58 protein-coding genes and 7 pseudogenes (1 of these 65 only partly in view) are annotated in these 56565 nt (G+C 57.5%); 39 read left to right on the plus strand and 26 right to left on the minus strand.

All coding sequences use genetic code 11. The features are described from left to right. Positions 1–112 precede the first annotated feature (112 nt). Positions 113–427, minus strand: a complete 315-nt coding sequence (locus EGH21_RS21320; protein WP_220620433.1) for a hypothetical protein — start codon at positions 425–427, stop codon at positions 113–115. A gap of 108 nt (positions 428–535) precedes the next feature. On the opposite strand from EGH21_RS21320, the gene EGH21_RS21325 reads away from it, so the two are divergent. Beyond that, the gene (locus EGH21_RS21325) at positions 536–1051 is read left to right on the plus strand and encodes a hypothetical protein (RefSeq protein ID WP_220620434.1); all 516 of its coding nucleotides are present in this window, start codon (positions 536–538) and stop codon (positions 1049–1051) included. A gap of 402 nt (positions 1052–1453) precedes the next feature. Continuing rightward, positions 1454–2182 carry a hypothetical protein gene (locus EGH21_RS21330; RefSeq protein WP_220620435.1) on the plus strand — a complete coding sequence of 243 codons (729 nt, stop codon included), beginning with the start codon at positions 1454–1456 and terminating at the stop codon, positions 2180–2182. 281 nt (positions 2183–2463) lie between these two features. Here EGH21_RS21330 and EGH21_RS21335 read toward each other — a convergent pair whose 3' ends face one another. The 8 genes and pseudogenes from EGH21_RS21335 to EGH21_RS21365 all read right to left on the minus strand — a co-directional run bounded on the left by EGH21_RS21335 (position 2464) and on the right by EGH21_RS21365 (position 6674). Next, complete coding sequence (locus EGH21_RS21335) at positions 2464–3507, minus strand: HNH endonuclease (RefSeq protein WP_220620436.1); 1044 nt, start codon at positions 3505–3507, stop codon at positions 2464–2466. Positions 3508–3624: 117 nt separating this feature from the next. Continuing rightward, positions 3625–4446 (minus strand): IS5 family transposase, encoded by an 822-nt coding sequence (locus tag EGH21_RS21340; RefSeq protein WP_082677676.1) that lies wholly within the window; start codon positions 4444–4446, stop codon positions 3625–3627. 124 nt (positions 4447–4570) lie between these two features. Next, the gene (locus EGH21_RS21345; protein WP_220620437.1) at positions 4571–4756 is read right to left on the minus strand and encodes a hypothetical protein; all 186 of its coding nucleotides are present in this window, start codon (positions 4754–4756) and stop codon (positions 4571–4573) included. Beyond that, a complete protein-coding gene (locus EGH21_RS21350; RefSeq protein WP_220620438.1) occupies positions 4749–4958 on the minus strand; it encodes a hypothetical protein in 210 nt (69 codons plus the stop codon). Before EGH21_RS21350 ends, EGH21_RS21345 begins: the two co-directional genes overlap by 8 nt. A gap of 84 nt (positions 4959–5042) precedes the next feature. Next, positions 5043–5405 (minus strand): endonuclease NucS domain-containing protein, encoded by a 363-nt coding sequence (locus EGH21_RS24635; protein ID WP_328765736.1) that lies wholly within the window; start codon positions 5403–5405, stop codon positions 5043–5045. A 69-nt stretch (positions 5406–5474) separates the two neighbouring features. Continuing rightward, positions 5475–5801 (minus strand): annotated as a pseudogene (locus EGH21_RS24815) (PDDEXK family nuclease); the annotation flags it as partial. Positions 5802–5850: 49 nt separating this feature from the next. Beyond that, positions 5851–6105 (minus strand): DUF7692 domain-containing protein, encoded by a 255-nt coding sequence (locus tag EGH21_RS21360; protein ID WP_220620440.1) that lies wholly within the window; start codon positions 6103–6105, stop codon positions 5851–5853. 89 nt (positions 6106–6194) lie between these two features. Then, positions 6195–6674, minus strand: a complete 480-nt coding sequence (locus EGH21_RS21365; RefSeq protein WP_220620441.1) for a hypothetical protein — start codon at positions 6672–6674, stop codon at positions 6195–6197. A 299-nt stretch (positions 6675–6973) separates the two neighbouring features. Here EGH21_RS21365 and EGH21_RS21370 point away from each other — a divergent pair, with 299 nt between their 5' ends. The 8 genes from EGH21_RS21370 to EGH21_RS21405 all read left to right on the plus strand — a co-directional run bounded on the left by EGH21_RS21370 (position 6974) and on the right by EGH21_RS21405 (position 13538). Continuing rightward, positions 6974–7873, plus strand: a complete 900-nt coding sequence (locus tag EGH21_RS21370) for a hypothetical protein (protein WP_220620442.1) — start codon at positions 6974–6976, stop codon at positions 7871–7873. Between the two features lie 88 nt (positions 7874–7961). Further along, on the plus strand, positions 7962–8393 hold the full coding sequence (locus tag EGH21_RS21375; protein ID WP_220620443.1) for a DUF8023 family protein: 432 nt from the start codon (positions 7962–7964) through the stop codon (positions 8391–8393). Positions 8394–8399: 6 nt separating this feature from the next. Then, a complete protein-coding gene (locus EGH21_RS21380; protein ID WP_220620444.1) occupies positions 8400–8612 on the plus strand; it encodes a hypothetical protein in 213 nt (70 codons plus the stop codon). Then, positions 8609–10450 carry an Env/VP5 family phage fusion protein gene (locus tag EGH21_RS24245; RefSeq protein WP_328765737.1) on the plus strand — a complete coding sequence of 614 codons (1842 nt, stop codon included), beginning with the start codon at positions 8609–8611 and terminating at the stop codon, positions 10448–10450. Before EGH21_RS21380 ends, EGH21_RS24245 begins: the two co-directional genes overlap by 4 nt. 7 nt (positions 10451–10457) lie before the next feature. Further along, positions 10458–11027 (plus strand): DUF8063 family protein, encoded by a 570-nt coding sequence (locus EGH21_RS21390; RefSeq protein WP_220620445.1) that lies wholly within the window; start codon positions 10458–10460, stop codon positions 11025–11027. A 1-nt stretch (position 11028) separates the two neighbouring features. Further along, positions 11029–11823, plus strand: coding sequence for a DUF2062 domain-containing protein (locus EGH21_RS21395; RefSeq protein ID WP_220620446.1), 795 nt, complete (start codon positions 11029–11031; stop codon positions 11821–11823). Next, positions 11816–12991: a hypothetical protein gene (locus tag EGH21_RS21400; RefSeq protein WP_220620447.1), complete on the plus strand. Its 1176-nt coding sequence runs from the start codon at positions 11816–11818 to the stop codon at positions 12989–12991. Before EGH21_RS21395 ends, EGH21_RS21400 begins: the two co-directional genes overlap by 8 nt. Before the next feature lie 160 nt (positions 12992–13151). Further along, on the plus strand, positions 13152–13538 hold the full coding sequence (locus tag EGH21_RS21405) for a PD-(D/E)XK family putative nuclease (protein WP_220620448.1): 387 nt from the start codon (positions 13152–13154) through the stop codon (positions 13536–13538). Positions 13539–13551: 13 nt separating this feature from the next. Here EGH21_RS21405 and EGH21_RS21410 read toward each other — a convergent pair whose 3' ends face one another. Then, positions 13552–14091: a hypothetical protein gene (locus tag EGH21_RS21410; protein ID WP_220620449.1), complete on the minus strand. Its 540-nt coding sequence runs from the start codon at positions 14089–14091 to the stop codon at positions 13552–13554. Between the two features lie 259 nt (positions 14092–14350). Here EGH21_RS21410 and EGH21_RS21415 point away from each other — a divergent pair, with 259 nt between their 5' ends. From EGH21_RS21415 to EGH21_RS21425, 3 genes are read left to right on the plus strand one after another with little or no spacing between them, the layout of a single operon-like run. Beyond that, positions 14351–14491, plus strand: a complete 141-nt coding sequence (locus tag EGH21_RS21415; RefSeq protein WP_220620450.1) for a hypothetical protein — start codon at positions 14351–14353, stop codon at positions 14489–14491. A 2-nt stretch (positions 14492–14493) separates the two neighbouring features. Then, positions 14494–15192, plus strand: coding sequence for a hypothetical protein (locus tag EGH21_RS21420; RefSeq protein WP_220620451.1), 699 nt, complete (start codon positions 14494–14496; stop codon positions 15190–15192). 41 nt (positions 15193–15233) lie between these two features. After that, the gene (locus EGH21_RS21425) at positions 15234–15908 is read left to right on the plus strand and encodes a hypothetical protein (protein WP_220620452.1); all 675 of its coding nucleotides are present in this window, start codon (positions 15234–15236) and stop codon (positions 15906–15908) included. A gap of 55 nt (positions 15909–15963) precedes the next feature. Here EGH21_RS21425 and EGH21_RS21430 read toward each other — a convergent pair whose 3' ends face one another. Beyond that, positions 15964–16239 (minus strand): hypothetical protein, encoded by a 276-nt coding sequence (locus EGH21_RS21430; RefSeq protein ID WP_220620453.1) that lies wholly within the window; start codon positions 16237–16239, stop codon positions 15964–15966. Between the two features lie 14 nt (positions 16240–16253). Between EGH21_RS21430 and EGH21_RS21435 the strand changes: the two genes are divergently transcribed. Beyond that, the gene (locus tag EGH21_RS21435) at positions 16254–16559 is read left to right on the plus strand and encodes a hypothetical protein (protein WP_220620454.1); all 306 of its coding nucleotides are present in this window, start codon (positions 16254–16256) and stop codon (positions 16557–16559) included. After that, complete coding sequence (locus EGH21_RS24900) at positions 16556–16819, plus strand: DUF8129 domain-containing protein (RefSeq protein WP_483867069.1); 264 nt, start codon at positions 16556–16558, stop codon at positions 16817–16819. Before EGH21_RS21435 ends, EGH21_RS24900 begins: the two co-directional genes overlap by 4 nt. A 119-nt stretch (positions 16820–16938) precedes the next feature. Here EGH21_RS24900 and EGH21_RS21440 read toward each other — a convergent pair whose 3' ends face one another. The 3 genes and pseudogenes from EGH21_RS21440 to EGH21_RS21450 form a co-directional block, all read right to left on the minus strand. Continuing rightward, on the minus strand, positions 16939–17196 hold the full coding sequence (locus tag EGH21_RS21440; protein ID WP_220620455.1) for a winged helix-turn-helix domain-containing protein: 258 nt from the start codon (positions 17194–17196) through the stop codon (positions 16939–16941). Positions 17197–17320: 124 nt separating this feature from the next. Then, a pseudogene (locus EGH21_RS21445) lies at positions 17321–17461 on the minus strand (RNA-guided endonuclease TnpB family protein); the annotation flags it as partial. A gap of 44 nt (positions 17462–17505) precedes the next feature. Beyond that, positions 17506–17613 (minus strand): annotated as a pseudogene (locus tag EGH21_RS21450) (IS1595 family transposase); the annotation flags it as partial. Positions 17614–18060: 447 nt separating this feature from the next. On the opposite strand from EGH21_RS21450, the gene EGH21_RS21455 reads away from it, so the two are divergent. From EGH21_RS21455 to EGH21_RS21465, 3 genes are all read left to right on the plus strand, one after another. Then, positions 18061–19095 (plus strand): histidine kinase dimerization/phospho-acceptor domain-containing protein, encoded by a 1035-nt coding sequence (locus EGH21_RS21455; RefSeq protein WP_220620456.1) that lies wholly within the window; start codon positions 18061–18063, stop codon positions 19093–19095. A gap of 583 nt (positions 19096–19678) precedes the next feature. Then, positions 19679–20317 carry an SWIM zinc finger family protein gene (locus EGH21_RS21460; RefSeq protein WP_220620457.1) on the plus strand — a complete coding sequence of 213 codons (639 nt, stop codon included), beginning with the start codon at positions 19679–19681 and terminating at the stop codon, positions 20315–20317. Positions 20318–20370: 53 nt separating this feature from the next. Continuing rightward, positions 20371–23115, plus strand: coding sequence for a TFIIB-type zinc ribbon-containing protein (locus EGH21_RS21465; protein WP_220620458.1), 2745 nt, complete (start codon positions 20371–20373; stop codon positions 23113–23115). Positions 23116–23153: 38 nt separating this feature from the next. Here the strand turns inward: EGH21_RS21465 and EGH21_RS21470 are convergent, their stop codons facing one another. After that, a complete protein-coding gene (locus EGH21_RS21470; protein WP_220620459.1) occupies positions 23154–24944 on the minus strand; it encodes an FAD-binding protein in 1791 nt (596 codons plus the stop codon). Between the two features lie 114 nt (positions 24945–25058). On the opposite strand from EGH21_RS21470, the gene EGH21_RS21475 reads away from it, so the two are divergent. Then, on the plus strand, positions 25059–25871 hold the full coding sequence (locus tag EGH21_RS21475; RefSeq protein ID WP_220620460.1) for a helix-turn-helix transcriptional regulator: 813 nt from the start codon (positions 25059–25061) through the stop codon (positions 25869–25871). Between the two features lie 106 nt (positions 25872–25977). Here EGH21_RS21475 and EGH21_RS21480 read toward each other — a convergent pair whose 3' ends face one another. The 4 genes and pseudogenes from EGH21_RS21480 to EGH21_RS21490 form a co-directional block, all read right to left on the minus strand. Further along, a complete protein-coding gene (locus tag EGH21_RS21480; RefSeq protein WP_220620461.1) occupies positions 25978–27384 on the minus strand; it encodes an FAD-binding oxidoreductase in 1407 nt (468 codons plus the stop codon). Between the two features lie 211 nt (positions 27385–27595). Then, positions 27596–29383 carry a PAS domain-containing protein gene (locus EGH21_RS21485; RefSeq protein WP_220620462.1) on the minus strand — a complete coding sequence of 596 codons (1788 nt, stop codon included), beginning with the start codon at positions 29381–29383 and terminating at the stop codon, positions 27596–27598. 111 nt (positions 29384–29494) lie between these two features. Beyond that, positions 29495–29713: pseudogene (locus EGH21_RS24250) on the minus strand (AAA family ATPase); the annotation flags it as partial. Between the two features lie 15 nt (positions 29714–29728). After that, positions 29729–30028, minus strand: a complete 300-nt coding sequence (locus EGH21_RS21490) for a hypothetical protein (protein ID WP_220620463.1) — start codon at positions 30026–30028, stop codon at positions 29729–29731. Positions 30029–30707: 679 nt separating this feature from the next. On the opposite strand from EGH21_RS21490, the gene EGH21_RS21495 reads away from it, so the two are divergent. From EGH21_RS21495 to EGH21_RS21520, 6 genes are all read left to right on the plus strand, one after another. Beyond that, a complete protein-coding gene (locus tag EGH21_RS21495) occupies positions 30708–31904 on the plus strand; it encodes a Cdc6/Cdc18 family protein (protein WP_220620464.1) in 1197 nt (398 codons plus the stop codon). 295 nt (positions 31905–32199) lie between these two features. After that, complete coding sequence (locus tag EGH21_RS21500; protein WP_220620465.1) at positions 32200–32526, plus strand: hypothetical protein; 327 nt, start codon at positions 32200–32202, stop codon at positions 32524–32526. A 183-nt stretch (positions 32527–32709) separates the two neighbouring features. After that, positions 32710–33186, plus strand: coding sequence for an AN1-type zinc finger domain-containing protein (locus EGH21_RS21505; protein ID WP_220620466.1), 477 nt, complete (start codon positions 32710–32712; stop codon positions 33184–33186). 25 nt (positions 33187–33211) lie between these two features. Next, a complete protein-coding gene (locus EGH21_RS24500) occupies positions 33212–33715 on the plus strand; it encodes an IS630 family transposase (RefSeq protein ID WP_220620467.1) in 504 nt (167 codons plus the stop codon). Next, a complete protein-coding gene (locus tag EGH21_RS24505; protein WP_220620468.1) occupies positions 33672–34229 on the plus strand; it encodes an IS630 family transposase in 558 nt (185 codons plus the stop codon). The genes EGH21_RS24500 and EGH21_RS24505 overlap by 44 nt, the downstream gene beginning before the upstream one ends. Positions 34230–34583: 354 nt before the next feature. Further along, on the plus strand, positions 34584–35117 hold the full coding sequence (locus tag EGH21_RS21520) for a CAP domain-containing protein (protein WP_220620469.1): 534 nt from the start codon (positions 34584–34586) through the stop codon (positions 35115–35117). Between the two features lie 229 nt (positions 35118–35346). Here the strand turns inward: EGH21_RS21520 and EGH21_RS21525 are convergent, their stop codons facing one another. Then, entirely contained in the window at positions 35347–35607 is a 261-nt protein-coding gene (locus EGH21_RS21525; RefSeq protein ID WP_220620493.1) for a DUF6788 family protein, read from the minus strand. A 15-nt stretch (positions 35608–35622) separates the two neighbouring features. On the opposite strand from EGH21_RS21525, the gene EGH21_RS21530 reads away from it, so the two are divergent. The 5 genes from EGH21_RS21530 to EGH21_RS24510 all read left to right on the plus strand — a co-directional run bounded on the left by EGH21_RS21530 (position 35623) and on the right by EGH21_RS24510 (position 39583). Beyond that, a complete protein-coding gene (locus tag EGH21_RS21530) occupies positions 35623–35775 on the plus strand; it encodes a hypothetical protein (RefSeq protein ID WP_220620470.1) in 153 nt (50 codons plus the stop codon). After that, positions 35772–35966, plus strand: coding sequence for a hypothetical protein (locus EGH21_RS21535; RefSeq protein WP_220620471.1), 195 nt, complete (start codon positions 35772–35774; stop codon positions 35964–35966). The genes EGH21_RS21530 and EGH21_RS21535 overlap by 4 nt, the downstream gene beginning before the upstream one ends. 2069 nt (positions 35967–38035) lie before the next feature. Beyond that, the gene (locus EGH21_RS21540; RefSeq protein WP_220620472.1) at positions 38036–38296 is read left to right on the plus strand and encodes a HalOD1 output domain-containing protein; all 261 of its coding nucleotides are present in this window, start codon (positions 38036–38038) and stop codon (positions 38294–38296) included. A gap of 538 nt (positions 38297–38834) precedes the next feature. Next, the gene (locus EGH21_RS21545; protein ID WP_220620473.1) at positions 38835–39203 is read left to right on the plus strand and encodes a DUF7522 family protein; all 369 of its coding nucleotides are present in this window, start codon (positions 38835–38837) and stop codon (positions 39201–39203) included. 248 nt (positions 39204–39451) lie between these two features. After that, a complete protein-coding gene (locus EGH21_RS24510; protein ID WP_268899101.1) occupies positions 39452–39583 on the plus strand; it encodes a hypothetical protein in 132 nt (43 codons plus the stop codon). A 518-nt stretch (positions 39584–40101) separates the two neighbouring features. Here the strand turns inward: EGH21_RS24510 and EGH21_RS21550 are convergent. Then, the gene (locus EGH21_RS21550; RefSeq protein ID WP_220620474.1) at positions 40102–42324 is read right to left on the minus strand and encodes a TrmB family transcriptional regulator; all 2223 of its coding nucleotides are present in this window, start codon (positions 42322–42324) and stop codon (positions 40102–40104) included. A gap of 277 nt (positions 42325–42601) precedes the next feature. On the opposite strand from EGH21_RS21550, the gene EGH21_RS21555 reads away from it, so the two are divergent. The 9 genes from EGH21_RS21555 to EGH21_RS24260 all read left to right on the plus strand — a co-directional run bounded on the left by EGH21_RS21555 (position 42602) and on the right by EGH21_RS24260 (position 51695). Then, positions 42602–44572 carry a GH32 C-terminal domain-containing protein gene (locus EGH21_RS21555; protein ID WP_220620475.1) on the plus strand — a complete coding sequence of 657 codons (1971 nt, stop codon included), beginning with the start codon at positions 42602–42604 and terminating at the stop codon, positions 44570–44572. A 50-nt stretch (positions 44573–44622) separates the two neighbouring features. Continuing rightward, positions 44623–45762, plus strand: a complete 1140-nt coding sequence (locus EGH21_RS21560) for an ABC transporter ATP-binding protein (RefSeq protein WP_220620476.1) — start codon at positions 44623–44625, stop codon at positions 45760–45762. A gap of 86 nt (positions 45763–45848) precedes the next feature. Next, on the plus strand, positions 45849–47201 hold the full coding sequence (locus EGH21_RS21565; RefSeq protein ID WP_236035746.1) for an extracellular solute-binding protein: 1353 nt from the start codon (positions 45849–45851) through the stop codon (positions 47199–47201). 171 nt (positions 47202–47372) lie between these two features. Beyond that, positions 47373–48134, plus strand: a complete 762-nt coding sequence (locus EGH21_RS21570; protein WP_220620491.1) for a carbohydrate ABC transporter permease — start codon at positions 47373–47375, stop codon at positions 48132–48134. Further along, complete coding sequence (locus EGH21_RS21575; RefSeq protein ID WP_220620478.1) at positions 48127–48996, plus strand: carbohydrate ABC transporter permease; 870 nt, start codon at positions 48127–48129, stop codon at positions 48994–48996. The genes EGH21_RS21570 and EGH21_RS21575 overlap by 8 nt, the downstream gene beginning before the upstream one ends. Positions 48997–49000: 4 nt before the next feature. Further along, positions 49001–49672: a hypothetical protein gene (locus tag EGH21_RS21580; RefSeq protein WP_220620479.1), complete on the plus strand. Its 672-nt coding sequence runs from the start codon at positions 49001–49003 to the stop codon at positions 49670–49672. 85 nt (positions 49673–49757) lie between these two features. Next, the gene (gene tnpA / locus EGH21_RS21585; protein ID WP_220620492.1) at positions 49758–50141 is read left to right on the plus strand and encodes an IS200/IS605 family transposase; all 384 of its coding nucleotides are present in this window, start codon (positions 49758–49760) and stop codon (positions 50139–50141) included. Next, positions 50138–51412 carry an RNA-guided endonuclease InsQ/TnpB family protein gene (locus tag EGH21_RS21590; RefSeq protein WP_220620480.1) on the plus strand — a complete coding sequence of 425 codons (1275 nt, stop codon included), beginning with the start codon at positions 50138–50140 and terminating at the stop codon, positions 51410–51412. Before tnpA ends, EGH21_RS21590 begins: the two co-directional genes overlap by 4 nt. 109 nt (positions 51413–51521) lie before the next feature. Continuing rightward, positions 51522–51695 (plus strand): hypothetical protein, encoded by a 174-nt coding sequence (locus EGH21_RS24260; RefSeq protein ID WP_236035754.1) that lies wholly within the window; start codon positions 51522–51524, stop codon positions 51693–51695. A gap of 204 nt (positions 51696–51899) precedes the next feature. On the opposite strand, the pseudogene EGH21_RS24820 reads toward EGH21_RS24260, so the two are convergent. From EGH21_RS24820 to EGH21_RS21615, 5 genes and pseudogenes are all read right to left on the minus strand, one after another. Further along, positions 51900–52121: pseudogene (locus tag EGH21_RS24820) on the minus strand (SWIM zinc finger family protein); the annotation flags it as partial. An 87-nt stretch (positions 52122–52208) separates the two neighbouring features. Continuing rightward, positions 52209–52505, minus strand: a complete 297-nt coding sequence (locus EGH21_RS21600) for a hypothetical protein (RefSeq protein ID WP_220620481.1) — start codon at positions 52503–52505, stop codon at positions 52209–52211. A 370-nt stretch (positions 52506–52875) separates the two neighbouring features. Continuing rightward, positions 52876–52980, minus strand: a pseudogene (locus tag EGH21_RS21605) (IS6 family transposase); the annotation flags it as partial. A gap of 163 nt (positions 52981–53143) precedes the next feature. Beyond that, positions 53144–53676: pseudogene (locus tag EGH21_RS21610) on the minus strand (IS6 family transposase); the annotation flags it as partial. A 96-nt stretch (positions 53677–53772) separates the two neighbouring features. After that, positions 53773–56565, minus strand: the 3' portion of a protein-coding gene (locus EGH21_RS21615; RefSeq protein WP_220620483.1) for a GAF domain-containing protein. Its footprint extends 495 nt past the window's final position; only the last 2793 of its 3288 coding nucleotides appear in the window; its start codon lies beyond the right edge, outside the window; the stop codon is at positions 53773–53775.

The raw sequence follows: 56565 nt of genomic DNA on the forward strand, positions 1-56565 counted from the left end.
CCAGCAGGTCCGCTGCAGCCGATTCCGACACGAATCGGCTCATTGGGAACATATCGGGCACCGCTGGCGCGGTGCCCTTGCCCTCTTCGACTTTCAGCCGCAGCTCTCGCTATCAACAATCTACTTCCCAAGAGCGTTGATCTAATTCGATTTCTATTGACGGGAAAGATTCAGATTCCAACCAATCCTCAAGTAACTTCACAATCTCTAAGACTTGGTTTGTGTCTAGTCCCGAGAGACTCATCTCTTCGCTTGCTCGCTTATTAGCTGAACCTCCCGATTTAACCGACTCCTGACGAGATAGATTTATTTCAATTTCATCTCCTTGTTCTTTTATAGATAGGACAACAGAAACCGCCTCATTTCTGGCACTGATTCCATTTTTATGTAGGCATGAAAATCCATTTTGCATAATTTGTTGACTCAACTTCTTATCGTACGCATTTGGTACTTATGCAGATGACTGGTTCTCAAGAACTTACGACACCTGAAGCAATGGACACCCACAAGACAACTGCCCATCACGAACTCCGTGATGGCTGCTGTCTCTGAATCAACATCCCGCGTCCTCGAACCGCACATCCCCAGCGGCGAACGGCTGATCGAGGCCCACACGGCCGACGGTCGGACCGTCGCCGTCACCGATCGCCGCGTCATCGAACTCCACCACGAGGAGGACGACATGAGTCAGGACACCTCCCTCGAAAGCGTCCTGCTCACCTCCGACTACGTCGTCGGCTCGGAGTACGGCCGGACCGAGGACACGACGAACCCACTCGTGGAGTGGATTGCCGGCGGCTTGCTGGCGTTCCTCGGCGTCGTCATCGCGGTCGTCGGCAGCGAGACGAGCGCGCTGGTCATCGGTGTCGGGCTGATTCTTGGCGGTGTGGCCGTCGTCTACCTCTCGCGGGCCCAGACCAGCGGCGAGATCTCGGCGACTGTCCACCGCACCGGCGACCTCTCCGACCGGAGCCGGACGTTCCCTCAGGGCGAGGCCGAAGTCGCGCGGGCTATCTCCGAGCAGGTGGCGACGTTGAACGGGCCGGCGTAGGAAGAACGAACTGTCTATACTGCTCGCTTACCACAGAGGCGCCTGTGTCTCCTCGTTTCAGCAGGGGACTCACTATTGTACGGGCCAATGTCTGAGGAGGACTACTTCCTGCGATGTTTCGAGTAGTGTAACAAGATATCCCGGACACCACTCAAATATTCTCTTACCAGAAAATATCTATAGTATAACAATTAGTCCCTCCCATGTCCCTCTAAGAGCCTATCTTACCAGATGGGTGGAATGTATTCCATGGAAAACGAATCACCGCTATCGCGGAGAACAGTTCTCAAGGGGACTGTTGCCGGAGCGCTCGGCAGCTCTGCGTTCAGTGGACTTGCGTCTGCAACGGGGAATAGTCAGGGTCAAAGTCAATCGTGTTCTTGCCCGTCAGGGACACGACTTGTGGCCAAATTCGAAAACGAAGACGGTGAACTGGTGTTCGAGAAGACGGACACCGAAATGTCTCCTTCAGATAATTTTTCATTCTCGAATATCTCGTACAAGGAGGATGACCCAGAGGAGATTATGTCTCTTGAGTGGGATTCTTTCCCATACACGGTCACGGAAGTCGTGATAAAGACTGGTGACGGGTGTTTCGACTCGGAGTCAGATGCTGTCTCGATAGACTCGGAGGAGCCTGGGTCTGGGAGCATCGATGTTTCGGAGATTGGCAAAAAGGCGCTCAGTAACATCCACTTCTGTGCGCCGGCGTTCTTCCAATTAGACGCCGCGAACACCGAATCACCCTACGAAATCGGAAACCCTACACGCACGTACGAGGGAATCGCTGGCGGTGGGGAATATGGCTGTGTGGGCTACCGCCTAACAGCAGGCGGGCGCATTAACGAGGATTTCAGCAGCTACAGCACTATAGAACCAAACGACGACTGTACGGAAGCTGAGCTTACACTCGTGCCAAAAAGGGTACCACCAGAGGCAGACGGCAACGTCTCCGTTATTTCTGCTGACGCGCCAGCATTCCTTCCCAAAAGTGGCAATTCAGATTACCGGGAGGCCATTATCGACGAACAGGTCATCTTTGACGAAGATGCGCGGAAGTACACGGAATCGGATGTGGGAACAGAGTTCACGCATACTGTGAGTATCCCGCAGCCACAACCAGACTCCTGAGAAATCTAAAGCACCGATTCAACTATTTTTTACCCAGCTATAGAAGGCGACTATCGCTGACAGCCCAGACCTGTTCATATCGCTTGCAGTACACTGTCGGTTCCTGCAGCTGGTGGTGATGCTGTGGGCACATCATCCGCCACAGGTCGCCGAGCTTCTCGTCGACGGACACACTGATCGGCGGTTCCCGATATCTTCCAGCAGTACTCGGCGGCCGCCTCCGCTACTGTAGACGTGGCACAATCCATTTCTCGCCGTCTTGTTCCTATTAATGGATACGGTCATATTGCCTCGAGCACAATAATAAGAACAAGTCCTATAGATACCCCCGCTGCTATAATTAGTAGTCCGCGAGCCAGTGTATAAAGAAACTGAGTAAATATACCAGTATCCTGTTCCGACTCCGCATTTACCCTCTGTGGTGTTTGAGTCCCATGCTCTGTTAGGTTCTCATCGGCAGGATTGGCGACAGTACTTTTAATTTGGTCAGAAGAGGTGTTTGCTGAGTCAATTTCATCATTGGTTTCTGGTTTCTTGGGCTTCTCTTGAGAGTCGTTCGCTGATGTGGATTGGTGTATAGGTTCCGGTTCACTTGACGAACGGACGGCTTCTTCCTTGTATTCGTTTCTCCAGCCACTGGTATCAATACCCCGGTTATTCCGAGATTTGTCTTCTTCGTCGTTCGTTGAATCCGCTTTTGAAGAAGGTGTTGTGCTATCCTCTGTTTCCCCACATACTGATTCGGACTCGCTGTCAGGTAGTCCATCATCGCGGGCTCTCTCGCTATCGCCTCCGACGAGATGGCTGTTTTCACTGTCAAGTGAATCAGTTGAACGCTGTCGTGTCCCGGCTGTATCACGACCGTAATCCAGATCGAACCACGATGGGAACGTCGTACTATTTTGGAAATTACTTTCGTGAACTTTGATGTGGCAACTTCTACACAGCGTCACCAAATTCGAACCGACATGATTTCCGCCTGATGACTTCGGTACGATGTGGTGGGCATGGAGTTCGGTATCACCCTGTTCACCTCCTCTGACGCCGCAGTTTTGACATTGGTACTGATCTCGCCGATAAACTCTACGCCTGCGATTTTCCCAGTCGTTTGGCAATTCGTTGCCATCTGATTTGTGTGGTCCAGAATTCGCCCGGTCGAAACAGCCTGTGCAAAGCGTCACAAAGTTTGATCTGGCCGACTGTTCGCCCTCGTCACTTGGAACAACCTGATAGACGCGAAGGTTCTCACCTTCACCACTTGTAGAACAGTTCCGGCATTGATAGTCATCTCGCAAAAATATTTCCTCTGGCTCCGGACTTCCCATCAATCGGCTTTGAGGAAGATGACTTAAATATCTAGTATATCTCAGACGTGCTGATGGAATCAGAACCTGGGATTTCTGAAGAAACGGCTCTGTAGTTTCGGTACACTGCGGTTGATTTCACGGATATCTCACGCTCCGGCGGAGGTTGTAGACGGTGGCTTTCAGCAGCATTTCACGGAACTCCAGCCACCAGCTTCGCGCACGCACGGCTGCGCCGAGCGTGCGCTTGATTGACGAGAAGACAGTTTCTGACATGGAACGCTGGTGGTATCGATCACCGTCCATGCGGGCGTTATGGGCGTGATCGAGCGGGTTCATAATCCTGTGCTTGATCAGCGGTCTGATGCCGTTGTCGCGGAGTTCGTCGCGGAAGGCTTTGGCGTCATAGCCTCGGTCGGCGGCGAGGCTCCGCAGGTCGCCGGCGTTGCGCCGGGCGACCTGCGGGCCGATCTTCGCATCGTGTTTCTTCGAGGTCGTCGAATGGATGTCGGTGATGTACAGCGTTTCGACATCCACGAGAGCAGTGACTTTCAGCGCCCGGACGCGGTAGTGCGTACGATTAGCGTAGTGACGGCTGGGCTGGTCGCGGTCGAAGCCTGTCGAATCGATAGCAGCGTGGCCAGTGCGTTTCTCGGCTGACGCGCCGAGAAACGCACGCCACGTCTTCGTCGGAATCCGCGCAAACCACGTGCGGAGAACGGTGTAGTGAGGCAATCGCGTGAGACCGATCTCGTCGAGGACGCCGGGCATCTCACTGAGCAAATCCACCGCGACGCGGTAGGATTTGCCCAGCTCGATGCGGAGTGCATGCAGCGTGAGCATCGCCCACTCGGCGAACCCGCCACCCCCTTCGGGGTCGGCGGGTTCGTCTGGATTAGCGACAACAGATTTAGCCTTAGCCACCGTAACACGCGTGAGGAGACGGAATTCCGATACCACAACACTCCGTCTCTTCGCTTTCTACGGCAATAACGCAGTCGCGGCGTCTCCGTCTAGCGAAACTACAGAGCCGAAGAAACACACTCTATGGGGTGTGTATAGACAAAATTGGCCGATGTGTTTGCTACCGCTCACCCACCACAGCGTAGCTCTGCGTCTCCTCCTTATCGATCAAATCCTCGTACCGATAGGCGTGGTTGCACCGCTTGCAGTACACCGTCGGCCCCTGCTGGTCCTGCAACTGGTGATGATGCTGTGGGCACATCATCCGCCACAGGTCGCCGAGTTTCTCGTCGACGGACTCACTCATCGCCGGTCTCCGAGATCTTCCGGCAGTATTCGGCGGCCGCCTCCGCCGCCGTCGGCGCGATGCCCTGGACGGCGACGCCGCCCTGCGTCGCCAGCCAGCTCCCGTCGTCCTGCTCTTTGAGGACGATGGTCGTCCAGTAGTTCCCGTGCGTGTGCAGCTCCGCGGTCTCGTGTACTTCCTTGTCGTCGTAGGTCGCTCCCATACGTGGCTCTGTGGACGGGCTGCTAAAGGGGGTGAGCCATGGGTGTAGAGTGGAAGTGAAAGTGGAGCAGACTCCAGCCCGAAATTACAACCACTTCTCGAAAGAGGACTGAGCGGGAGACTTATCTCGCATCTTGAAGTCTGGCAGTTCGCGTTCTTCTAAGTCGTTGTCTCGTAGAATCCGCGATGCATGCTCACCAACGACAGGAGCCACGAGCATCCCTCGAACAGCAGAACTCTCCGTTTGGCGATAATGTTTCACGTACCGCAGGAGCTGGTCAACGTGTTCAGCTTTCCCTGCAGGATGTTTCACCTCAATGACGACGATTTTGCCATCAGAGTCAGCAGCTACAAAATCGATATGGCCTTGAGGAACCGAGTATTCGTGATGCAGAATTCTTAGTCCTTCCTCGATCTCTTCGGGGTTTTCTTTTATGAACTGGTGCATCCGGTCCTCTGTCTGGTACTGCTGAACACTCGCTTCGTCTGTGGCCTGAGACCGAACACAGAGCCCGATATCGTAGAGCCGAACGTGAAGTGTGTCCTCCCCGTTCGACTTCCGGCCATAGAGTAGAGTACAATCATCCAATGGGTAGAGTTCTACCGAACTCCTGATACCCTGTCTGGCGATTGCTCGCGCGCCTGACGGACGGTGGACTGAAATAGCGCCATCCGGCTTACAGATGATGACCCTGTCACCTCTCCCAACTTCCCCTTCTCGACCCCCTGACCATTCGACCATACATTCTGCAAAAATGACGACAACATCACCCATCGACCGCGATTCAGAAAGGATGGATTCCAACTCATCAAAATCAGGGGAAGGAAAGCAACTTGCGTCCATCTCCGTTTCGTATGGTCATTCGGACCAGTAATTATCTTTTCCTATGATGTCACTTTTCGATGTGAACTCTACTCTGAACGGTTATGTCGTAGGTTCCGCTGATACCGAGTGTTTCAGCAATCTCCCGCTTCTGCCGGGTGGTCAAATCGTCCCGTTCCAGCACCTCTTGGATTCGCTCGTCGATACGCCAGGAGAACTCGGCGGACTTCATGAGGGCCGTCGTCTTGTTACAGCCCCAGAACTCGGCGGCCTGCTCGATGGTGTCCGTGCGGTGCGCGTGCTTGCCGTCTTCGCGGATTCGCATACTGGGACAAACACTTAATGTGGTAAAAATGAGCTACGAGATTTACCACGAAATAAATAGAGAGCAGTCAGACAATCCGCATCTCTGAATTATTTGATTAAATCATTTTTCGAACCACGGACATCATCTTCGCTGAATACGCTACTACGTTGTTTGATTTTTTCTGGAGAGATTGCTTGTTGTGTGCCGTCCCACTCAATTCCCTCTTCCCGTACATGATCTTGAAATAGTGAGTTCTCTCGTAGTTCCTTAGGATTAGTCGTCCAAGTTCGAATCCATCCCTCTAAGTGACCTCCATAGTTTTCTTTGATTATTACTCGAATCGGGATTTCCGAAATTTCCTGATTTAGCCCACCTGAGTCAGAATATATTGGTCGGTCATCGATTTTTTCAGGATAACCATCTGACTGTATGCGTAGATCTCTGGAATCGTCTGTCGCTGGATTTGCGCAGTATACGATATCAGCTGTATCTATTCGCTCAACCAGTGTCCATACAGCCATACCACTGTCCAGTCTTTCAGGACGGTCTATGCCTATCTTCTCATATACTGATTCAATCTCATACATATTTTATAATCATTTGACCTGACAGATTATATCTGACGGAAACTGAGGACTCCATTCGTGAACACGAGGGCTAAAGCGAGGTATTCTCGACCAACTCGAAGCCCGATTACTGATAAAACGCCCGCGGCCCACGCCCATCGCTCGTCCACGTCTTCCACTCAGCCCACGATACCCGCAAGAATATGCACACGGCCAGTTTTCGCTCGTGTGCATATCGCGTCGAGGACGATCTTCGAGCTGCAACCCCATGGTTAGAAAATCTCACACGCTTAATCATGATGAGCAGAATATCTATTACGATGGTACAAAATCTAATCTTAGTTGGGGCGGGTGCAAGTTACGGTGCTGGTGATATCGTACCAAATCAACCACCTCTTGGAGGAGGTCTTTTTGCAGAACTTGAATCTACATTTCCAAACACATGGGGAGCCCTTCCGGAGCACATAAAAAACGAATTTCGTACAGATTTTGAGGAGGGAATGGTTGCTCTTAGCGAATTTAATTCTAAGCTTCATGCGCCATTATATCAAGCAATGGGGGCATATTTTGCACAATTCAGCATCGGCAGCGAAACGACGCAGTACGAAATCCTTGTTGACAGCCTATCAGACTCGTTGGCAGATGGGGAAACAGTCCTATCCTCGCTCAATTATGAGTGCTTGTTGGAAGAGGCGATGAGTGATTTTGGTCATAAAATAAATTATTTTCCTGACGAGCTTGGCGAAGCTGCGACTGTACTGAAGCCACATGGTTCTTGTAATTTTTTATCACAAAACCTCACGGCACAGGGTGATATTCAATTCTCCGAGGGAGTCTCGTTCTCAGGTGGTGTGGAAGCTGTCTCTCGGAAAGAGGTCATACAATATCATCGAGGAAACAACGCACTGTACCCTGCTATGGCTCTTTTTCGACCAGACAAGTATACACAGGTCGGTACCAGCGTTATTCAATCCATCCAGGGGAAATGGAAAGAGGCAGTTCAACAATCAGACAAGGTCGGGATTATTGGTGTTAATCCGCGACCCAGTGACGACCATCTCTGGGAACCCCTATCGAATACCGATGCTGAGATCTTCTATATCGGCGGTGAAGATTCCTTTGACAGATGGACAAGGAACCACCGAGACTCGGGTATGAATACGTTCATTTCCAACCGGTTCCATGAGGGAGTGTCTGAACTCACCGATGAGTTGCAGTAGCTCTCATAGTTGTACCTGAAGTACGACCTGACTTTTACCGGACTACCCGAGAGCGGCGGGCATGGCCGTTTGCGCGGCCACTCGAACTATGTTCGGAAAGATCGACATCGAAGACGCACTGGCCGGTGTGCTGTTCACCGCCAGTGCACTCGTCACCAACAGTATCGCTTCCATCAGTGTCCTCGGCTACGACCTCAGCGCGGCCGTTTGGACCGTCCAGAACACGGACATCACGTTCGCGTTCCTCATCTCTATCGCCGCACTCGTCGCGGCCTACGCGACCAACCGCGTCAACAAGACGAAGAGCAAGAGCTACGAAGTCGAGACGGACCTCGTGGCTATCGCGAAGGGCTCGGCGACCGTCGAGACCTACCTCGCGGGCGGGACGCTTCTCATTGTTCTGCTGACCGGCCTGAACATCCTCGGCGTCGGTGACGCCATCGCCGGGACCGCTGCGTTCGGCATGGTCGTCGTCGCCGTCGAGGCAGCCGGCTACTACGTCATCAGCTACCTCGGGTGAGTTCCGATGGAACGCACTCTCAGCTACGGCCTAGTCGGGACCATCGGCGTGTCGGCGTCGACCATCTCGGCGGCCGTTGTCGGTGACCCGTTCCCCGTGGTCGTCCCGGCCCTCGTGGGCGGGACCGTCATCGCCGGCCACCACGTCCGGCACCGACATCACACCGACGACAACATCGAGGGACAGACCGAGATCGTCAGCGAGGAGGGATCGGCGTGACCAGTCGCGCCCGCTCGCTCGCGCTGTCCGCTCTCGTCATCTGGTCGGCCGTTCTTGTGGGCATTGGGCCGAGTCTCATCGGCCCCGCCGAAGCGCAGACCGACGCGCAGACCCACACATTCGACGGGAGCCAGCAGGGCGCGGACAAACCCCGCGTCGTCGCCGTCGACGTGAGCAACATGACCGGCACCGTCACCGTCGAGTGGTCCACCGGCGACACCGGCAGTCCGTCGACGTACGTGCTGGAGCGCCGGACCGTCACCGCGCCGTTCTCCGCCAACGAGTTGGCGATCTCGAATCAAGGCGCGTACAGCACCGTGAACGTCACCGTCACCGGCGGGAGCGGGAACGCCTCCTTCAACGGCTATGAGAACCGCCTCACTATGCCGAACGACGTGAAGACCTTCGGTGGGACTGGCGGGGACCGTAACCGTATCTGCAACCTCCACGAGAAGATTTCCCAGGGCGTTGACCCCGGGTTCACTATGCTGGACTGTGTGGCTCAGCCCGGCACGACGGCCGTGAACACTACCGGGACGGATGCCGCACAGGTCGAGACAGACATCTACCAGTCCGCCCAGAACAGCGAAGCGGCCTTCGACAACTACAACACTACCCTGCGGAACTACCTGCAGGACACCGAGACGCAGGCCCTCATCATCGCAAAGAATCAGTACATCCGAGAACTGAACAACGGGAGTAGTAAGTCCGCCGCCGAAACCGCCGCCATCAACGCCGCAGAGGACTATTACGCGGTAAAACAGGCGAACCTGCTGAACGAGTGGACTCGGCAGGTCGAACACCACGAGTATCTGAACCAGACAGCCATGAACGAGTCTGGTGTCTCGAAGGATTTCGTGTGGGACACCCGAGACCGGACCTATGACTCTGGTTCCGGTATCTACATCCATGCCGACCGCATTCAGGACAAGACTCGAACGGTGACGCTCGTTAACGGGTCTACTCAGGATGTTCGGACCCTCGGGTTCACTATCGACGGCGAAGATTCGTCGTATAATGACGGTGGGACCGAAGACGTGTGGGTCGGACCGTCCGACGGCCGGACGATGATTACCGGCAATAGCGGCTCTCAGACCGTCAACGTCACCGCCATGATTGTGAAGGACCCCGACAACTCCAGCCAGCGGATGGAGCATATCACCTTCGAGGATTACAAACGGTCATACGACGCCCTAACCGCGCAAGAGGCGTCCGTAGAAGGCGAAATCGGGACTCTCGTGAACAACACGTACGACGCCTACCAGCAGGGCAAAATCAACACCACAGACCTGATTGACCCCTATGTCCTCGCAAGCGAGCGGTCCCCCGACTCCGAGTTTCAGGGGTGGGCGGCCAGTCAACTCACCCTGCTCGGCCAGAACAGCCCGAGCAACTTCGACACGACCGGGGCCTTCGAGGTGACGACTGGTAACGAGACCTACGAGGGTATCGTTTTTAGCCCCCAGAACCCTGCAAGCGGCCAGTTCGAGGCTAACACGACCTACGACGCCGCAAACATCTCGGGGACGCAGTACCTCGTGACCGCGAACCGGACCCGTGAGCTAACCGGCACCTTCACGCTCGGGAACATCACCGCAAAAGACGGTGAGAGAGTCCAGAACGTCACAATAGAGAAAACCACCTACCAGACCAGCAACGTCACCGAACTCAAGCAACTGTACGAAGACCTCGCCTACGAACGGGCGAAGATTGAAGCCCGCGAGCAGGCCCTGCGTGCCGCCGCTGGCGGTGGTGGGTTACTCGGCGGGAGCATGAACGCGACGGCCGCGCTCGTCGTCGTCGCGCTCGTGCTCGCGCTCGGTATCATCAACAACTAACCGACCCATGAGATTCCCATTTTTCGCCGCGCTGCTGGTCGTGAGCCTCGTGCTCGCCGGTAGCGCCCCAGCCGTCGCACAGGCAGGCAACAGCCCACAGCCCACCGCACCGCTCACGAACACCACCGACACACCCGGCAGTTCGGACGCGACGAAAACCGAACGCATCGACGGCCAGACCGTCATCGTCGATTCGGAGTATCGAGCGAACAAATCGGTGGCGCTCATCACGCTCCGCTCCTCGGCCGGGCAGGCGGTCACCCTCTCGGACGCCGGCCGCTTCCAGCAGGGCGGGAAGGTCCCCGTCCGCACGGTCGCCATCGCCGCCGGTGAGACCACCACGGTCGAACTCCCGGTGACCGAGCAAGACGGCTACGTCGGCGTCGCTATCTCCACCGAAAACACGCCACTCTACGCCGAAATCATCCAGCAGCCGAGCGGCGGCGGTCTCGACATCCTGCGTGCGCTCGGGTCGCTGCAGGCCTGGATCGCTGGCCTCACCGTCGCGTTCGTCTGGATGGTCGTCGCCGGCTGGAACGTCCTTCGCGGTGAGGACAGCCGCCCGGAGGTGGCCTAACGTGCCCGCGCCCACGTTCCAGAACAATCGCGACCGCCTCACGTACCTGCTCGCCGAGTACAAATTCCTCGTCGGTGGGATGTTCGTCGGTGCGATCGGCCTCGTCGCCTACTACCAGCCGCAGGCCCCGACGCTCCCGACATGGATACCGGCCGTGCTGGTCGGCTGGCTCGTCTTCGCGATTCCGTGCTATCTGGTCGGAGCGAAGATTGCCCGCTGGCTTCGCCAACGGAACTGGGTCGAAGTCCACCACGTCAACGCCGTTGACGACACCGTGGAGAAGTACTACGTCCCGCCCGCAGTGTGGCAGGAGAAGGAAATCCCCGATGACGCTCCAGACCCGTACCCGATCAATGGCGGCCGCGCCTGGGCCGTCCGCGAGTACGAGTATCTCGAAGACGTTGACCAGCTCCGCGTGAAAGGCGTCTGGCTCGAAGGCTGTCAGGACACGGAACTGATGACCAGTAAGAAGCAGATGCAGGACATCCACGGCTGGCTCATCGACCGCGCCGAAGAACTCGCCGCTATCCGTGGACGCTGGTCCCGGGGTGCTGTGGAACTCCAGCAGAAGCCCGTCACGGCCGACGCCGAAGCCAACGAACGCGGTCAGATGATTCAGAAGACGGCGGCGAAGGACACCTTCGGCGACCTCATCGAGGACGGTGAGGAGTTCGAGAACGCACCGAGTATCCACGACCTCGACGACCGCCCCGACCCCACCGCTTCCGCTGCTGTGGGCGATGGGCCGGCCGCTCCGACCGACACCACGCAAGACCCACAGGTGAACGATGACTGACGACGCCAGCGACCTCTACACCCCCGCACAGTTCCGCGAGTACCAGGACGGCCACGGCCAGCGCGACGCTGACGAGGTGCATCCCCACGCCGGCATCGTTCGCGACGAGAAACTGTCGCGCTACCTCTCCATTCTGGAAACGCACTACGACCCGACCCAGTGCGACCGCCCCGACAAGATGCCCGGCAAGGCCAAAGATCTCCAGCACGTCCGCGATATCGTCCGTATCGAGGGGACCGAGACCGCCCGGCAGGCCATGGCGAACGGGGATATGCAGTCGTTGAAGCACTTCACCGGCGACGCCGGCCAGCGGGCCGATATCTCCGGCATCAAGGCTATCGACCAGCTCCGCGCGCAGATGACAGGCCCCGCGCCGATGTTCTACGAATGGGCCGAACCCGGTACCGGGAAGTCGAACTTCGCCTGCCTGCTGGGCCAACTTTGGAAGGAGCAGAAGCCCGCCGACGCGCTGGTTGCCTCCAACATCCGGACGCTCGAGGAGACCGATGAGTGGACCGATACGGACGGCGACCGTCGCGATGGGTGGCTGGCCAACTATGGCGAACTCAACGAGTGGCTCAAACAGGACGGCGACCCGATGCACAACGAACAGCGCCCGAAGCTCTTCATCTTCGACGAGGCCTCTTCGAACGCCGGCGGGAGTGGGAAGGACGGCTACGACACGAAGACGAAGCTCGGTCCGCTCACCTACAAGATTCGGAAGTACGGCGGCTCGCTCATCATCATCGGCCACGACGGCCGCGACGTGCATCCGCTGGTCCGTGAACTCGGCGTCTGTGTCCACAAGGAGGGGCTAAAAGAGGCCACGTTCTACGAGGACGTGCGGAACCGGAAGGGCGTCAATCCGATTTTCTCCGTGTCGGGCATCCCCGAGACGGACTGGCGCTACGACGACAAGGAACCGACGACGTGGTCCTGGTCGAGCAGCGGCGACGACGCCGACGAGGTGGACCCCGCCGACCTCTCCCGGAAGCTCGCTATCTATACGGTCATCACCGCGAGGGAGGCCGACCCGGACAAACCAAACCACGAAATCGCCGATTTCGTCCCGTACAGTGCCGAATGGGTCCGCCAGCGCTGGAACGAGTACGAACACGACGGCGACCATCGGAACGTCGTTGGTGAGGTGACGGAGCTAACTGCATGACTGCGGTAGGACTCGGCCAACCCAACAACAACCAACCCCCTGGCGTACCCCTCTTGTTGGCCCATAGCCGGCGCTCGCTGTCGCTCGCTTCGAGAGCCATGGGCAACGGCCGACACCCATCCGGAGGAGTATCTATATATGACGCACGCGAGGTGCGCGGATGAATCGAAGCCACCGAGCGAATCACTACGGCACGCTCGTCGAGCGACAGGCCGCCGAGCGGTACGGCCTCGATCTCGACCGCACCAGCTGGCATGACGCCCGCCGGCCCGACGGAACGCCGGTCGAAATCAAGTCCGCGATGCACCGACACAGCGATGGGCAGCCCGGCACCTTCAAACTCTACGACCAGTACCACGAGCGGCTACGGGAAGCGAACGGGTGGTACGTCTTCGGCGTGTATCGGGTTCGTGGGAAGGGTGTAGAGGTGCTGGAGTGGGAGATGCGCCACTCGTCAAGGTTGCCGTATCTAGAGTGGCATGGCGGAGGAAATCACCGTAACGCGAAACAAGCGAAAATCGGTATTAGCAAATTGTTTGATTTTTAGAGCGTCTTGGCTATTATTCACTCACTGGATTCTTTTCAATCACTTCCTGCAAAACAAATAGATGAGAGTTACACATTACTTCAATATTTGTATCTGAATACTTATCTCTAAACTCACTTAGCGTCTCGTCATCTAGCTCTTCGGTAACATCGTCCGGTAGCGGGGTACTGAGCCTGTGAAGGGTTCCCTCAACTCGACCGGGCTCAGGCAACTCCTCGGGATCTCTTATTCTTTTGAGTTCCGGGAATCCAGGATTGGGATACTCATAGTTGTCCGTCTCAGCTTCAATCAATCCTCGGTGAGTAGTGTGATTTCGCAACTCGTGAAGCACCTGTGACACGGTCAAATCTTTTAACAGATTCTGTGAGGACTGGTAATATTCTTCAAATTCCTCCATTCCAGAATACTGTTTCTGCATCGCTAGCGTAACTGCTCGGCTTGCAGCCAGAAACGCGTCAAAATAGTATAGGAATTCGTCGCCCTCTGAATCAACCATTTGATCCAAAAAGAACTGTGCTTCTTCTAGTTTGAGAGATGCTTGATCCTCTGTCACAAAATATTCTAAACTAACCACTTGCATAATTTCTTGGATATATTGTGGTATGATATCTGATTAGGCCCCAGAACGCTAAAACGAGTTATTGCCAAAGAGGTACCAAAAACAGCAATAGCGCGCTCCCTTCCAGGGGTCTGTTTAGCGTCAACAATGGCACCGCTGTGCAGTGTATTTTGACAATGTGGCCTTAGCCACACTCGTTAATAGCCATCAGTGACTGCCCTGATTTTGTGCGCCTCTTGCGGGTGAGAGGCTCATGAGTACTGACCAGCAGCAGGCCATCGACGAACAGGACCAAGACCAGCAAGCTGACGACGTCGATTCCATCGAAGCCGAGCATCGACGTGCCCAAGAATCCGGTGAGGTGTTCGACGGGGAACCGGGAGAGGAACTCTGATTATGGCTGACAGTACGGAGTCGCCTCAGCATATCGAAACGAGAGCTGACAGCCTGGTCGGTACACCTCTGGAACGGGCGCAGATTCGAATCACGGAGACTGGGTTCCTTGCCGCCTTCAGCGATGACTGGTGTTCGTGGCAGGGCCTGTTCCCAACTCGAGAGCTAGCGGCACAGGCGGTCACAACCCACACCGAACGCGCTCGTCGGTCGCCCGACTACGCGTACCACTACGGGGCCCAGTCCCCATTCGTCGTCGAACTTCTCGACGACAAGACTGCCCAGCTCTGTCCCTGTCAGGAACTTGAGTCACTCAAACCCTGGCAGGCAGATCGCGATGGGCAACAACTCCTCCGCGCCAAGTCTGGCCGCCCACCTCTTGACGAGGTGCTTCACCGTGGGCACCTCATCGAATGCCATGGACCGGACGACGGGATGGTTTTGTCGGTCTCGTCGACGCGCTGTTTCGGTTTGCCAGCGTTCAGTGTCATCTTCGCCGATCCCGACACGGAGTCCAATCAAGACGGAACCTATCCTGACTCGTCGTATCGGTACCTGAACAACTACGTCGCTCGCGAAGGTGAAGCTCTCTGCGTCTCGATGCATGACCGACTCGCGTTCAGAGGACAGACGGACGCGCAGACCGACCTCGGCCGTGGTCTTAACCAACATCGTTCGAGGGAACCATCATTTGTTGGTTAACCACAGATTCCGATTTTGTGCTCCTCCAATGGGCCGAGAGGATGTCAGAAAACACCTCGTCCCGGACCGATGTCGCGTGTACAGACCAGCGTGGTGGCTTCGAATTCATAGAGACAGTTGAGGACCACGAAATCGAGGTCGACTACTCGTGGCGGTATGTCGACCGTATCCAGCTTGCGGAGGGACAGACGAAGCGAATTGACGACCCAGACGGGTACTTCGGCGGAGATGAGGAGTACAGTTGTACCTGTGGCGCAGAGTTCGATTCTGAGGCCGACGCTAAGGACCATCTCCACGCGATGGCTGCTCGCGGCCCGCCAGTCGAGACAGCATCTCGACCACGCCCGATCGAGTGGCAGGACCAGACCGAAACAATCTGCGGCGGACAGGTCGAAGTTGTTCTCTCGGCTGGGCGTTCGGTCGGACGTGTTCTGGACGGCGCAGAGTATCTGGTTGCGACGTCTCGGGCGACATACACGCCGCCAGCGAACTATACGTTCGATGACTGGGGTCCGCTCGAATCCGGACGGCTCATGCTTCCGAATGGTCGCCCACAGTACTCCCCGACGCTGCTCAGCCGAGTACTCGAAACTTTGTCTCCGAGCTACAGCTACCATCCCGAGCGGTTCACGATATTCTATCGCGGCGCCGACGCGCTCTACGTCGAAGGTCTCAAACAGGGCATCATGATCGCTGAACGCTCAACCACCGACTAACCACAGATCCCGATTTTGTGTACCTCTGGTGGGTGAGAGGATGTTGCAGAACCAGTCACGCTATCGTCGATTCGGTGGAGTACGTCCTGACCAAGAGCGCGAGAGTGTCGCATCGCTCACGGCCGCTGTTCGCGACCAGTACTCGTCCGATGCCGACATCGAAGCGCTCGTCCTCAGTGCCCTCGCACAGCAATCGGACGGTCTCGACACCCCTGACATCTTGGAACTTCGAACACAGTTGGACGTCGCCGTCGACGAGCAGGCCCCACTCCGACAGCAGGTCCGGACCGTGCTTGCGGCCATTGCCAGTACCATGACGCGGTGGGAGCAAACGGGGAGAAGAGCATGAAACGAGGTGGACCCGCGACACTGGGTGATTTCGGCGCCGGCGGCCGCCAGTCGGACACGCTCATCGACCGGGAGGCAGCCGCGACGGCCGCCGCAACCGGCCAGTGGGCGTACCACGTCCATACGAGCACCACTATCGCGTGGGAGATTCCGGGGACTGCGGCGACACTGCTCCTCAAGAGGGACGACGAGGTGTGGCGACTGCAACGCGCCGGCCGCCCTCTGGGCACGCGGTCGACACTGGACGCCGGCATCGCATTCGCCGAGCAGTACATGCGCCAGCGGCCAGCGGGTGGACGATGAGCGAGCAGTGTGACGACGCGGTCCTTGCGGACCTCCCTCCCGAGCGGCTGCTGGCTAGCGATCAGCTTGGACCGATCAAGGCCGGCATCCAGTGTATGGATTCGATCGAGATGATCCAAGAGTACCTAGCCTATGAGACGAAGCATCAGAATCGCACGCCAGTACAACACCAGCTTCGCCTCCGCGCTCGCGAACTCCGTCGGGCAGACTGTGGCAGTACTGGCGGCGGTTACGATTCGAAGACGAGACGAACCCTGTAAATCGCCTTGGGGTCACGTGGTTGGAGGCCGACGGCGTCCCGTCATCACGAGAGAGCCTTCCTCTCTCGAACGACCACGAGGCACTCGGCCTGCTCCGCCTGTAGATATTGGGATGGCGGCTACTCGGTCGAGTCAGAGACCTCGTCTGGTGTCGTGATCGAGTAGAGACGTTTACGCGCGTCGGCGAAATATATCTCCTCTTCGACGACGTTTTTCTCCAACAGTACTTTCAACGCAGATCTGACGGTTCTGGGAGAGAGCAAGGTCTCCTCGGCAAGCTGACTCTGTGTTAGCTCGTTTTCGTATTCCAACGTTTTATATACGAGCTTGGCGCTGGGGGGCACGTCAGCGAGTTGTTTGCGCCAATCCTTGCTCACAAGTACATATTGAACGTTATCACAACAATACTTCTGTTGTCCTCTTTTGTGACAGAAGACGGAGAATTCTCCGACGTGGCTGTTCTTGTGTGTGATTAGCTTGAGCCGAGTGAACTACCCCACCCTACTCGCTCACCGCTTGCGCGGTTCGCTCCTTGAGGGTGGGGCTTCCTGTTTCCACGACGCGCTTTGCAGATACAGGTGTATCCACAGGGAGAGCAGTCTCCACAGGCGTTGATTCGGAGTGAACCACTCCTACGTCTTCATACCGCGAAAAAGAATACGCTCATCCGTAGCACATTGTTGATTTCACAGCGTCGCTTGAATGGCGTGTTTGAGAGCATCTCGGCCGGGTTTTCGAAACAGCTCTCGACGTAGCTGAAACGCTCTGAGATACTGAGTCAGCGTGTCTACCGAAAACCGGGGAAAGAAGCGCTCAAAACTGCGCGCTAACTCACCAACAATCTACGCCACAAGAGCGTATAAGATGAAGCACCAGAATCAGACACCGGTGCAGCACCAACTTCGATTGCGGGCTCACGAACGTCGTCGGGAAGAAGCTGAAACCGCTGACGACAGAACCAATTGAGACTACGATTGCTGTATCTTCGTATTGGCCTATGCTGTGCATTAAAAATGAACAGCCACTCCCAGATCTCGAGATCGTCCTGTGGCAGGCCAACTCCCTCACCCTACTTGCTCGAGCCTGATGCTCGCACGATTCAGAGGGGGTTGAATACTACCCACCACATACATAACAGAAAGATGAAGATATTGTTTTAACATGTAGCCAGGAACACGTAAACGGAACTAATTGATATGCGGCACTGGGCACGCGTTTTCATCGGGTCGGGTATCCTTATTATGATCTCCTTGCTCTGGCACCCGTTTTCTCACACGTTGGACAGATACTCAATTGGTTATCTCATAGTTGTATTAGTCCTTATTAGTGGAGCCGGACTGGGCCTTCTCTATGGGGGGTATTGGCATTTGCATAACCCCCTCCCTCGCGACCGATATCCCCGTCTGTTGGGGTGGCTGCTGGCAGGTGCACTCTTGCTCATGAGTATCGGTGTAATCAGTCTGTATCTCGGCTCGGTTCAGATCACGCAGGCGGAACTCTTCGCTGTACTGCACTTAACGAGTTCTCTTGGGATTGCTACCGGGCTACTGGTTGGGACTGTCGAAGCTACTGCAATCGTCCAGTCACGGGCCGCTGCGAGGACTGAGGCGAAGGCGAGAGCGCTTGAGCGTGAGCGTGACCGCATCTACCGACTTACTGGGTTGCTCCGCCATCATATCTTGAATAGTCTTACCGTCATTTCTGGGTATGTCGATTATTTATCGACGGATATCCCTCCAGAGGATGAAGAAAAGCTGGATGCCATTGATGAGCGCATTAAGACGATAACGACACTCATTGAGAATATTCGCACTCTGTCGACGACTTTGCAAGATGATTCGCCACAGACTCAGTACGATGTGGAGGTGCTTTTTAAAAAGGTCTGTGAAGAGGTCGCACCGCCACAGACCGTTTCGATTACCATCCCGACCGACACTCCAACACTCTATACCACAGTCACATTTGAGCAGACACTGTGTCTGCTGTTTGATGCGTTGGCTGACGTGTTCGATGCTTCGGACACGTTCACAGTTACTGCATGTGGATCGCATGAGGGCGTCACGATATCCATTTCGACAGCAGAGCCAAAAGCACTGACACAGGAGTCATTTTCTAGGGCTGGACCTGAAACCGATGTGAAATTCGCACTCGCCCGGGAATTGCTCACCAGTTCTGGGACGTTACAGTTGGATGATTCGCAAGACACCACTCTTGCATGCCAATTCACGGTAGACACACTTGCAAGCTGTAACGATAACCTGACGGACAACCAATGAGCAGTCCTCGTGCAGGTAGCTTCGTCAGACAGAGTGCCACAGTAGCCCATCTATAGACCGCTTTTCCTCAGTAGGGATGTTTATTCGATTTTGGTCACGGTTACCGCATACGTGGCACCACACTCACCACACACAGCCGTCACACTCACCTGTGTATCCCCACCTCTGGTGAAATCGGAGATCTCAGCCCCACACCCACAATCAAATCGGAATTCCATACAGATTAATTATGAAGCTGAATACTGATAAGTACGTCGTGCATTATCTCTCTGAGAGAAAATGACTGGCTACCAGACACTTTTTTGCTTTCCAGCAGATGTGGGAAGAAACATCTTCTAGTTGTTATTGTATCTGTGAGGATGTGAAATCAACTAGGGGAAGTCAGTGTAGGCGACACTCATCAGTGGGTTAAAAACGGTTGGGAGAGTGGGTCTCTAGCCAGGTAACCGAACCGTGGTTTTGTACACCCCCTGTTTGTGCGGGGCGTTCCACAGTGGGCGCGCCGTCTGCCAACCATGTCTACCGTTACAGTCACATCTAAGAGATCGCTCGCGACTGCCGTCGACGGGATAGGGGTCTATCGATGACCGACGACAACGCCAACCCGGACGACCGGACGGTCGCAGCGCTGACCGACGTGATGACTGTGCTGGATTCGATCGCCCAGGGTGCTGACGCTCCGGACCTGTACCTCGTGGTGTCGGGCTCCGGGTCGGCATACCTCGTCGACACGGCCGAGGGCCGGTGTGAGTGTCCAGACGACACACATCGGCCGGTCGAGTGCAAGCATCGCCGGCGTGTCGCATTTGCCATCGGCGAGCGCCCCATCCTCGAGTGGGTCAATCCGGCGGCACTCGATGATCAGTTTGGATTGCACGTCAATGCCGATCGGCGCCGAGCAGTTGCTGATGGTGGCGACGTCCGGACGCCGTCTGACGAAAGCAAGGGTACTGGGTCGGCCAGTGGCCCGCTTGCCGTCGAGGCCGACGACGATCCACGAACAAAGCGTGCGAAGCGCGAAGATATCGACGTCTCGTTTCTCACGAAGCCCGGCCGGTACGAGGTGTATTCGGCATCCGGTCGTATCTACGAGGTCGACGTTATTGAGAAGACGTGTAGCTGTCCGGACGACGCGGCGCGATGCAAGCACCTCCGGCGGGTCGAGATCGAGATCCGAGCAGGGTTGGTCCCTCGGCCGGACGGTCGACTTCCGGATGCGTAACCGGCACGAGCCGAGTGGGTTTGCGTCTCTCAGGGGATTGAGAGAGTCTTCTCATGGCTTCGAGCACTGTCCAGCAGGAGTCGGACGTATCGACACAGCAGTATCCAGAATGTGGCGGTGACCTCGTTCAGGATGCACATGAAACCCACTGTGGAGTGTGCGGCTTCGTCGTCAAGGACGAACCCGTCGACCACGGACCCGAGTGGACCGACCCCTACTCCGGCGAGCAGATCTTCGGCGGCGCTCAGGCCGTCATCAACCCGCCCGAAGAGGACGCCTTCCGCGAGCAGGCACTCCACTACCACGACTTCGGTCCGCTGCGGGACCGGGAGACGGGCGAGTTCGTCACTCCTGACGAAGAGCACAACCTGAACGCTGGGACGATGGCGATCAACTGCCGGAACTCGCCGTTCTACCACTGCGACGACGAGGATGCAGCGTACGTCCACAGCTCCCAGGTTCACGGCGATCCAGAGACGCCGGTGATCGAGGCCTACGAAAGCGACGAGATTCGGTTCCGGTTGTTCCAGGGCGCCTACGAGGAACAGCCCAACTTCGGACTCCACGGTCTCCGATTCGATCCAGAAGGATTCGCCGAGCAGGACATGGTCTCGCAAGTCATCGGCACGTCCGAGGCGTTCACTTTCAGGGTTCCTCCGGAAAAGACTCAGCAGGATTTCGAGCACATCACCAACCCCAATGATCTCCCGGTCCGTGACTACCGGTATGGATCGAACATCATCGACGACATTTGGACCGGGATGTGGGGACTGCTCCGCATCTGGGGCGGGGAAGTTGACCACCTCCAAGCGTTACCCGAGGTGGGCGCACCTAACACGTCGATTTCTGACGACGAACTCCGAGCAATGGGCCACCCGGTACCGTTCTCGGATCCCGATTGGACCGAAGAAGGCCAGCGTGCGAAACTCATCTACGACGAAGACGATGACAGGGATTTCCCACCGGACAAGGACGCTCGGCGGAACGATGGTGTTGGAGCGATTCCCCCAACGCCCGAGGGAGACAGCAAGGGTCCGAGTAATCCGTGCCCCGACAAGGGACCAGATCGAACGTTCGACATTACGGCCTTCCAGGTCGACATCCCGTACAATGACTACGGCGATCACGACGAACACGGCGTCGTCTTCGCCCTCGACAGGTACGTCGATGAAATCAAGAGCGGTGATCGGCCCGTCGAACCGCTGACACTCCACGCGAACAAAGGCGACTGCATCGAGATTAACCTCACGAACGACCTACCCGATGATCTCGACAACAACCATCCCCACCCAAAGATGCGGGTGTCCCAGGACTGGGAGCGATCGAGTCGGATTTCACTCCACCCGATCCAGTTGATGTACGACGTCAACGGGTCGAACGGGTCGACCGTCGGGTTCAACCACGATACCACGGTCGGACAGAACGAGACGATTACCTACCGCTGGAACGCCGACGTGGAGGTGGGGACCGCGCTCCTGTGGGACATGGCCGACGTCAGGAGCACCCGTCACCACGGCGCCTTCGGTCAGTTGGTGACCGAACCCGATGGGTCGTTCACGCTCGATAACGAAACCGGCGAGGTCAACGTCACGAAAGCGGCGTCGATGATTAAAACAGCGGACGACGACCCCGATTTCCGCGAGAACGCGCTGATATTCGCTGACGGACAGTTCATCCTCAACCGGGATGATCCCGAGGACTGTATCGTCCCACCGGGGCCCGACATCGAGAACCCAGATGATCCCTGTACGCAACTCGGCGACTCTGAAGACCAGGGGTTCGGCGGCATCAACTACCGCTGCGAGCCCTTCGTACGTCGGTTTGAGAACAACGACATCCAACACCTCGTCTATAGCTCGAAGGAACACGGCGATCCCAACACGCCCATCTGGAAGGCAGTCAGGGACGACCCGGTCAAGTTCCGGGTGGCCTCGGGAGCGAACAAGGCTCGGGCGGTCGCGTTCCACCTCGCCGAACACCAGTGGCAACGCTTCCAAGAAGTCGTGGAGGCATCCATCATCGGCGTCGACGGGCAACTCCCTGGGCGGGCGTTGACCATGGACCTACTCGGTGGTGCCGGCGGGTTAGGAAGCGACAGCGGCAACGGTGATTACATTTATCAAGAGACGAAACAGCGCCGCCGGCTCGAAGCAGGACTGTGGGGTATCTTCCGTGTCCATCAACAACCCGAGAAATTCCCCGGGAGAGGAGTCCAGCCGCTTCCGGACCGAGCGGGAGAAATTCCGCTCGCGGGCCGGCCGGAGTTTGTCGTTCAGACAGGCGACGTGGCCGGGATCGGAAACCAAGATACCGTCATCGGTGTGCCCGGAAGGAATATCGGTGCCTTCCAGGCTGGTGCAGCGTACGTGTTCACGGATACTCCTCCGGGACGGATCACTGATCTCGCGGACGCCGACCTCCAGATCCCGAACGAGACCGCACAGCAGCGTGTCGGTACTGACATCCGCCTCGTTGCGAGAGACGCCGGCGGCCAAGACATCGTCGTGGCCTCCACAACCGAGGACGATCGGATCATTGAGGGCGGCCAGCCACTGCTCGATCTCATCGAATCTCCGCCATCATCGGAGATTGACGACTTCATTCGGGGGACGGCCAACACCAACGTCAGAGCGATCGTCCCCTTCGACGAGGTGTCGAGATCGGAGACCGAAACCGACACCGGCAATGGCGGTGGGAAGGGGAACGGTGACGGGAACAACAAAACAAAAACCGTAGTAGCAACGGTGAGGGACGCGGAATCCAGGATAAGTACTGGAGGTGTGGACGAGGACTGCTAATTCTGGTGGCTCACTCCGTGTAGATTCGAAACAGAGAGTTATTCGGAGGGCGTGATGTTCTGATTCAGCCGAAACAGGTTCGTCGGATCGTATTTATCTTTGAGTGCGACCAGCCGCTCGAAGTTCTTTTGACCGGCCGCCGACCGCACTAACTCTTCACCCTCCTCGCCGAAACCGGGGAAGTTCAGGTACAGGCTCCCGTCCGAGAAGCGGTGCATGTCCGCCCACGCCTCGCGGGTCCAGGCGACGATCTCCTCGGTGTTGGAGGGGTCCTCCCACGTCGAATCGAAGCTTAGCATGTACGCGGGACTTCGGTCACCGTAGGACGTTTCGGTCGAGCCGACGCGCTGCATAGCACCGCCGTGATGCCAGAGCGGGATGAGGATACTCGATGCGGGCCGATCCTCGACGATCGAGATGATCTCGTCGATGATCTCCTCGTCGAGGCGATGCAGATTGATCGACTTCCAGTAGTGGCACAGTTCGCCCTCTGGGAAGAACGGGTCGAACAGCTTCTGAACCTGCGTGAACGGCATTCGTCCACTCAGGTCGATGAGCGGCTTGGCGAGGTCACGGAGCGGCCAGAGGATGCGCTCGCCCTCCTCTGCCGGGCCGCAGTGCATAGCGGCGACGGTGACGATCGGCTCCCCGTGCGTCTCTTCGGGGAAATCGGGAACGGCGGGCACCGACCAGAAGACCAACTCCGAGGACACCTCCTCGGGTGCGTCAGCCATGAAATCCCGCCACGCGGGGACCACTTCGCGCGCCGTCGCGAGCGGGTACATCACGCCAGCGAACATCACTTTGGGACCGACCGGATGGAGACGGTACTCGAAACTGGTGACGACGCCGAAGTTGCCACCACCACCACGAATCCCCCAGAACAACTCGGGGCTCTGGGTCTCGCTCGCGGTGAGGAACTCGCCGTCCGCGGTCACGATGTCTACAGAAACGAGGTTGTCGATGGACAGCCCGTACTTCCGGCGGAGCCATCCCATCCCGCCGCTCAAGGTCAGCCCCGCGATGCCGGTGATTGAGACGACGCCACCGGGCGTCGCCAGCCCGAACTGCTGGGTTTCGTGGTCGAGCTCGCCCCACGTCACGCCTCCTTCCGCACGGACGGTCTGGGCATCAAGGTCGACGTGAACTCCCTTCATCCGGGAGAGATCGATCACCAGCCCGCCGTCACAGACGGCCGTCCCGGCGACGTTGTGCCCGCCCCCACGGATCGCCACCAGCAGGTCGTTCTCGCGGGCGAAGTTTACGGCGTCGATGACGTCCGCGACGCCCGTACACTGAGCGATGAGCGCCGGGTACTTGTCGATCACCCGATTCCAGACCGCACGCGCCTCGTCGTACTCGTCGTCGCCCGGGCGAATCACGTCGCCCTGGAACCCCTCGACGAACGCCTCCACGTGGGTGTCGTCAAGCAGGGTTCCGGACCATTCGATGATGGAAGTATTCTCGATATCGAGGACTACAATACCGGAGACGGTGGTCTCACCGTCCTCGTCGTCGGAGTCGCGGCCCGGAGACTGTTCCGCCGGGGCCCCGTGACCGGACACTTGGATCACCAGTGTTCCATCTGCGACGGTGACATCGTCGATTGTCAGGTCGAAGTCGGAGACGGCATCCCTGGTCCGCGTGATGTACCGTTTGTAGCAATCTAGGCCGATTCCAGTAGTAGGTTCCGCGGGATCGTGGACGACGACATCGGAGGCACACAGGTCGTCAATCCTGTCGAGGTCGCCATCGTCCCAGGCCGCGTCAACGAGGGTGCGAGCGAGCGTTTCGTGGTCAATCGGTGTATCCGTGTCCCGGTGAGACATGGTAGAGGCTACGGCCGGGGAACAAATGTAAGCAACTAGTGATATTTTTGTCCCAATTGAGATCGTCTCGGCCCCTGAGACAGACCTATTATCAAAGACCGCGAATTCATGCGTATGACGGCGATTCGACCCGAGGATCCCGACCTACTGATCGACCTGATCCGGCGCTCACCACTGCTCGAGGAGCTCCAGCAGGATGCGCTCGACCGGGCAGAGCTCCAGGATCGGCTGGCCGTCTCGAGGGCTACCTGCCACCGGCATACGCGAACTCTCGACGAATTGGGCGTCATCGAGCGGGTTGATAGTCACTTTCAACTTACCGAGGCAGGGTGGCTGCTCACGGATGCACTCACCACGTTCAAACGAGACGCTAGGTCGGCAGTACAGCTCGCTCCCGTGCTAGACGCGGTAGGGGATGCACCAGGCGAGATCGACGCCAAGGCGTTCGCCGACGCGACCGTGACGAGCGCTGAGCGCGGCGACCCGTACAGCCCGGTGGCCCGTTTCATTACGCTCGTCCGGGAGACGGAGGCGCTCCGCGGGCTCGACATGGACGCCATCGCCCCGCTGTACATGGACGAGATCCAGAAACGTATCGTCGGCGGGATGGAGACGGAGGATATCACGCATCCCGGGGCCGTCAAGGACTCGCTCGATGGCTACCCAGACAAGTGCATGGAAGCCTGCGCGAGCGGCTACCTCACGGTCCAACTGTACGACGATCTCCCATTCGGGCTCGCTATCTTCGATGATCGGGTTGGGATCGGCGTCTGTGAACAGGGCACCCGAAACCTCCGCGTATTCGTCGATACGGACTCGCCAGCGGTGCGTGAGTGGGCCGAGTCAGTCTATGAGGTGTACGAATCCGAGGCGATTCTGCTGGAGGAGTACACCCAACAGGGTTTCAGGGAAGCTATTGAAGCCTGAGAAAAAACACTCCGCGCCCTTCCGGACCGGTCCTATCGGGGAATGGCTCCGAGCTCTCGCCACTCCCGGACACCGGACCGGTGATTCGACCGACAACGGATAGCCCTCAGGGCGTTGGTTCGATGTTCTGGTTGAGGTGGAAGACGTTGTCGGGGTCGTACTCAGCCTTGATGTCGGCGAGCCGCCTGTAGGTGCGCTCGCCGTAGGCCTCACGGACCCGATGAGTACCGTCGTCGGCACCGAGGAAGTTTACGTAGACTCCCTCTCGATGGGGTTCGAGGGCCTCGAAGAACTTACGGGTCCACTCCGTGTCTGACTCGGCGAAGTCCTCGTCGGGCCGCCACACGCCGTTGATGTTGATATTGTGCGGCGCGTTTCGACCGGCGTAGGCGGTAGCATCCTCGGGGACACGACTCACCGCACCACCGAGGTGGAACATCACCGCGTACGACCGGGGTGACTCCGCGGCGAAAGCATGGTCAATGAGCACGTCGATTAGATCGTCGGACAGTTCGGGCAGGTCGGTCGACTTCCAGTAGTAGTGCCAGCCGTGGAGGACGGTGCTGTCGAGTCCACTCTGGTGGGCCAGGTAGGGCTTGCGGGAGACGAGGTCGAGCAGCGGCGTGCCGTATTCGCGCAGCGGTCGGAGGACGTGCTTGCCTTCCTCGATGTCACCCGCGTAGCAGGTGGAGACGGCCACGGCCGGTCGCCAGTGAAGTTCCTCGGGAACGACCGGGATGGGTGGGATGGTCCCGAACTTGACGACTGTGCCCAGCTCGTCGGGCGCATCCCGCACGAAGTCGCGGTAGAAGCGCAGCACGCCGGCGGCGGCATTCGCCGTCCAGAACACGGGGCCGGCGAGCACTGCAGGACCGACCGGGTGGAGCGCGAACTCGAAGGACGTCACGATCCCGAAGTTCCCGCCACCGCCCCGCAACGCCCAGAATAGCTCCGGATGCTCGTGGTCCGAGGCTCGGAGGAACTCACCATCGGCGGTCACCATATCAACGGAGCGCAAGTTGTCGACGGTGAGGCCGTGCTTGCGCATCAGCCAGCCGATTCCACCACCGAGGGTGAGCCCGGCGACACCAGTGTGGCTCACGACGCCGCCTGTGGTCGCCAGTCCGTGGGCCTGGGTCTCGTGATCGACGTCACCCCACAGGGCACCACCCTGTACGCGGGCGGTCCGCGCATCGGGGTCGATCCACACGGCCCGCATCTCCGAGAGATCGACGACGAATCCATCATCACAGACGGCGGTGCCAGCGACGTTGTGGCCGCCACCACGCACCGCGATTTCGAGGTCGTGCTCCCGGGCGAAGTGGACCGAACTCGCGACATCAGCGGCACCGGCACACTGGGAGATCAGTCTTGGTCGCCGGTCGATCATGCCGTTCCAGACCTCCCGGCCCTCATCGTAGCCCTCGTCGCCGGGACGGAGCAGGGTGCCCAAAAGCGTGTTTCGGAAGTCTTTGAGGGCTGTTACGTCAGTGTCGCTTTCCGTTTGTGTCATTGTAGTCACTGTCCCGCGATCACCTCGACACCTCGTCTCACTCGGCCCCTCACACAGAGAGCGGTCACTTCCGCACTACGTGACCTACAACGTTAATTGTTACCAATACACAATGCCTGCTGAGGCCAGTCTCTATATGTGTCACGCACCTTCTGTCAATGTCTGATGGTTTCAACATAGCCCTTGAATCAACATTGAGCGCTTTACCGAGTCATGCAGGACTGTCCACATTAGTGAATTCGAATCTGGCACCACCTTCAGGACTTTCAGCCAGCGAAACCTCCCAGCCATGCCCTGCGGCAATCTGTCTGATGCTGACCATGCCGAGTCCTGCACCGTCGTCTTTCGTCGTGAAGCCCGGCTTAAAGATCGTATCCGGTGATTCGTCCGGCAATCCCGGTCCAGTATCCTCGTAGTAGAACCCATTGGGAAGAGTCCCGACGCGCATTGTAGTGCCGTCACCCCCGTGCTCGATCGTATTATGCACGAGATTCTCGGCCAGTCGAGCCAATGCCTGCTTGTCGGCGACAATCACGTTCGAATCGGCGACGTCGACCGAATGCGATCCACCTTCGGACCACCTCACGGACTGGAATACCTCCGCAAAATCGACGGGTTCCAGGTCGTTTACCAGTTGACGCTGACGCATCACATTGGAGAGATCGTCGATCAGTTCGTCCAACCGGTCTGCAGCTTGCTGTGCCTCCGTCAGACGCTCCATCTCACCCGATTGCATCGCCAGTTCGATGTTACCTCGGATAACAGACAATGGGTTCTTCAGATCGTGTGAGACGACTTCGGCGAACTCGCTCAACCACTCGATCTGGTCTTCCATCGCAGTTTGTTGAGCCTTCAGTTCGGTCACGTCGCGCTGGAAGCCGACAAAATGCGTAACTGTACCGTCCTCGTCTTCGACAGGAGAAATCTCTAGATAGTTCCAGAACGGGTCACCATCTGCATCGTAGTTCAAGATTGCTGTCGAGATCGATTCCTCGTTATCGATGGCCTTGCGTATCGCGGTGACTGTCTCTGGGGTTGTGCCTTCACCTTGCAAGAAGCGACAGTTCTTCCCGAGAATCTCTCCTCGGTCGTACCCAGTCAGCGTTACGAACCCATCATTCACGTAAACGAGCGGATTGTCCTCCTGGGTAGGATCGGTGATCGTAACACCGACCGACGCTGCATCCAGTGCCCGGTTCTTGAGTTCCAGTTCCTGTTTCAGTTCGTCCTCTGAAGCGAGACTTTGGACCAGACAGACGTGCCCGCCGTCGTCAGTTGGTGTCAAGACCAGTCGCTCACTCACGGTCTCTCCGTTTTTGGTCAATCCTGTAGCGTAGCCGCTCCACGAGCCACGAGAGTCTAATTTCGGGAGAATCTCGTTCGTGAATCGGTCGGCTTCTGCGTCGGGGTACAGCATCTCCCAGTGCTGACCGATAATTTCGGCTCGTTCCCGGTCATAAATCTCGGCGTAGGCTTCGTTCAGGTACTGGTAGATTCCGTCTTCGTCGATGATTCCAATGCCTTCCTGTGCGGATTCGATGGCCCTGAAGCCCCGTTGTACCTGCTCTTCTGCTCGGTGTTTTTCGACGAGATTCTCTATCTTGTTCGCGAGGACTGGGTATTCTTCTGGCCCACCCTTCTGGAGATACTCGTCGACACCTGCTGAAATAGCCTTACTCGCGATCTCTTCACTTCCCTTTCCAGTAAACAGGATGAACGGAATATCGACCCCTTCATTCTGTACCGCATTCAGAATCGCCAACCCATTGAGTGTCGGCATATCGTAATCACAGACGATACAATCGTACGCGCCCTCGATAGCCTCGGTTAGACCAGTGGTTGGGTCCGTCACCGTCGTCGTCTCTGCTTGCTCTAATTCATGTTCAAGAAAATCGGCAGAGAGCTCTATCAAATCTTCGTCATCATCGATCAACAGTACTGAAATCTGCTGATCGTGCATATCGAAAGGGGCGATATCATTCAATGGGGCCGAGGGCATACACTAGTTGATGCGATTCAAGGATTAAACAGTAATCACTAGGTAGTCAGCCAGCAAGTAATCGGATTGATAAATATGCCACAGATTGAGGCTCTCAATGGGGCCGATAGATCACGTCGTTCGGAGATGGTCCGTCCGGGGTTCCCCCTTTTGCTTCAGTTTCTCTATCTCGTGTTCTGCTTTGGACTCGTCAATCCCGACACGGCGAGCGTTGCGGACGACTTGCTGGATGTGTGCTCCTTCGTCGAAGCGTTCCTCAAGCTCGTCGATAATGCCCCGGATATTCTGTATCCGATCTCGTTGAGATGTAGTCCCTGTGATCACATCGTCACCGATGATGAACTGCTATGGATGTGGGGTTCCGACGTCGGCGTCACCACCGACGAACTCGTTGACACTATCCTCAGTGGACTCGTCGTACAGGTTCACGACGAACTGGTGGGAATCAGCATCGACCTCGGCATCAACGTCAACCAAAACCTCGTTCGGCAATGCGTTGTCGAGTTCATCTCGGAGTTCTTCCTCAGCTTCTGTAGATAGCTCATCAGCACGGTCCATGTGCTCTTCGCCCTTGTCGATGTGAGCCGAAGCGTTTTCGAGCACTGCAAGCGGTTCATCCGGAACGGTTTCATCCCACTCTGGCATATGCGCTCTGTCGTTCCTCGTCCACTTTTGTGATTCGGACACACCGGGTTTCCGGTGAAAATACCACATCTCTCAACACTGACGGTGCCAACCAATCGGAGTGCTTGCTCAGTGCCCGGGGTTGCTCTCAAAAATGGCTGGGACACACACCGGGTTTCCGGTGAAATCTCGGTAGAGAGCAGGAAGGCAAAGACCGATAGGTCTCACAACTCGGATTATCCAGAAGTGCCACAATAACACCTCAAACCTGTGGGTTCCACCTTCTACGATTTGGGCCAGAGGAAGATCTACAAGAACATGACGTCCTACCGAAATAGACCTGTTCTCAATTGCTGTCTGACATAGTTTTAATACAGTTCCTTCTGTACAGGTCCGCAGAACGTTCACACCGTTTTAGAAGACGAACTGACGTTCGTCTGTATTTTGCCGAAGTCGATTCGAAATTTCTTCGCGACGATTGCGTTGTCAGCGGCAGCTTCCAGTCGGTCCACTCGACGATTTCCTCTGTATCAAGATCTATATACCAATCAGACAGGATTCGACACAACGTTTCCGGTGAGTCACAACCCCTGTTTCGTCTGGACCAGATACACTCACTACTCCTATTTCACCGGAAACCCGGTGTGCGTGTGTCGGGGAAAGTATCAAGACGTTTCACCGGAAACCCGGTGTGCAAGGGATGTCTGACTCCGACGATCTGTTTATTCGTGAGGACCCAATCTTCGTCAACAAGGAACTTCTTGAAATCAGTCACCTCCCCGACGAAGATCGTATCGTCGGCCGTGACGAAGAAATCAGCCAACTTGCCAACGCTGTCAACCCAGCCATTTTCGGACAGAGTCCGAGCAATGTTCTGATCTACGGGAAGACTGGCACTGGCAAGTCACTGTGCGCGAAGTACGTCTCGAGCCAACTCGTCAGCACAGCCGAAGACGAGGGCGTCGACGCTATCTTCGCATACGTCGACTGTGCACAGGACACGACGGAGACTCAGGCCGTTCAGACCATTGCTGATAGCGTCAACACTCCTGAGGCCGACATCTACATCCCGGACAAGGGAATCAGTACGGCCACCTACTACAAGCGCCTCTGGCGCATTCTCGACGCGCACCACGACGTCGCGTTAATCATCCTTGACGAAATCGACAAACTGGAAGACGACTCCATCCTGATGCAACTCTCTCGAGCTGGTGAGGCCGGGAAGATCGAGGACTGCAAAATCGGTGTTATCGGCATCAGTAACAAAATCAAGTACAAAGACCGGATGGACGAACGGGTCAAATCGAGCCTCTGCGAGCGTGAGTTCGTCTTCCCACCATACGACGCAACGCAACTCAACGAAATCATGGAGGCTCGAAGCGACGCGTTCCGCGATGGTGTGATTGAGGATGGCGTCATTCCCCGGGCTGCCGCACTCGCTGCTCGCGAACACGGCGATGCTCGGAAGGCTATCGATATTCTTCGCTACGCCGGCGAAATCGCGCAGTCGACGAACGCCGACACCGTTCCCGAGGACTTCGTGGTCCAGGCGAGAGAGCGAGCTGAAACAGACCGTTTCAGCGAGTTAATCAGTGGCTCGACACCGCACTCCAGATACGTTCTGCAGGCCCTGACAGTCCTCTCGCTAAACGATGAGGACGCCACCGGCTACCGAACGACTCGCATCTACGACGTGTATGAGGACATCTGTCGGCAGGAGGGCGCTGACGCACTCTCGCTGCGGCGAGTTCGAGACCTTCTCAAAGAGCATGCGTTCCTCGACGTCATTGAGCAGAGTCGCCATAGTGGTGGGAGTGCCGAAGGGAGTTACACCGAACACGAACTCCTCGAAGACCCGGAAGTGGTGAAAGAGGTTCTCGAAGACAACATCGAGTAGCTATCCGGTTAGCGTTCTCGAACAGTGACCGTTCTCAGAAGTCGTGCTGAATAAACAGCGTGAATCTATCGGTGATATACAGAGTGATTCGTATTTAGTAATGGAGACTGGTCAGCTGGAATAGCCGCTACAGTTACCTCATTTCTAAACACAGACGGCACAAATGGGACTATTTCGAAGTGATAAGTGGGAGTGTAATCGTTGTGGGGAGACTTATCGGTCAAATCCATCCGAGTGTTCTGAGTGTGGATACACTGTCCTCACCCAATATCATGAAGGCGAAGGGAAGTCGTCCATGGGTCGGAAAACACAACCCGCATCCGACCAAGAATCACGGAAGGTAGTTTGGTACTGTGATAAGTGCAAACAGAAACACATAGATGAGCCAGAGCAGTGCAAAGTCTGTGGAACAGAGGAGTTCGAGAGGGCTGGTGGGAAATCAGCCAAACCCGAAGAAGTCCACCAGTACACGCGCCCTGACGATGATGCCGAGACAATCTCGAACGTCCGTGAGGCCACGAGTTCTCCAGTCCAGCCGGAATCCGATGATAACAATCTCGGTCTCTATGCCTGGTTCCTACTGCTCGTGATTTTCGTCGCACTCATCTTTTACTTACTCTAATTTTATTGAAACGACCTGTCTTGGCAAGAAAGCCAATCTTCGTTGCCATGTATGACGATGTCTTCCCATAGTACAATGTCTTTGATGACTGGTCGTCCTGTATCGTGAACTACTGAATCCACACGTTGCTTCGGGCCAGTCATAATATTGATAATAACCCGTCAGTTATATTTTGAGCAGTGGATGGCTAGCTGTAATATCTGTGGGGAAGATAGTGGGCTCTCCAATAATTGCACGTACTGTGAAGGAACATTCTGTTCTGAGCACGTTCTCCCCGAAAAGCACAACTGTCCTGCGCTTCGTTCAGCAGAGACCTTGGGCCCTGAATTTCGCGAAGCAAAGCGGGATGTTGTTTTTGGGGAAGGGGATGATAGCCAATCAGGAAATACGTCTGGACAACCGAAAAAACCAGATACCGATAATTTTGGAATCAAAGATGAGGAGAAGGTAAATCAAGAACCTACGCAACCAAAAACCGATTCAAACCCACCTTCGAGAGAGGCTGAATATGAGAGTAGTCCTAACGTAGCTACCGACGGGAGTATTGTAGGAAGAGAAGCAGCGGAATCTGCATCCCAAACAGCAAGCAATCTCGCTACGCCAGTTCAGAAACTCTTTGCTGGTGCTATACTAAGAGACGAAACTAATCGTCAATTCTAACTTGGTTCGTTACGTTACCAGCATAATGGCAAGATTAGAAAACGTCTCCGTCGAGAAATTAGAAGAAGCGCTCGACGAAGCAACTGGAAAACGGGAGACACAGCGGTTGCTTGTGGCGATTATCTACAAGCGAGGTCCTTCTGCGCCGATGATCGCAGAGTGGCTCGACACGCGCGAACAAACGATTTATCGGTGGTTTGACCGACTTGAAGAAGAACCGATCAGCCAAGCAGTTCAGGATCGACAGCGGTCCGGTCGGCCGTCGAAACTCGACGACGCCGACCAAGCGGAGTTTCAAGAAGCCGTCCAAGATCCGCCGTCTGAAGCCGGCTACGACCAACCGGCGTGGACGACCGAACTCGCTCAGCAGTTTCTCAAAGACGAGTTCGGTGTAGAATATTCCCGGCGTCACGTCCAGAGACTGCTGAAAGACGCCGATCTCACCTGGCAGACGCCACGGCCGCAACCGCCGACGGCTGATGAGGATGAACGCACCGAATTTTGGGAAGCTACCAAAAAAACTGAGTAAAACGCTCTCTGAAGAGTATACTACTGTTGCGATCGATCAAACGCGGAAAACGATCGGTTGTGACCTCTATCGCTCGTGGTTTCCACGCGGTCAACGAGTGAATCTCCCGTTTTGGCGGCGCTCGAAGGGTGTGAAGCTACTCGGCGCAGTCTCCGATAAACGCGAATTTTTCGCAACCGAAGTCTCAGATCGCTTCACCAGCGACGTGACGATCAGATTTCTTCGAGCACTCCAAGACGAGTTTGGCGAGAAAATCCACGTTCTGCTGGATAACGCGTCATATTTCAAGTCTCAGCAAGTGCGCGACTTCGTCGAAGAAACACAGATCGAAGTATCGTATTTCCCGCGGGGATCGCCGGATCTCAACCCTGTCGAAGAATGTTGGCGTCAATTGAAGCGATCTCTTGGAAACCGCTTCTTCGGCTCGATCGACGAGCTCAGGCCAGCTGTGACAACCGCACTACGTCAAATTAATCCACCACAGATAACCGATTACTTACGTCGGTCAGTATAGCGCAGGCCCACGATACAGCGGCGATTGTCCACACTGTGGGAAGTGGGTCTCACGACGGCGAACAGATCGATTCACAACCTGCCAGCGCTGTGGCTGGAAGGCAGGACTACCACTGGTCCGTATCGCCACTCACTGGCCCAACTGGCTGCTGTGGAAACGACGCGGAATCCGGTGGACGAAGCGGCTGTTAATCGTCTCGGTGATCGTCGCATTCGTCGCTGGTCTCATAGGGTCAACTGTTGGGACAGGCATCGAACCAGTGGATAGGACATCAACAGAGATTGCTGAACAGGCTGGTATCACCAACCCCTCTCAGCATTTGTTGCCAACCTGACTGCGTATGAATCAGCGGATGTGTCGACGACATCCAGCAGCCCCACTGAAGCAACGGAAACTCCAGCCGATACCGGAGGCCAGACGACAAATAGTGGTTCCGATGAAATTGACGTCTCGGCCGTTGAGATGGCAATCCATAGGGAAATAAACCAGCGACGGACCGCAAACGGGCTTGACAAATTGGAATATCGCTCTGATCTTGTAGAGGTCGCTCGCTATCATTCGCGGGATATGGCCAACAAGAGATACTTCGCACATGACTCACCGGATGGTGAATCCTTTGGAGACCGCTATCACCAATTCGGTATCGACTGTGCTGGTGGGGAGAACATCGCCTACACCTATTGGGAAGAGAATATTCAATCGGAAGGTGGGCTTCTGTACCATGATTCAGAACAGGATGTGGCCCTTGGAATCGTTAATCAGTGGATGAATTCGACCGGCCATCGAGAGAACATCCTCAGAGAGCGATTCCAGTCAGAGGGTATTGGAATATACGTTGCGGAAATAGACGGAGCGATTCGAATATACGCTACGCAGAACTTCTGTTGATTAGCATACGGTGATTTGATGTCACAACAGTTGGGAATTTCAACAGAGACTGGTTAATCAAACTCACCGCTTACTAACTGCAATTTCACCGGAAACCCGGTGTGGGGACGACGGTTCATTTTGAAGGTAACTCCTGCAGTTCGACTGGAAATCTGCCATTGCAGATAGCGAATAGACGGTATATCGCTGCCAAATACACCGGAAACGTGGTGTGCGATGTCGGACTTCCTTACGCCGGCTCGACCGGCCCGACGTACTGACTCTTGACCTGCTCGCCTTCGCGCCACTGCAGATAGTAGTAGTCCCGCTCGTCGATAGTCTTCATCGTCAGCGTCCCCTTCCCCGCCGGCACATCGCCTTTCTCTCGCGCGACGTCGACCGCCTCGTCCCACTCGTCGTCGTCCCAATCGTCGGGCGTTTCGACGTCAGGTTCCTCTTCACTCGCCTCGAGTAGTGCGGCCAGCGCGTCTTCGACGACGTCTTCGGGCACATCCATGAACACGCGATGGCCGGCGGCACCGCCAACCTCGTCGAACCGCGCTGGACCTACTGGCTGGCCGTCGCCATCGAACAGGAACGTCGGATTCAGGAACTCGAAGGCGAGATGGCGGGCTTCAAGGAGGCCCTGGAGTTGGCCGGGGCCGCCCAGTCAGAATGACGCGACTGACCGATATCGTCGAGTCGTGGCGGGTGCGATGCCCGTACGGGCATACGCATCTCGTCGACCAGCAGGGCCCGACCGCGTACTGCAAGGGCTGTCGGGAGGCGTATCGGTATGGCGACCTCGTCGACGCCCGGGAAGCGGACGCGCCGGCGCTCGTGGCTGATGTCGATCATCGAAGTGAATAGCACGGTCGCTCCGAATGCGATTACGGTGTGTTCCATGGGTTGCTGGGGTCGGCCATGCAATTGGTGCGCCGCCGCGACGTCGGAGCTGACGCATGGCGACGAGTGGCTGTGTTGGTCAGTATCGGGACCAGTGCCAGACGCGTCAGGAGTCTTGCGAGGCCGACCAGCACGGGCTGGACGACTTTGCGACGCGACCCCAACGGACCCCTTCTGGGGGAAATGCGTCCGTGCCGGGCTCTTATGTAAGCATAATATATGTTGACTATTGTGATAGGATGGTTACCGAGCTGTAGAACCGCACCGGGCTGAAAACACCCAGTGCAGGCGGGTGGAGTGTGGTAGTCTGCAAGCTTCCTCTGTAGGGTCCTGTCAGTGCCCGCACCAACGTCTATCGGATAATGGCAAATGGGTGTTGTCTCTAAGTAAGTAGACCGAGCACCGGCACCACCTGTCAGCAGTCGTGTCACCGACGACTGAGTAGTGAATCGACGTGAGCGATGAAAGCACCGGGCTGAAAACACCCGGCGCGGGCGGATTCAATGGCAGGTGGCGGCTTAGGCGACCGGTGTCTGCGGACCCGCTGGGGGTGGGGAGATGGCTTCAGCGGTGTCCGCGGCGGATATTATCGGCGTAGTACGTATGTTGGTTGTGGTACAGCTACCGAAAACGTACTGAGCACCGATGGAAGTGGGGTTCACAGGGGCCAGCTACCACGGCCACTGGCCGTCTGTAGGCGCCTCTGACAGCCCCCATTGGGGGGTCGTAGAGCTAATACTTAGGCCTATTGCCACTAGTGGACACTCCATGGAAAATCGCTGAGAACCGATCCCAGCGATCGCCGACGGCCAGCGGCGAAAGCCGTGGACGGCGGCGTAGGCTGTCAGAGGCGCGGGCAGTGTGCCCGCATTCCAACCACTCAACCAATACACATAGATTTTGGGTGTGTCTGTGACAATTAGCAGCTATCGAGTGCTGAAACGGCTCATCGTCAAATCTCCACTTGATTTTTGGTAAATATGCGTACATCAAGGACGTAAATCACCGACACCTACATTTGGGTGGTTCTGGAGAGTGTCAGAACCAGTCTCAAGTCACGGAGGTGGCCGACGAGGTTGGCCAACAGGGACTGGGCGACGTCGCGAGCGAAACCTACTCCGGGAGATTTTCACTCCCGGAGTAGGGTTGCCAGATAGGTGAGTTCAGGCTCGAACCCTGGCGTGATGGGAGTGACCGACAGAGTTCGTACCCGAGCTCATAGCCTCTAACGCTGCGTGGCGGTGTGGGCCGGATAACCCACGACCAATACCTCACGACAGCCGGTCTTTGTTATTCTATCCCAAACGAAATAATCAACTCCCTTCTCTTTCCGGGGTCGTGTGTTCTCGACGCCGACTGACGAGTCGGGTCCGAGTCGTGTTCAACTCACCGTGACATCTGTCTGGGTGATAGAGTGCGCCGGGCTGAAAACCCCGGCGCGGGTAGGATGGTCCGCGGCAGCAATACGGACACACTGCGGTTATGAGGAAGTAGCTGCAGCGGTGCGCGCAGTGAGTACGTGCGAACGGATAGCTAATCAGCGTTGCGACGTTGTTCCAGTCCTAGTGTGATGTAGAAGGAGTTATACAACAGTTCGCATACCTGTTCTCCCCTTCCTTAATTCGGTCAGTATATGGGTAGCAGACAGCGTATGTTATCTCTATTGGGCCCGTATTTACTATCGTAATGGAATCAAAACATTCGGAAGTGTGCAAGCGGTGCGGTGGCCCAACCGGCCCCTGCGAAAACGTAACGAACCAGTCTCCATCCGATCCGCTCGTCGTCTCCGAATGTGCTCGCTGTGGTGCGATCGTTAGTATCGGTGGCCATCGGTGGTAAATTCGCAGGTATACCAATCAGACGTTGCTGACGAGATCACCGAGTATTAAATTACGAACTGAACGAGAATGCGGGCTTCTCGGGCACTGGAGTAAGAGTTATGCCGTGCTGGTCAGTACAGTTGAGGGGCTACACAGGTATTGTAACCCATATAATCACACCAAGATTATGTGCATGGATGTAAACGGTTGGCTATGGGAGAGTCCGACACAGCAGTATTGCTCCAGTCAGAGCAGGAGTGGTCGAACACAGAGCCAAGTATTGCTGTTGTTGAAGCAATTGCCGGCTTAGAAAATGTCGAGGCGAAAGATCTCGCTCCCAGATTATTCGACTGTGCTGACCCTGAATCACTCAATACTCTCATCACTGACAATAGCGAGATTGCTATTTCATTTCCCTACGAGGATTATAGGATTCAAATCGACGGGAACACACTGAGCGTTAGTTACGACTGAAACCATCAGCGTAGAATCTGCGGTCAGTTCGCAGATGCACCAAACGGTTGTTGCTGTCCAGATAGCTGAGTATTAAACTACGGTCTGCACCAAAATGAGGGATTCTGGTGCATCAAAATGACTTCCTGTGTATAGGGGCACATCAGGGAAAAGACACCGCTACCGCACCTGCACACGAAACACTCGACAGGGAAGATGGCATATCTCAGAACGGAACGCGGGAGGAATCCGATACGCGGCTCCTGCCAGTCACCACTCCTCACGTGGCGGGAATTCCTCCCCGCAGCGTGGACAATATCGCATGGGTGCGCGCGACTCTTGACTCTTCCTCCCGTACGTGATTTCTCGCCCGCAACTCTCACATGCTATCTTTGACATCGTATTCCTCATTGGGCCGTTGCCGCACCGACGACCTGCTAGCTGCTCTCTGGCCAACTATGTTAATGTGGCACATAGTTTGCGTTTTACGTTCGGGAGTATGATTGAGCTATTCACTTCGGCCCGCAGTACTAAGGGTGCGTCTCGTGACCGTTCAGATATGCCGCACGAGACGGCTGCCCGACTGGCAGAATACGCCCACAACAACGTGAACGACGCGTTGCGGACCATCGCAGTCATCTACGAAGACGATTGCGAGGTCGTGTATCTTCGCGACGACCTCAAAGGCGAGTACACAGCTGACGAGTACAAAGCCGTCGCCGGGTCGTTTCGAGTGGTTCCAGAACTGACCGCGGATATGACTTCGGAAGCGCCGCTTGGAAGCAAACACTGTCTCATCCACTACCACGAGGACGCATTCGTGTTCCAGTTCCCGCACGAAGGCTGTCACAGTATCCTCTTGAGCGTCGAACCAACTGTCGGCTCTCGACTCCGGTCTTTCATCAACGGCTGTCAAGAGCAACTGTGAGCAGGCAGCTCAGAACGACAGGTTACAACGCTTCGAGGGTTATTTACACGCTGTTTGCCGCTTTCCAGCGTTAGTCAGCGCTGTGGGTCGGGAGGAAACCGCAACTTGGGCACCCAGTGTGTTTTGTAGTCTGATAGCTTAATTTGCTGCGACAGCCCATACAATTGTATTGTACTTGTTCCATCAGCATAGAGTCATTCTCATAGACATATACGGCTTGCGTGGGGTGAGTTCACGCAGTACTACCTGTGGCAAGGACGGGACACCAGCCACAGGCCACCGACTCAGTTGAGCAAGAACTCGAAGACCGTGTTGAAGAGTGCGTCGACGGCGAGGCAGGTGATGCGGACGAGGTCGCCGACGCGTTTCTGTCGGGCTAACTCGTCCAGTCAGCATCGGTAGGTCACCGACGCCAACCGCTTAGCTACCACTCGGCTTCGGGTTTGTCGGTGATGCGGTCCTGTGCGTGGGTATCGAGGTCGTCGTACGTCCGCTTCGCAGGAGCGCGGAACTGCCACCTCCACCTATCATTCATCGCCGGCGAGCGTCACCTCCGACATCGCAGCGCCACGTGCGTGTATTCGCCCAGCACCGTGCAGTCAACACAGAGCGTCGCATCACCAAACCCGCGGACGCCCGTGTCGCGAGACATAACGCCACACTGCTGACACTCACCTGGCATCGACACTCCCGATGCGATCAGTGTCCGTGGAAAGTCAACCGCCTCGGGATCAATCCCCGTGGCATCCGCCTCGTACCGCCTGTGAACATGGCCACTTCCTCGCAGGCATCTACAGGCGGAGCAGGCCGAGTGCCTCGGGATCGTTCGAGAGAGCGAAGGCCCTCTCGTGATGACGAGACGCCGTCGGCGTCTCGAACCACTTGACCCCAAGGTGGTTCACTCTGCGAAGAAGGCGTCGTATTCACCGACGAGATCGCGGAGTTCCGCCGATTTCGGCGGTTTCTTATGCCGCATAAAATAACTCGCGACCGCGTTTGCAAGTACGAGTGCGGCACCGTCCGAGAGGTTCTCGGAGAGTGCGAGAGCGAGACCGCTGTTGAAGTGCTCGTCGACGTTCCGTATCTGTCGTGGGTTGACAATCTGTGGGGCGCGCGCCGAGCGGACATCGTCCTGCGACGCCATAATCGCGCCCCGCTGAGAGTGCATCGCGTACCGAGTAACGCCGAGTTGGTTGCGAACTCGCTCAACAGTGGGCGTCGTAGTCTCGTCATCGCCCCGCAGGAGCGTATCACGGAATCGGCGGGTCTGACTCCGGTTCGCTGTGACCGTGACGGGGACCACATCGTCAAGCGCGGAGATTGAGTCGCGGCCGTGTTCTATCTCTGTGCGGGAGAACTGACTGATCTCGCCTGGCGAGAAGTGGACGTGGTCCGGCGGCGAAGAGAGGAGAGGCCACAGGTCCTCACGGAGCCCATCAAGGATGTCGGGGAGGTTCGGCGTCGCGTACCACGACCCGAGCGTCAGAAGCGCAGACCCGTCGACGTACTCGGCCAGCACTGACAGTTCGATCCGCTCTGTAACCCTCTCCCAATCTATTGATTCCAGGTTAGGTTCCGTGAGGAGGAACTTCCGGTCCTCGAACCAGACGAAGTCCGTGCTCGTTGTCTGACCGATACTGACAAGTTTGTGGTTTCGGAAGCGGCTCGCAAACTCGGAGCGAACCGGGTCGCCGAGAGGACCGAGGAGGGTCAGGTCGTAACCGAGATCGTCGAAGACGCCGCCGACGTGGGCGACGTGGCCGCCGGGTTCCGTCCGAATCTGTCGCCACTGAATGCGCGGGGCCATCTCGCTGGCCTCGAAGCGGACCAGAGCCTCCCTGAAGGCGTCGAACTGGCGGATTCGTTGGTACTCCTCACCCGGAGGGCGCTCAACGAGTTCGCGCATCCGATCGACGAACGCATCGAGTCCGATGACGACGGATTCGTTGCCGAACTCCGCGGGGAGTTCGGCCTGACACGCCTCAAGATGGCGCTTCGTCTCGTCGTCAAGGTGGTCGGAGTGTGTCGTCACGTTCTCCCGGAGTTCGATACTGTGGGCGGCATAATCGACGTTCCGGGTTCCGACGCCGCCAACGGTGACCAGCGACGACTCGACGTGTTCGGTCGGTGCCTCGATGTCGAGCGTGAGCGACGCCCGCACGTCGTACTCAGTGTAGTAATAACTCGTCAGCGTTCCGCGCTTCGAGACGTCTTCGCCAGTCTCCGTGTCGTACCCCTCGAAGGATATCTCGAAGGCGTCAACGGGTCGACTGTCGGTCAGAGTTGCGAGGTCGGCCAGACAGTCCCGGATGCGCATGTACTGGCGCGGAAGCGTCGGTTGCGTGGACCCGCCGACAACCGGTTTCGCGACGGGCCAGACTGACTCGGAGACGAACCGGTCGAGCACCATCGCGAGGCTGGGGTTGGTCACGTAGTAGCCGTGTTCCTCATCATTGAGGTATTTGTGGCCGGTTTGTGCCCAATAGAGACCACGGCTTCGATCGACGGTGAGCGCGAAGTCCTCCTTCGAGGTGACAGTCCGAACCTCGTCGACGGTCTCCGGGAGCCGCTTGCCGAGGCCCTGCATCTCGTCGTCCGTCGCTTCAGGCGAGACATTCGAGACGATGAGCCGAATTTGCTGATCCGTACACTGTTCAAGGTCCTCGACCACCGCGGGAAGTCGATCGATGGGGAGGAGTAAGAGGATGTCGTGGTCGGCCGTCTGGAGCAGATCGCTGACGTATCGCTTGATGGTGCTCTCGCTTTTGAACAGTGCGACGCCACTCTCGACTGTCTCGACCGTGTCGTGGAGTTCCTCCAGATACTCCTCGGCACGCGAAATCTGGTCTCGAATCGAGGAGAGCGCTTCCGAGGGGTCGACGGCGTAGGCCTTCCGTGGGTAGTCGTCGATGACCTCGACGAACCCGCGCTCACGGAGGCCGTCAACAATATCGTAGACGCGCTGTTTCGGAACGTCACTGGTCTCCGAGATGTCGGTCATCGTCTGGGTCCCGCCCCGGACGAGTGCGAGGTACACCTCAGTCTCGTAGGTCGTCAGGTCGACGTTGTCTTCAAGAGTCTCCCTGAGGAGCGCGAGTTTCGCGTCGTCCTCTGCAGTCATTGTCGTGTGCTAGAGTTTCCGCAATAAGCCGTTTGCTGAATACGACCAGTGCCTGAGGCCATGGTGGACAGTGACGTGACCGACACATATAAATCCAAAGAAAATCCTCACGATAGTTGTGAAAATGGATCACTCGAATATCACTCTCGGGACAAAAGCCCGTCCCGAAAGGACGCTTCTTGTTGCCGATACACCGCCTGAACCCGATTTACCGCACGAGACGCGGTCGCTCGCGGACCTCTCCGCTGAGGCGCTGGACAAGTACGACGTGCTTTGGATGCACCGTGACTCGGCGCTCGATGACGCCGCCAGACAGCACCTCGAAGCGGTCGGTGACGGATTACTCGAGTTCGTCGCGGACGGTGGCGGCCTCCTGCTTACCCACGGCGCCGTCGAGGCGGCGGCCGAACTCGGTATCGAGGCGTACGAACCTGATTCAGTCGGCCGCGTCGACGTCGACGAGACGGGATTCCTCGTCCGCCGTCTCTTCAACGATCACCCGATATTCGACGGCATCGACGGTCTCCGGCCTTCCATTGAACCCACTATGGACGCCGTCTCCGTCCACTACGACTCGCTCCATCCAAGCGACGCCGACGTTCTCGCGGCCCGACGCGACGACGGGGCCGACCGTCCGAACCGTAAATCCATCCTCCGCTGGGAGGTTGGCGACGGTCGGGTCGTCGGCGTCGGTCACGGTCTCGCTGGCCTCCAGACCGACGTACAGGAGACGCTTCTCAACAACTGTCTCGCCTACGCCGCGGGCGAAGGGTCGGACCCGCTGACAATCGGCCGACCGAAAGGCCGCGAGGAGTTCGAGGCGATGCGCGAAGCGGTACCCGACGCGAACCACCGGCCTGCGTATCACTTCACGCCGCCCGCGAACTGGCTCAATGATCCCAACGGTCTCGTCCAGTGGAACGGTCGCTATCACCTCTTCTACCAGTACAACCCAGCAGGGCCGTTCCACGACAGCATTCACTGGGGCCATGCCGTCTCCGACGACCTCGTCCACTGGGAGGACGAACCGATAGCGCTCGCACCCGACCCCGAGGGTCCGGACGCCGTCGGCGTCTGGTCCGGGTGTTTCGTCGACGACGAGGGCACGCCGAGCGTGATGTACACCGGCGGCGACGACGGGGATCAACTGCCGTGTCTCGCTCGTGCCAAGGACGACGCGCTCCGGACGTGGACCAAAGCGCCCGAGAACCCGCTTATCACGGGGATGCCCGACGAGGTGGACGTGCTACAGAGCATTGACTGGCACGCGGAGTTTCGCGACCACTGCGTCTGGCGGACCGGCGATACGTGGTATCAGATCGTCGGCTCCGGTATCGAAGGTGAAGGGGGTGCCGCGCTGTTGTTCGAGTCCGAGGACCTCCTTGAGTGGGAGTACTGCCATCCGATTCTGACTGGCGACTGGCGGAAGTCAGGCCCCATCTGGGAGTGTCCGGAACTCCTGCGGTTCGACAAAGGGTCCCTGCTCCACGTCTCGGACTACTCGAAGGTCGCGTACTTCAGCGGCGAGTACAACGAGGCGACGAAGCGGTTCGAACCCGAGGACCACGGCGTCCTCGATCACGGCGTCTTCTACGCCCCGCAGTCGTTCGAGGCGGACGACGGTCGGACGCTCATGTTCGGATGGCTGAAAGAGGACCGAGACAGGGCGGCCCAGTGGGACGCCGGATGGTCCGGTGCGATGTCCCTGCCACGCGTCGTCTCGCTGTCCGAGGACGGCACGCCGGCGTTCTCGCTTCCGTCGGAACTTGAGGCGCTCAGGGACACCCATCACTCGTTCAGTGACCTCGACATCTCTCCAGGCGGCAAGAACCCGCTCGCCGACATCAAGGGAGATACGCTGGAAATAAAGATGACCGTCGATGCGCGGAACGTGGGCGAGTTCGGCCTCGTTCTGCGGGAGACTCCCGACGGCGAGGAGCGCACGGTCGTCCGGTGTAAGATTCGCCACCGCGAGGTGGTTGTCGACCGCTCGCAGTCGTCCAACAGCCACGCGGCGGCTGACAGTCCGCACTCGATGCCCATCACGCTTGACGAGGACGGGACGTTCTCGCTCCACCTGTTCCTCGATCGGTCGGTCCTCGAACTGTTCACGAATGACGCGCAGGCGCTCACCTCCCGGATCTACCCGACGCGAGCGGACAGCACAGGGATCGGACTGTACGCCGACGATTGCGAGGTGACCATCAGGTCCCTCGACCTGTGGGAACTCGCCGCTGGAGAATATTAATCACTCTAGTTGGGAAAACTTGATATGGTAGCGCACGAGTGTTGTTGTCGATGGGTCGTATCACAATAGACAATGTACGAAAGGAGTACGACTCCGACGCCGGAACGATTCGGGCCGTCGACGATGTGAGCCTGAACGTCCGAGACGGGGAGTTCCTCACCATCGTCGGCCCCTCTGGGTCCGGAAAGTCGACGCTCCTGCGGATGATTGCCGGATTGGAGGACATCACCGGCGGCGAGATACGCATCGACGACACCGTCGTAAACGACATCGCGCCACAGAACCGCGGCGTTGCGATGGTCTTCCAGAACTACGCGTTGTATCCGCACATGAGCGTCCGACAGAACATGTCCTACGGATTGAAACTGACGACGGACCTCGGCGACGACGAGATTCGCCGGCGCGTCGAGGACACGGCAGAGATGATGGGTATCGGTGACCTGCTCGACAAGAAGCCCAACAACCTCTCTGGCGGGCAACAACAACGGGTCGCCACCGGTCGCGCCATCGTCCGGCAACCCGACGTGTTCCTGTTCGACGAACCGCTCAGCAATTTAGACGCCAAACTCCGCTTGCACATGCGCACAGAACTCCAGCGCATCCAGGAGGAACTGGAGACCACCGCCGTCTACGTCACCCACGACCAGACGGAGGCGATGACGATGAGCGACCGCATCGTCATCCTCAACGACGGGACGATTCAACAAGTTGGGACGCCAGCCGAGGTGTACGCTGACCCGGTTAACAAGTTCGTCGCGGACTTCATCGGGTCGCCCTCGATGAACTTCTTCGACGTCTCGCTGGAGGAGGACGTCCTCTACGGCGATGACTTCGACTACGCGATTCCAAGCTCCTTCGCAAGCGTCGTCCGCGAGAACGCCCGGAGCGATAGCCTCGTCCTTGGCATCCGGCCCGAACACATCACCGTCGACACCGATGGCGAGGATACCGTCACCGCGACGCTGGACGTCCTCGAACACGAGGGGAGCGACAACTACCTCTACCTTTCAAAAGGTGACACCGAGTGGACGGTCCGCGTCGACGGCAATACCCGGTTCGAGTGGGGCGAGACCGTCGAATTCTCGCTCCCACCGGAACATCTGCACGTCTTCGACGCCGAGACGGGCGAGAACCTCGTCGTCGAAGAGGGGATGACGGCCGATGTCGACAGCTCCTCAGTCACTGCATAGTGCGATTAGGATTACCAACGATAGTAAATAATACAGCAACCATGTCACAACGTAACAGCGAATCCGAAGGGTCGAACAGCACGAAAATGAACCGCCGTCGAGTCCTGAGCGCGGGCGGTGCCGCACTCGCGGCAGGCATCGCCGGTTGCGCCGGCCTGACGGGTGGCGGGGGGAGCAGCGGCGACGGCAGCAGTAGCGATGGAAACACTGGGAGCGACGGTGCCGCCAGCGGTGACGTCGAGATAGACTACTGGATGTACTTCGGTGCACAGGAGAACGAGGAGATGACGGCCCTCGTAGACGAGTTCAATTCGCAGGACAACGGCATCCACGTCAACAAACAGAGCGTCCCCTTCGGGGAGTTCCTCAACAAACTGTTCACCTCTGTCAACTCCGGCAACGCGCCCCACGTCGCGAGCTACTACGGCTCCTATGGACGCCACCTGAAGCCGATTACCCACTCGATCGATGATTACCTCTCCGACGGCGCGAAAAACAAGTACTTCGACATCGCGTGGGACAACCTGCAGGTCGACGGCTCGACGTACGCCCTGCCGATAGATATCCACGGGAAGGCGCTGTATACGAACGACGGTGTGCTGGAATCGGCTGGCGTCGACCCAGACTTTACTGACTGGCAGGCGTTCTCGGATGCCTGTGACACCATCGTCAGCGACACGGACTCTCGTGCGTTCTCCTTTATTAACTGGAACATCGGTCAGGCCGCGTTCCGGGCGTACATCATCGCACTCACGCAGGCCGGCGGGAACATCGTCACTGGCGAACCGGGAAGTTACAAAGTGGCCTACGACAACGACGTCGGCATGCAGACGGCCGACCTGATGACGAAGATCACCGGCGATTTCGGCTGGGACACCCCGCAGTTCCAGAGCGACTCCGCACGCGTGCAAGACTTCGTCAGCGGTGACCTCGGGATGTTCATTGCCGGCACCTGGTCAGTCAACAACTTCGAGAACGAGAGTGGCAAGATTCCCGAGGACCTCTCCTTCAGCTTCCAGAATCCCTTCATGTTCCCCGGTGAGGGCGACGACGTGGCATGGTGTGAGTCCAATTCGCTGTACTTCCCGAAAAACGAGAGCCACTCCGACGCCGAGAAACAGGCGGCTGTCGAGTTCGCCGAGTACGTCACCCAGAACAACACGCTGTGGGCCTCGGCCGGTGGCCACCTCCCTGCCGCGAAATCTGTCGCCACCTCCAGCGAAGTCAAGAACACCGACCTCTGGCAGAAGTACGGCACCATCTCGACGATGTATGAGATGGTCACGAACAAGCAGGTCCGCTATCAACCAAAGACGGCCATTCACATCAACAGCGATCGTTTCTGGGGACCGTTCGTCGATATGTACCTCCAGAATACCGACGTTGAATCGGGCGTGAAATCCAGTGCGAACGCACTCAAGCAAGCCCTCAACCAATAATTCACAACCATGAGTAGCGTCGAAGCAACGACAGACACTCGGACCGTAAGCCGCTGGGAACAGCTGTTCGACCGGTCCACCCGGGAGTTGCTCGTTGGATTGCTGTTCGCAGCCCCGTATCTCGCACTGTTTACCGTGTTCCTCTTGTACCCCCTGCTGAAGGGGCTGTACATGAGCCTCCACGAGTGGAACTTCCTCGAACCATCGAAGTCGACGTACGTCGGCTTGGAGAACTACGCAAGGCTGCTGGAAGACCCCGCATTCTGGAACGCGCTGTGGAACACGCTGGAGTTCGTGGGAATGACGGTGCCGCTCATCGTCGGCATCAGTCTCGTCCTCGCACTGGGCCTGAACAAGGAACTGAAAGGGAGTCGTGTGCTGCAGTTCATCTACTTCAGCCCGTACGTCCTGACCGTCTCCGTCGTGGGTATCATCTGGGCGCAGATGTTCGCACAGGGTGGCGTCGGCACGCAGTACCTCGGGTGGTTGTTCGAGGGAACGCCCCTGAACTCGAAGTTCTGGGCCATGCCGGCCATCGTCGTCACGACGGTATGGTGGCAGGCCGGGTTCTACTTCGCGGTGTTGCTCGCGGCCCGACAGAACGTGCCCGAGCGGCTCTACGAGGCCGCCCGTCTCGACGGTGCCGGGCCGTGGCGCATGTTTCGGGACATCACGCTTCCGCACATGAAGAATGCGCTCCTGTTCGTCGTCATCGCATCAAGCATCTTCCAGTTTCAGGTGTTCGGCCAGCCGTACCTGATGACGAAAGGCGGCCCGGTCGGTAGCACGGAGACCCTCGTGTACTACCTCTACGAACTCGGGTTCCAGACGCGCGAACTCGGCTTCGGGGCTGCCGTCGGCTACACGCTGCTGGTGATACTGGTCGGCGTGTCCGCACTAAACTACGTCCTCGTGGGGACCAACGATGAGTAACGCAGACACAACCCAGTCGCTGACGGATCGCCTTACCGACCGCGACACCCAATATCGAATCGCACTTTACGCCGTCATGTACGGACTGGCGGTGGTATTCTTCATCCCCTACTGGCGGATGTTCCAGCTGTCGGTGACGCCGATGAGCGTGCTCTCGCAGGGCGGATTCAACTGGATACCGCCGGAGCTGACCTTCGCCGTGTGGCAACGATACCTAGTCGAAGAACCGATCATCTACCAGTGGGCGTTCAACACGCTCACCATCGCCAGCATCACGACATTCCTCGTGTTGCTCGTCGACTCGATGATCGCCTTCTCCATCACTAGACTTGACTGGCCGGGGCAGGGCGCGATTCTGGCTGTCATCATGGCGAGCTTCATGATTCCGGGGTACGTGAACATCATCCCGCTGTACACGCTCATCAACGACCTCGGCCTGATGAACTCCTACTGGGCCATCATCCTCCCGTTCGCGGCTGGGCCGCTGGGCGTGTTCCTGCTCGTCCAGTTCTTCCGGGATATTCCCGAGGAACTGGAGGAAGCAGCACGCCTCGACGGCTTCTCGTCACTGCGCATCTACGCGCGTATCATCTTGCCGCTGTCGACGCCCATCCTGACTGCGCTGGGTCTGTTCGTGTTCATCTGGAGCTGGAACCAGTTCCTCTGGCCGCTCATCGTCCTGAACGACGACGCACTCTACACCCTGCCCATAGGTGTGGTGACCCTGCGGGACGTGAACGCGCTGGCACCGAACGTTATCATGACGTCGCTCGCGCTGGCGTCGCTCCCACTGTTCATCGTCTTCCTGCTGTTCCAGGACAAGCTCATCTCCAGCGTTCAGATGCAGGCAGGGACGGGATAACACGATGACCAGTGAAACGGACCAAACCGCGTTCCGCCACGCGCTCGCCGAAGTGCCAGGATTCATCTACCACAACGGCCTCCGACTCGCCTTGATCAGCCTCGCGTGGACCCTCGCCTCACTCCCGCTGGTGACTATCGGCCCGGTCACGCTGGCCGCCTACGTCGCAATTCGTGACCTCCGAAGCGACTGCAACCGAATCGACTGGGACAACGTGTGGACTGTCCTGCGCCAGAACGGTGTCGCCAGTGCGTTGTTCAGCGGTATCCCGGTCGCCTTCGGCGCTGTCGCCGTCACCTACGGCGTGACGGCGCTCCGGCAAGGGTCGCTGGCTGGCGAACTCGTCGCGCTCATGGCGGCGTACGTTGCACTGTACGTCGCACTCGCGCTGATTCCCACCTACGTCAAACTGGCACACGGGACGGATCCGGTCGCAGCGTTCCGCTACGGAGTCAGTTGGCTAGCTCACCATCCCACACCCGCGTTAGCGATGGGGTTACTGACTGTCGTCGTCCTGGCGGTGACCGCCGTGCTGACCATCGCCTTCGTCTTGCTGTTCGCCGGCATCGCGTTCTCCATCCAGGTAGCTGTGGTCGAATCGGTCGACGAACGAATAGGCGAAACGACGGTTACGGAAAATTCGAGGCGAAAGCCTCGCGCTTCAGGGCGGGGATGAAGCCGACAAACAGTATTCAACCGCCAACGATGGCATAGACGGGGTTCCAAGGCAATCTTTTAGACGTCAGACCGTGATAGTATGCATAGATGTAAAGAGTACCCGTCACGCGACATACGAACTCTACTACCACATAGTGTTCGTGCCGAAATATCGGCGTTCGCACCTGACGGGGAAGACAAAGGAACGTCTCGAAGCCATCTTCGCGGAAATCTGTGAGGACAAAGACCTCGAGCTGGCCGAGTCCGAGGTCATGCCCGACCACGCACACCTGTTCATCGGGAGTCCATCCAAGAACGCCCCGTCACTCATTGTTAACTGGGTGAAGGGCATCTCAGCGCGGAAGTATAATCAGCGGTACGACGACCGCGTGAAGTGGACTCGTTCGTACTACGTCGGAACAGCGGGGAGTGCCTCGAAGGGCGCTGTCGAACAGTACATCGCTGAACAGGAAGGTGACAACGAATGAAGCGCGTCAACACCTTTGAGGTCGCTCCACAGACCGCGAACGACAAAGAGTGCCTCCTACGGCTACTCGACGCTTCCGCCTCTCTGTGGAACGAGTTGACCTACGAACGTCGTCAGAACTACTTCGGTGACGGCGACGTATGGGACACCTCTGAGTACAGAGGGCGCTACAACGGTGTCGTCGGTAGCGCGACTGTTCAACAGGTCACACGCAAGAACAGCGAAGCGTGGCAGTCGTTCTTCGCTCTCAAGGAGAAAGGCGAGGACGCCAACCCGCCGTCGTACTCGGGCAACGAGGAGGACGGACGCGAATTCCGTACCTACATCCGAAACAACCAGTACACGATTCGGTGGGGGGAGCGTAGCCGTCTCGAAATCCCTGTCGGGCAAGAACTGAAAGACGAATACGGACTCGGCTACCACGAACGACTCCGCCTCGAAGTCCGAGGCAACCCGAAGTGGGACGGCAAACAGGGTCGTCTGGAACTTGAGTACGATGAGGTTAGCGACACGTTCAGGGCTTTCCAACCAGTCACCGTCCCTGATTCTCGACTGGATTCACCACTGGCTTCTCACGAAGCCGCCCTCGACGTTGGCGCGAACAATCTCGTCGCCTGTTCCACGACCACTGGGAACCAGTACCTCTACGACGGTCGGGAGTTGTTCGGACGGTTCCGCGAGACGACCGATGAAATCGCCCGCCTCCAGTCGAAACTCCGAGAGGGACGCTACAGTTCCAGGCGGATTCGACGGCTGTACCGACAGCGAACGAAACGCCGTGACCACGCACAGAACGCGCTGGTGCGCGACCTCGTTGAACGGCTGTACGACGAGGGCGTGGCGACGGTGTACGTGGGCGACTTGACCGATGTGCTGGAAACACATTGGTCGGTCAGGGTGAACGAGAAGACGCACAACTTCTGGGCGTTCAAGAAGTTCAGCCACCGTCTCGCGTGCGTCTGTGAGGAGTACAGCATCTCTCTCGAAGCCGAGTCGGAAGCGTGGACGAGTCAGACGTGTCCCGAGTGTGGCGACCACGAGGAGACAGTTCACCACGGGGATACGCTGACGTGTCCGTGTGGCTTCGAGAGACACGCCGACCTCACGGCGTCAGAGACGTTCCTTCGAGAAAATAGCGATTGCGAAGTCAGGCCGATGGCACGGCCCGTGCGATTCGAGTGGGACGACCACGACTGGTCGGGGAAACCACACCCTCACGAAAGTCCCAGAGAAGTGCGCACAAACCCGCAAGTTGCCTCCGTGGGTCGGTAGCCGAACCTCCAACGGAGGAATCCTCGCGCTTCAGCGCGGGGAGGATGTCAATCGTGGTTTTGTACTCGCCTTGCAATGCGTGGTCGCCGGCTTCAATGGCGGCCCACGCTTGATCGAGCAGTTCTCCAAGTTCTTCGACGTCAGTTTCGACTGCCGCATACGGATCGCGGGTCCGAGACCCACGCTCGCCCGGGGGCTGGAGGACATACTGGACGTGCCGTCGGATCGCGTCTCGGTTGATGGTTGGATGCTGGTCGCGGGCGTCGCCGGCTGTGTCTTCTGACTGTGGTGTCTCGAGTCGGGATTCAATCCACTCTCCAAGGTCGGGACGATGCTCGACGAGGGCAACGAGCAGGTTTCGGAGTTGCTGTGGCTCTGTGTCGGCGACCAGTTCGGAGATAGGTGGGCGCTGGCTGATTTCGTCGGGATCGCGGCTGTACGTCAGGAGGACGGCCACGCGATGCTTACAGATGCCGCCGTGATCGTACGGGCAGGAACACATCGTGTCGACGACGCCAGTCTCATCGAGTTCGATCCGTACCCGATAGGGCTCGTACTGACTGCCGTCGACCGCTGCTTCGAGACGGTTGCCACGACGTGTGACCTCGCGGACGGCACCGTGCTCGTAGTACTCCTCTCCTCGGTCGTATGACTGCGCTCGGGCGAGGTCACGGATGGCTGCCTCGGTTATCGTCGGTGCCCGTGCCATCGGTAGCACTCTCCACGGCCCTCCCGATAGAAAAGGCCAGGACAGTGCCGTCGTCAAGACCGCTTCGATAGCGGATTCACTGCGGACTCAACGGCGGGTCGTCTCAGTCGTCGTCAGTAGCTCGTCGATGAACGCTGCGAGGAGCGAGTCAGGATCGCGATCGGGCTCGGTCGGTGATGCCTGCCAGAGTTCGACATCGAACTCCCGTGTTTCGGTTGCCAGCCCTTCTGTGGCGGTGACCATGAGAATCGCGTGCTGGTAGATTACGACTGCTCGATTCGCATCGACGTCGGGATATTCGATCGCGGCCGTTTCAAGGGCAGCGTGGAGATCGACTGGTTCGGACAGCGTACACTGCTGTGCCGGCTCCTCATCGCCTGTCATAGTCGTCGATACTCGTCGTCAGTACAAGTATGCCGGGCCTCAGTTGTGCGCTCTCAGGCAAGCTCCAGGAACAGTGGGGTCGACACGGTCGGCGGGGTGAGTTCAGTATCCAATACCGGCCGCTGTAAGCGAACTCCGTTGGGTACTCTGGCTTCTCGTCTGTGCTGCTGTTCTGTGGGTTGGTCGAGACGCCAGCTGGCTGAGCAGTAGCGGGTCATTGATCCACATGACCAACAGGACGTCAGAGACTAGCAGTGCCGCCAGCGCGAACACGGCATAAACGAGGGTGATCTGGAGCGGTGATAGGTTTAAATCGAAGTGCACGGGTAGTCACCCCTGTCACGCCGTTGTGGGGAGTGAGGACGTCGTGTTAACTTTGGCATCGGTTCCACCAGACAGCGAAGGCTTCGAGCCAGGATTCTGCTGTCGCCGGCTCGACGTGACTAAACGTATTTGAAAACGAAGAAATTCGTCGTTCGCTCTTGCGTAGCACATTGTTGATGGCTCGCTGTCTTTCGGTTTTGGTTTGTGTCGGATGAACTCTGGTCGGGACAGAGAAGCGTTCAGGTCGGTGTTTGTAGGCACCCATCAGAATTCTGCAATCGTGTCAACAATCTCTTATGCAAGAGAGTTCGTCATTTTACTTCACGAAAGACACGTTCGACGCTGTTCCGATTTCCGTGGCGACGGATATGAAATCGGAGTCCCAGTCGTGAGAGTGCGTCTTTGAGATAGGCAGCGTCGTCATGAGAAACGTCGCATCGTCGATGTCGTGTTTCTCGCGGAGTTCACGCAGAAACACGAGCGTGAGTCCCGAATTCGTCGTTGGAAACAGGCGGACGTGCAGGAATTCGTTGGTTGTGGGATCGACGGCGGCGTACAGCCAATAGCGCTCGGTCCCGAGCTGAATTACGGTCTCGTCCACCGCAACGTAATTCGACGATCTCGTTCCTGTCGGCTGTAAATCAGCCTTCTGCACCCAGTTATGAATCGCCGTTCGGCTGCGTTGGACACCCAACTTCTCAAGATACTGTTTGGTATTCGAAAGTGACAAGCCAGCCAGATGCAACTGAATACCCATTTCAACGATCGGCTCGGATGTCCGCTCACGCTCCACAAAATCCAAATCAATCCAGTCGCTATCTCCGGTGAGGCGGTCGATTTCGGACATAGAGCATTCGAAACACCGACCGCCTCATCCTTATCTTAACACGACCAGTGAGGACTCCACGCAGTTTTGAGAGCGATGGTCGCGTGGCTGTGGCACTCAGCTATCATGGTCACTCACATCCCGACCGGTGTTAATCTCGAACTGTGCGCCACCGTCGACGGATTCTGTGAGATCGATCGTCCAGCCGTGGGCGCCGACTATCTGCTGGACGATGGCGAGTCCGAAGCCAGTGCCCTCGGTCACCGTGGAGTATCCATGCTCGAAGATCTCATCGCGGTCGGCTGGCGCAATCCCGGGGCCGTCATCCGCGACCAGAAAGCCGGTGTCGTCCGCACAGGGTTTCACTCGAATCGTCACGTCAGGGCCACCGTGATCGATGGCGTTCCTGAACAGGTTCTCGAAGAGCTGTTGCAGACGACTCGCGTCTGCATCGACCTGAACGTCGGCATCGACGTCGAGCGTAGCCGTGTCTGTCTGCACCTGCTGCCACGCTTCGGTGGCGACCTGCTGGATCGAGACCGGTGTCGTCTCCACGACGGACTGCCCCTGCCGGGCCAGGGTTAGAACGTCGTCGATGAGCGCGGCCATCCGGTCGTGCGCCCGGCGGATCGCGGCGACGTGGTCGTTCTCCTCGGGGACATCGAGCAGCTCTAACTGACCGTTCGCAATACTCAGTGGGTTGCGGAGATCGTGTGAGAGGACGCCGGCGAACTCCTCGAGGCGGTCGTTCTGTCGTTGGAGCTCCCGCTCGCGCTGCCTGAGTTCACGTTCGTCTGCGGCCCGATCGAGAGCCGTCTTGACATTGGCGGCCAGAATCTGTGCCAGTGACACGTCAGCGTCGTCGAACGCCGCCGGTTTTGTGGCAGCGATGTTGAGTGTCCCGTGCGTGCCGATCGGGAGGATCATCAGACTTCGGACCCCGCTGCCGGCATTGACCGACGCGTCGCAGTCAGTGACGTCCTTGATAAGCCGCGGTGCTCCGGTTTCGAGTGGCTCCCACGCGAGGCTCTCCTCCCGGTCGAAGACGGTCGGGTTGCCGAGTTGTTCATGTCCCTCTTCAGTGACTGCGACGGGAACGAGCACGTCCCGCTCCGTGTCGTGATACCGGACGGACACCAGCGAAAACCCGAGTATGTCACGAGCTGCTTCGAGCGTGAGATCGGCGATCGTTTGCTCGTCGGAGACAGTCATCAGCTTCCGGGTTGCGTCGTGGAGTTGCGCCAGGGTCCGTTCGTGGGTTTTCCGGTCCAGTGCGACCGTGGTCGTCGCAGCAAGGAGTTCGGCCAGCTGGATCTCGTCGTCATCGAACGCATGCGAGTCCAGTGAGGAGATAATGAACACGCCATGTGCTCCCAGAGGGAGGATGAGAGCGCTCCGCACTGGCGTGTCTGGGGTGGGGAGCCGGGAATCTGCGACGTCTGTGACGTCATCGATAACCCGGGGTTCGCCGGTGTCGAAACACTCCCACACGACAGTATCTGACTCCGTGTACGTAAGATCGCCCTCCTGGAAGTAGTCGGTTACATCTGCTGTCATCGACATCGGACGGAGCTCCCGCTCAGCGTCGTCGACGAGATGCACTGCACTGAATGGGCGATCTAACGTATCCCGGGCGGCGGTGACCGCCAGGTCACAGATCTGCTCAGGTGACGACGCCTGAATCTGATCACGAGTCACGTCGTTGAGGGCTTCGAGGGTCCGCTCGCGCCGTTTGCGGTCGGTAATGTCGGTGTAGATGCCGTACGCGTCGTTGTGATCCGAATCGATAGGGACGTTCCGGAAGAGGAAGTCCCGAATCTCACCGTCGGCCGTTTGCCGGCGGACTTCCCGAATGATCTGTTCGTCAGCCACTGCTCGCTCGTCAATTCGGGCCGCTTCGTCGGCGAACTCCGGGGGAACGATGAGATCGTTCAGGGACGTTCCGATGGTCTCCTCGGTTGGATACCCGAATACCTCTTCGAACGCCTCATTGACTGCCTGCGTGATCGGCTTGCCGTCGTTGAGTGAGACGGTCACTGCAGGGTCTGGAATCGCCTCGAAGAGGGTTGCGAACCGGTCGCGCTCCCGGCTAAGTTGTGTTTCACGCTTACGAAGCGTCTGTTCGCGCTCGGCGCGGGCCAGCGCCGCTTCGAGGTTCGTTGCCAGCACCTTCGCGAGCGTGATGTCGGTCTGGTCGAACGCACCGGCTGTCGTCGACCCGATGAGGAACACCCCATGCTCGCCAAGTGGCAAGTGGATCTCGGTCCGGATCGGCGTCTGTGGGTTGGACACGTTGTCAGCCCCTCGAATATCGTCATGAACCGTCACCTCTTGTGTCTCGTAGATCTGCCACGCAACGCTGTCGTCGGGTGTGAAGACGGGTGGCTCACCGACCACGTCAGCAGTCTCGTCCGACCACGCGACCGGAACGAGCCCCTCCACGGTTTCGTCATAGAGGTGGATTCCATTGAGCGGTAGCTGAAGGATCTCGCTGGCGGCCTCGCTTGCGACGGTCGCGATGTCTTCGGGCGTTTCTGCAGCCATCAACTCTCTGGTGGTCTCGTGAAGTGCGCCCAAACGGTGTTCGTACTGTTTTTGTTCTGTGATGTCGCGATACACCCAGAGATAGCCCGTGTCGTCCGCTCCGAGTTCCACTGGCGTCGACCGCCGTTCCAGCGTCCGGCCATCAACGAGGTCGAACTCTTCGCGGTGAATCGACGCCGCAGCCGAGACTGCCTCATTCGTCCGTTCGATGAATTGCTCGGCGTCGACGAACTGGTCTTTGACGCCTTCAGCAGCGGCTGCACAATCACGTCCGACGAGGTCTGCGGGTTCTGCGTCGATATCGAAGGTTTCACAGAACGCTTGGTTCGTGAATAATAGCTGCCGGTCGCCGTCTTCTGCCAGAAT

This window comes from Haloarcula rubra, assembly GCF_019599465.1.
Taxonomy (GTDB): Archaea; Halobacteriota; Halobacteria; order Halobacteriales; family Haloarculaceae; genus Haloarcula; species Haloarcula rubra.

Coding starts and splice junctions, on each gene's coding strand:
- EGH21_RS21350 (WP_220620438.1), bottom strand. CDS start 4,958: ATGGGAGCGACCTACGACGACAAGGAAGTACACGAGACCGCGGAGCTG.
- EGH21_RS21535 (WP_220620471.1), top strand. CDS start 35,772: ATGACGCGACTGACCGATATCGTCGAGTCGTGGCGGGTGCGATGCCCG.
- EGH21_RS21375 (WP_220620443.1), top strand. CDS start 7,962: ATGTTCGGAAAGATCGACATCGAAGACGCACTGGCCGGTGTGCTGTTC.
- EGH21_RS21555 (WP_220620475.1), top strand. CDS start 42,602: ATGCACCGTGACTCGGCGCTCGATGACGCCGCCAGACAGCACCTCGAA.
- EGH21_RS21380 (WP_220620444.1), top strand. CDS start 8,400: ATGGAACGCACTCTCAGCTACGGCCTAGTCGGGACCATCGGCGTGTCG.
- EGH21_RS24900 (WP_483867069.1), top strand. CDS start 16,556: ATGAGCGAGCAGTGTGACGACGCGGTCCTTGCGGACCTCCCTCCCGAG.
- EGH21_RS21435 (WP_220620454.1), top strand. CDS start 16,254: ATGAAACGAGGTGGACCCGCGACACTGGGTGATTTCGGCGCCGGCGGC.
- EGH21_RS21600 (WP_220620481.1), bottom strand. CDS start 52,505: ATGACAGGCGATGAGGAGCCGGCACAGCAGTGTACGCTGTCCGAACCA.
- EGH21_RS24505 (WP_220620468.1), top strand. CDS start 33,672: ATGAACGCACCGAATTTTGGGAAGCTACCAAAAAAACTGAGTAAAACG.
- EGH21_RS21400 (WP_220620447.1), top strand. CDS start 11,816: ATGACTGACGACGCCAGCGACCTCTACACCCCCGCACAGTTCCGCGAG.
- EGH21_RS24635 (WP_328765736.1), bottom strand. CDS start 5,405: ATGCACCAGTTCATAAAAGAAAACCCCGAAGAGATCGAGGAAGGACTA.
- EGH21_RS21545 (WP_220620473.1), top strand. CDS start 38,835: ATGCCGCACGAGACGGCTGCCCGACTGGCAGAATACGCCCACAACAAC.
- EGH21_RS21480 (WP_220620461.1), bottom strand. CDS start 27,384: ATGACACAAACGGAAAGCGACACTGACGTAACAGCCCTCAAAGACTTC.
- EGH21_RS21560 (WP_220620476.1), top strand. CDS start 44,623: ATGGGTCGTATCACAATAGACAATGTACGAAAGGAGTACGACTCCGAC.
- EGH21_RS21475 (WP_220620460.1), top strand. CDS start 25,059: ATGACGGCGATTCGACCCGAGGATCCCGACCTACTGATCGACCTGATC.
- EGH21_RS21360 (WP_220620440.1), bottom strand. CDS start 6,105: ATGCGAATCCGCGAAGACGGCAAGCACGCGCACCGCACGGACACCATC.
- EGH21_RS21590 (WP_220620480.1), top strand. CDS start 50,138: ATGAAGCGCGTCAACACCTTTGAGGTCGCTCCACAGACCGCGAACGAC.
- EGH21_RS21345 (WP_220620437.1), bottom strand. CDS start 4,756: ATGAGTGAGTCCGTCGACGAGAAACTCGGCGACCTGTGGCGGATGATG.
- EGH21_RS21500 (WP_220620465.1), top strand. CDS start 32,200: ATGGGTCGGAAAACACAACCCGCATCCGACCAAGAATCACGGAAGGTA.
- EGH21_RS21325 (WP_220620434.1), top strand. CDS start 536: ATGGCTGCTGTCTCTGAATCAACATCCCGCGTCCTCGAACCGCACATC.
- EGH21_RS21565 (WP_236035746.1), top strand. CDS start 45,849: ATGAACCGCCGTCGAGTCCTGAGCGCGGGCGGTGCCGCACTCGCGGCA.
- EGH21_RS21390 (WP_220620445.1), top strand. CDS start 10,458: ATGAGATTCCCATTTTTCGCCGCGCTGCTGGTCGTGAGCCTCGTGCTC.
- EGH21_RS21485 (WP_220620462.1), bottom strand. CDS start 29,383: ATGCCCTCGGCCCCATTGAATGATATCGCCCCTTTCGATATGCACGAT.
- EGH21_RS21365 (WP_220620441.1), bottom strand. CDS start 6,674: ATGTATGAGATTGAATCAGTATATGAGAAGATAGGCATAGACCGTCCT.
- EGH21_RS21575 (WP_220620478.1), top strand. CDS start 48,127: ATGAGTAACGCAGACACAACCCAGTCGCTGACGGATCGCCTTACCGAC.
- EGH21_RS21415 (WP_220620450.1), top strand. CDS start 14,351: ATGAGTACTGACCAGCAGCAGGCCATCGACGAACAGGACCAAGACCAG.
- EGH21_RS21405 (WP_220620448.1), top strand. CDS start 13,152: ATGAATCGAAGCCACCGAGCGAATCACTACGGCACGCTCGTCGAGCGA.
- EGH21_RS21505 (WP_220620466.1), top strand. CDS start 32,710: ATGGCTAGCTGTAATATCTGTGGGGAAGATAGTGGGCTCTCCAATAAT.
- EGH21_RS21455 (WP_220620456.1), top strand. CDS start 18,061: ATGATCTCCTTGCTCTGGCACCCGTTTTCTCACACGTTGGACAGATAC.
- EGH21_RS21570 (WP_220620491.1), top strand. CDS start 47,373: ATGAGCCTCCACGAGTGGAACTTCCTCGAACCATCGAAGTCGACGTAC.
- EGH21_RS21465 (WP_220620458.1), top strand. CDS start 20,371: ATGGCTTCGAGCACTGTCCAGCAGGAGTCGGACGTATCGACACAGCAG.
- EGH21_RS21495 (WP_220620464.1), top strand. CDS start 30,708: ATGTCTGACTCCGACGATCTGTTTATTCGTGAGGACCCAATCTTCGTC.
- EGH21_RS21540 (WP_220620472.1), top strand. CDS start 38,036: ATGGGAGAGTCCGACACAGCAGTATTGCTCCAGTCAGAGCAGGAGTGG.
- EGH21_RS21425 (WP_220620452.1), top strand. CDS start 15,234: ATGTCAGAAAACACCTCGTCCCGGACCGATGTCGCGTGTACAGACCAG.
- EGH21_RS21370 (WP_220620442.1), top strand. CDS start 6,974: ATGGTACAAAATCTAATCTTAGTTGGGGCGGGTGCAAGTTACGGTGCT.
- EGH21_RS21460 (WP_220620457.1), top strand. CDS start 19,679: ATGACCGACGACAACGCCAACCCGGACGACCGGACGGTCGCAGCGCTG.
- EGH21_RS21580 (WP_220620479.1), top strand. CDS start 49,001: ATGACCAGTGAAACGGACCAAACCGCGTTCCGCCACGCGCTCGCCGAA.
- EGH21_RS21530 (WP_220620470.1), top strand. CDS start 35,623: ATGGCCGGCGGCACCGCCAACCTCGTCGAACCGCGCTGGACCTACTGG.
- EGH21_RS21335 (WP_220620436.1), bottom strand. CDS start 3,507: ATGGGAAGTCCGGAGCCAGAGGAAATATTTTTGCGAGATGACTATCAA.
- EGH21_RS21470 (WP_220620459.1), bottom strand. CDS start 24,944: ATGTCTCACCGGGACACGGATACACCGATTGACCACGAAACGCTCGCT.
- EGH21_RS21420 (WP_220620451.1), top strand. CDS start 14,494: ATGGCTGACAGTACGGAGTCGCCTCAGCATATCGAAACGAGAGCTGAC.
- EGH21_RS21490 (WP_220620463.1), bottom strand. CDS start 30,028: ATGCCAGAGTGGGATGAAACCGTTCCGGATGAACCGCTTGCAGTGCTC.
- EGH21_RS21550 (WP_220620474.1), bottom strand. CDS start 42,324: ATGACTGCAGAGGACGACGCGAAACTCGCGCTCCTCAGGGAGACTCTT.
- EGH21_RS24500 (WP_220620467.1), top strand. CDS start 33,212: ATGGCAAGATTAGAAAACGTCTCCGTCGAGAAATTAGAAGAAGCGCTC.